Source organism: Stenotrophomonas sp. YJH_SMC_81 (assembly GCF_059370875.1).
The window spans coordinates 111,225-167,285 of sequence record NZ_JCAFUB010000006.1 but is presented as its reverse complement, the minus strand read 5'-3'; the positions used below and the strand labels follow the sequence as shown (position 1 = coordinate 167,285).

Below are 56,061 nucleotides of genomic sequence, written 5' to 3'. Positions count from 1 at the left end.
TCGTCCGGGCCGGTTCCGCTCACCCGGTGACGGCCAGATCGACTTCAAGGCGATCTTCTCGAAGTTCGCCCAGTACGACTTCCCCGGCTGGGCGGTGCTGGAGTGGGAGTGCTGCCTGAAACACCCGGAGGACGGCGCGCGCGAGGGTGCCGCCTTCATCCGCGATCACATCATCCATGTAACCGAACGCGCCTTCGACGACTTTGCCGGGAGCGCCACGGACGCTGGATCACTGCGCCGCATGCTGGGAATCTGAGCCACGACCGCCCCGGGAGGGCAAGCCATGACGCACGCCATGTCGCGCCTGGGCGCGATGATGTTTCTGCAGTTCTTCATCTGGGGGGCGTGGTTCGTCACCCTGGGCACCTACCTGGTACAGGGCCCGCTGCAGGCCAGCGCAAGCCAGGTGGCAACGGCGTTTCTCAGCCAGTCCATCGGTGCCATCGTGGCACCGTTCCTGGTCGGCCTGATCGCAGACCGCTATTTCGCGGCGCAGCGCATCCTGGCGGTGCTGCACCTGGCCGGCGCGGTGCTGATGTGGCTGGCGTCCACCGCCACCAGTTTCAGCGTGTTTTCCGCGTGCGTCATGGGCTACATGCTCCTGTTCATGCCGACGCTGGCACTGGCCAACAGCGTCGCCATGCGGCACATGCAATCGCCGGAGAAGCAGTTCCCGCTGGTACGCGTGGCCGGCAGCGTCGGCTGGATCGTTGCAGGCGTGCTGATCGGCTGGCTGGGCTGGGAACAGGCGCATCGGCTTGAACTGACCTTCCGCATGGCCGCATTGGCATCGCTGGTGCTGGGCCTGTATGCGTTCACCCTGCCGCACACGCCGCCACTGGCGCAGCAGCGCGATGCCGGGCTGGGACAGATCCTGGGGCTGGATTCACTGCGGTTGCTGAAGTCGCGCGCCTACCTGGTGTTCTTCCTGGCTTCCATCGCCATCTGCATCCCGTTGTCGTTCTACTACAACTTCACCAATCCGTATCTCAACGACCTGGGCGTGCAGGGCGCGGCCGGCCTGCAGTCGCTGGGCCAGGTGTCCGAAGTGCTGCTGATGCTGGCCATGCCGTTCCTGTTCGTGCGGCTGGGGGTGAAGACCATGCTGGCGGTCGGCATGGCAGCCTGGGTCGTGCGCTACGCGCTGTTCGCCTTCGGCGATGCGGGCAGTGGCTTCTCCCTGCTTGTGATCGGCATCGTACTGCATGGCATCTGCTACGACTTCTTCTTCGTCACCGGCCAGATCTACACCGATGCCCACGCCGGCCCCGCCGCGCGCAGCAGCGCGCAGGGCTTCATCACCCTGGCCACCTATGGCGTGGGCATGCTGATCGGCACCTTCCTGTCCGGCGCGGTAGTGGAGCACTTCACCACCGAGGCCGGCCCCGATTGGCAGCAGATCTGGCTGTTCCCGGCCGGCGTTGCACTGGTGGTGCTGATCGCCTTCCTGCTGCTGTTCCGCGACCGCCCGGTAGCGGCGGCCGCGTCGTCCACACCCTGAGGAGACCGGCCGATGCCCCTGCTTGGAATCGCCATCGTTGGTACCGGCATGATCGGCGCGGTGCATCGCCGCGCGGCACTGCTGGCTGGCGCCGAGGTGCGCGGCGTGGCCGCCTCGTCGCCGCAGCGCGCGCGCGAGGTGGCGCATGCGTGGAATGTCCCGCGCGCCTATCGCGATATCGAGGACGTCGTCGCTGATCCCCAGGTACAGGTCGTGCACATCTGCACGCCCAACCACCTGCACCGCGCGATGGCGCAGGCCGCACTGGACGCCGGCAAGCACGTGATCTGCGAGAAGCCGTTGGCGACGACGCTGGACGATGCGCAGGCGCTGGCGGCGCTGGCCGCCTCGACCGGACTGGTCGCCACCGTCCCCTTCGTCTACCGCTACCACCCGGTGGTCCGCGAGGCACGCGCACGCATCGCGCAGGGCGATCTGGGGCCACTGCACCTGATCCATGGCAGCTACCTGCAGGACTGGCTGCTGGACCCGGCCAGCAACAACTGGCGGGTTGACCCTGCACTGGGTGGCACATCGCGCGTGTTCGCTGACATCGGGTCGCATTGGTGCGACCTGGTTGAATGGGTCAGCGGCGAGTGCTTCGCCGAAGTGAACGCGGCGTTTGCCACAGTGATCGCCGAGCGCAGCGCAACCACCTCCCAGAGTTTCAGCACGCCGGCGACAGACGGCGCAAAGCAAGCGGTCGAGAGCGAGGACGTGGCCGCAGCGATGTTCAGGACCGGCGCGGGCACGCTGGCGTCATTGACGGTCAGCCAGGTCTCGGCCGGACGCCACAACCGGCTCTGGTTCGAGATCGACGGCGCCAACGCCAGCGTGGCGTTCAACCAGGAGGATGCCGAGCGGCTGTGGATCGGCCTGCCCGAGCAGCGCGAGGAAATCTTCGTGCGCGGCCCGGGCGCCGGCAGTGCCGAACAACGCCGGTTGTCGCCGCTGCCAGCGGGGCACGCACAGGGCTACGGGCAGTGCTTCGAAGCGTTCGTGGCCGACACCTATCGCGCCATTGAAGGCGAGCGGCCGCAGGGCCTGCCCACCTTCGAAGACGGCCTGCGCTCGGCGCGGATCGTTGATCGTGTCATTGCATCGGCCAGGTCACGCACCTGGACCACCATCGGTTGAATCCCGGGAGGATCTGTTGATGAACATCCCTGTCCGTAGAACTGCAACCCTCGTCCTGCTGCTGCTCGCAGTCCTGCCCGCCTTCGCAGGAAACACAGCCGGTGCGCAGAAGCCCATCGCCGTGCAGATGTACACGCTGCGCAACGCCGGCCCGCTTGACCAACAGCTGAAGATCGTCCACGACGCGGGCGTGCGTGCGGTGGAGACCGTCGGTACGCAGAATGCAAGCGCTGCGGAGCTGAAACAGTTGCTGGACCGTTACTCGATCAAAGCGGTTTCGTCGCACGTTCAGCTGGCCGAGCTGCGCGACAACCTGGATGCCGTGGTGGCCTTCAACCGCTCGATTGGCAACAGCACGCTGGTGGTGCCCTATCTGGACCAGAAGGACCGTCCGCGCGATGCCGCCGGCTGGACCGCGTTGGGCCGGGAGCTGGGCCGGATTGCCAAGCAGATGCGCGGCAAGGGGATGCAGCTGGCCTATCACAACCACGACTTCGAGCTGGTCGACTTCAATGGCAGGACCGGACTGGAGCTGCTGTTCGACGCCGCCGGCCCCGAGCTGCAGACCGAACTGGACCTGGCCTGGGTCGCGCGCGCGGGCCTGGACCCGGCCGTGATGCTTGGCAAGTTCCGCGGCCACATATTTGCGGTACACGCCAAGGACAATGCGCCCAAGGGCGAGGCCGAAGACGAAGGTGGATTCGCTGCGGTCGGCCAGGGCGTGCTGGACTGGGACGCGATCCTGCCGGCCGCCGCCACCGCTGGCGTGCAGTGGTACATCGTCGAACACGACCAGCCACGCGACCCGGCCAAGGTCATCCAGGCCGGCGCGGACTACCTGCGTGAACACCTGACCACCAACCTGCCCACCCGTGCCCACCGCTGACGCATCAAGGAGCCCCACATGAAAATGATCCTGGCAGTGGCCGTGGCCCTGGGCGGCATGAACGTTGCGACGGCAGCGTGGGCCAAGGACGACCCGGCCGCCGGCGCGAAACTCTACGCCCAGCACTGCACCGCCTGCCACGGTGCTGAACGCACCGGTGTACCGCCGACGTTCCCGGCGCTCACCGATGTCGGCAAGCGGCTGCAGCCCGCCCAGGTCAAGGACAGGATCAGGAAGGGCGGCGGTCTGATGCCCCCCTTCCCGCAGCTGTCACAGCAGGAGATCGATGACATCGCCAGCTACCTGGCGAAGTAGCGGGTGGGCGCTACAGCTCGCGCACCCAGATGTTGCGGTAGCTGACCTTGGAGTCATGTTCCTGCAGATACAGCGGCGCGCACCCATGCGGTGCGTACGAAGGCGCACCGATGTATTCGGTCCTGCCCGCCAGCACGGTGTCGTCCTGTACCAGCACGCCGTTGTGCAGCACGGTGATCCGTGCGGGCGACGTCAGGCCGCCGCCCGGCGAGAAGCGCGGGGCCTTCCAGAGGATGTCGTAGACCTGCCACTGGCCCGGTGCGCGCGAGGCGTTCACCCGTGGCATGGCCTGCTTGTAGATCGAACCCGCCTGGCCATTGGCGTAGGTCGGGTTGTGGTAGCTGTCGAGTACCTGCAACTCATACAGTCCCTGCAGGAAGATCCCGCTGTTGCCCCGGTTCTGGCCGTCGAAGCCCTTCGTTTCGGTGGGCGTACGCCATTCGACATGCAGTTGGACATCGCAGAAGGGTTGCCGGGTACGGATGCCCTTGCTGCCCGGAACAACCGTCATGGCGCCTCCGGCAACCTTCCAGGGCACGCGGCCACCCTGCTCCGATTCCCACGCGGAGAGATCCTTGCCATCGAACAGCACGATCGCATCGGACGGTGCCTTGCCGGGTGGCGTTGCCACGGTCGCGGGCACAGGGGTCCACACTTCCGTCTTCTTCGGGTCACGCACAGCGTCGGCACTGTCCTGTGCGAACGCAGATGCAGCGGCCAGCAGGCCGGCGGTGATCAACGCAGGGCGGATCATCAGGTTGGTGTCCATCAGCTGGTCCCCCAGGCAGGTGTGCCGGGGACATAGGCGAGGTCACCGTCGTAGCGCCCCGGCACGGCGACGTACTGCAGCACCCCGGTCGCACCGACCTTGGAGGTGAAGAAGCCGAAGATGGCCAGCTGCTTGATCATCGTGAAGTAATGCGGCATGGCTTCGCCCTCTTCGGGCGTTCCAGTTTCGGTCACGTCTGCATTGCGCGCCTTGGCTTCGGCATCCAGTGTACGCAGCAATCCGGTGCGCGCCTCCGCCGTGAGCGACACGAAGCGGCCACCGGCGCGCTTGTCGATGTCCGCCAGCCCGGCGCGGAACACCGCCTGCTGCCTGGCGGTGTAGCAGTCGCTGACGAACGTCGCCATGAACGCACCGGCGCCCGCGTCCTTCGCCCCGGGTGTCCGGGTCCGCGGTAGGATGGTCTCGGCGATCTCGTCCAGCGTGCTGATTTCGGCATCGGAGAACGCGGCCATCGCCCCGGCCGCTGGCGCTTTGCCCTGCACCAGCGCAGGCAGGCCGACCATGGCCGCACCGGTGGCGGCGACGATCATCTTCAGCAGTTCGCGGCGATCCATCACAGGTTCCCCGCTTTCAGTTCGCGTACCGCGTGGTCGGCCGCGCGCGCGGTCAGCGCCATGTAGGTCAGCGACGGATTCACGCAGGCGCTGGAGGTCATGCAGGCACCGTCGGTGACGTACACATTGGGGGCATCCCAGACCTGGTTGTGCGCGTTCAATACCGAGCTCTTCCGGTCCCGTCCCATACGCGCAGTCCCCATCTCATGGATGCCCTTGCCCGGGGCGTAGTCGTTGTCGTGCATCTTCACGTCCTTGACCCCGGCCGCCTCCAGCATCTCGGCGGCATCGGCGGCCATGTCCTTGCGCATCGCCAGTTCGTTGGCGCGCATGGACACGTCCATCGCCAGCACCGGCAGCCCCCACTTGTCCTTGCGCTCGCGGTCCAGGCGGATCGTGTTGTCGTGGTGCGGCAGCATCTCACCGAACCCGGTCATGCCGATGCGCCAGTCACCGGGCACGGTCAGCGCTTCCTTCAGGTCGGCACCGATGTTCAGCTCGGCGATCTCGCGCGACCAGCCGGTGCGGCTGGCACCGCCTTGGTAGCCGAATCCGCGCAGGTAGCCACGCTTGTCGGCGGCGACATTGCGGAACCGCGGAATGTAGAAGCCGCAGGGACGGCGGCCGAAGTAGTACTTGTCTTCGTAGCCCTCGACCCGGCCCGAGGCGCCTGCACCGAAATGATGGTCCATCACGTTGTGCCCCAGCTCGCCCGACGAAGAACCCAGCCCCCCCTCCCAGACATCGGTGGCCGAGTTCATCAGCAGCCAGGTCGAGTTGAAGGACGATGCGTTGAGGAAGATGACCTTGGCCGTGTACTGGTAGGTCTGCCCGGTCTCGGCGTCGATCACCTCCACGCCACGCGCGCGCTTGCGATCCTTGTCGTAGAGCACTTCCTTGACGATCGAGAACGGGCGCAGGGTCAGGTTGCCGGTTTTCATCGCCGCTGGCAGCGTCGCCGCCTGGGTCGAGAAGTAGGCACCGAAGGGACAGCCCAGAATGCACTTGTTGCGATACTGGCAGTTCACGCGCCCCTGCTCGGGCATCGGCTGGGTGATGTTGGCCGTGCGCGAGTGGATCATGTGCCGCGTGCCGCCAAAGGCCTTCTTGATCCGCGCGGCCACGTCCTTCTCGACGATGTTCAACGGGATAGGCGGCAGGAACTCACCATCCGGCAGCACGTCCAGTCCCTCGCGCGTGCCGGCGATGCCGGCGAACTTTTCCACATGGTCGTACCACGGCGCGATGTCGGCATAGCGGATCGGCCAATCGGTGGCGATGCCCTCCTTGAGGTTCGCCTCGAAATCCAGGTCGGAGAAGCGGTAGCTCTGACGGCCCCACAACAGCGAACGGCCACCGACGTGGTAGCCGCGGAACCAGTCGAAACGCTTGGTTTCGATGTAGGGTGAGTCCTGCTCGTTGGCCCACATTCCTTCCAGGTTCTCGGCGAGGCCGTAGTCGCGCATCAGCACCGGAAAAGCGGCCTTCATCGCCTGCGTCGGCCGGTTGCGATGCGGGAAGTCCCACGCTTCCTTCATCGCATTGACGTAGTCCTTGACGTGCTCGATGTTGCGCCCGCGTTCCAGCATCAGGACCTTCAGGCCCTTCTCGGTCAGCTCCTTCGCTGCCCAGCCGCCACTGATTCCCGAGCCAACAACAATGGCGTCGTAGTGATTATCTGCCATGGGTCTCTCACCTGGGTGGATATCGTTTCAGACGTCGCAGAGGCGGATCGCCTCGCGCAATGAAGCAACGGGATCGGGCGCGGCAGGCATGAACTCCTGCGCCAGATACCCCTTGAAACCGGTGTCGCGGATCGCGCGGCAGATGGCCGGATAGTTGAGCTCCTGCTGGTCTCCGATCTCGTTCCGGCCGGGCACGCCTGCGGTGTGGTAATGCTTGAAGCAGGCGTGGTGCTTGCCAATGGTGGCGATGATGTCGCCCTCCATGATCTGCATGTGGTAGATGTCGTAGAGCAGGCCGAAATTGTCCGAGCCGAGCCGCTGGCACAGCTCCACACCCCATGCGGAGTGGTCGCACAGGTAGTCGCGATGATCGACCTTGGAGTTGAGCAGCTCCATCACCAGCACCACGCCGCGCTTCTCGGCATGCCCGAGGATGCGCTTGAGGCCGGCTTCGGCATTGGCCATGCCATCCTGCGGGTCCATACCGTTGCGGTTGCCGGAGAAGCAGATGAGGTTGCGGTAGCCGGCATCGGCGACCAGGTCGATGTGCCGCGTGTAGCGCTCCACCAGCTGGTCGTGGAACTCGCGGCCGGCGAAACCCTTGGTCAGGCCCAGCTCCGCGCCGTTGCACATCGAGCTGTAGACGCCGTGGGCCTTCAGCGTGGGCCAGTCTTCGGGACCGACCAGGTCGATCGCGGCGAAACCGATGTCCTTCACCGTCGTGCAGAGCTGGGCGACCGACAGCTGCGGGAAGGTCCAGCGGGCGACGGCGTGCTTCAGGTTTCCTTTGAGGGGGGCATCGGCGGCGAATGCAGGGAGCACACCTGCAGCCCCCAGGCCAATGCCGCCGGCAACCGCAAGGCGTAGCGCGTCGCGTCGCGTGATGCCCATCGCCGGGGCCGGTCTGATCGAATGGATGGACATCCACCTGCCGGCCTCCCAACCGACATCAAACACTGAGGATTCACTGCAATGCAATCGATTGCACCATAGGGGAGGAATTTGTGTGTTTGCAAGTCGCAGTGCACGAAAATCAATGCTGCGAGGCACAACTCCGCAGCCGACCTGGAAAACAAAAGCCCCGCGTGAGCGAGGCTTTCCTTCTGGCGGTGGGAGCAGGACGACGCCTGTTGGCTACAGCGTCGAAATCGTGCCGCCGTCGATCCGATACTCCGTTCCGGCAATCGACGCCGACCGGGGAGACGCCAGGAACACAATCAGATCGGCCACCTCCTGCGGTGCCGCGGGCCGTCCCACCGGGATCCCGCCGAGCCAGTCCATGACCAGCCTCTTGCCACCTTCATAATCGGTTCCCGCTTCTGCCGCGATCCGCTCTGCAAATTCCCGGGATGCTTCTGTCTCGATCCAGCCCGGCGCTACGCTCAACACCCGCACGCCCTTGGGAGTGACCTCTCGTGAAAGCGACTTGCTGTAGGTCGTGAGTGCCGCTTTGGCGGCGGCATACGCGGTGGTGGACTCCGGCAGAGGCAGCATGCGCTGGATCGAACTGACGTGGATGATCACGCCAGCGCGCTGCGCGAGCATGGATGGCAGCAAGGCACGATCCAGACGGACCGCCGGCATCAGATTCAGGTTCAGCTCGGCAAGCCAGTGCGCATCACTGATCGCTGCGAAGCCGCCGCCAGGTGTCTTTGATCCCCCCAGCACATTGACCAGGATGTCTGCGCCGCCCCATGCCTGCAGCACGGCGTGGGCGAAAATGCCGGTGCCCTCGGCCGTCGACAGATCGGCGGCTACGTAGGCGACTCCTTCCACCGGGCGTGCCGGCAGGCTGCGCGCCGACGTCATCACCCTGGCCCCGGCCTCGGCAAGGGTCCTGACCACGGCCGCCCCCACACCGGCCGTGCCGCCGGTCACCACGGCCCGCAGGCCACCGAGTTGAAGATCGAAGCTCATGCGGTGATCTCCAGCGATGCGATCAGGCCCCGTTCCAGTTCGAAACGGTAGCTCAGCAGAATCGGACTGCCGGGGAAGTTGCCGCTCACGATGGCACGGACAACGTGGTGTTTCCCCTGCCGTTCGATGGCGCTCGGCACGCTGGTGGCGCTGTATTTGGCGGATGCCTCGGCCAGGAAGGCTTTGATGGCGTCGACGCCGACGAGGGTGTGCCCGTCGTCCTTCAGCACAGCCTGGGCGGCAAAACAACGCGCCAGCACTTCGGGGTCATGTTCGGCCGCGAAGTACGCGGCGATGGGTTCTGGGAGAGTCAACGCATTCATTCCTGGCTCCTGCAGTGGTGAGGCGCTCAGGATGTGCACGCAGGTCGGTTAAGTGAATGCCCTATAATCCGAATGGGTTATGTCAAGAATCTTACATAATGCGCGGATCCGAGTTCGCTGAACTGAAGGCCTTCGTGGCGGTAGTGGAACGTCAGAGCTTCGCGCGGGCGGCGGAACATCTGGGGGTATCGCCCTCGGCCCTGAGCCAGACCATCCGTCAACTGGAAGGCCGTCTCGGCACCCGCCTTCTGAATCGCACAACACGAAGCGTGGCACCCTCGGCAAGTGGCGGACGACTGTACGCGCGCATCGCGCCGCTGTTCCAGGAGTTGGCGGTAGCGGTCGCTGAAACCAGCGAAGCGAGCGGACGGATCAACGGGACCCTGCGCATCAATACGCTGGGCATCGCCGCAAGAACACTGATTGCCCCGCGGCTTGCCCGCTTCCACCAGGCCTACCCTGATGTCGTTGTCGACATCGTGGTCGACGACGCGCTCAGCGACATCGTCAGTGGGCGGTTTGATGCAGGCATCCGCGTGGGTGGGCAGCTCGAGAAGGATATGGTGGCCATCCGCCTCACTCCCGACCTGAACATGGTGGCCGTGGCGTCACCGGATTACCTCGCACGCCGTGGAACGCCGCGAACTCCGGCGGACCTGCAGGATCACGCCTGCATCAACTGGCGGCTGCAGAGTGACGGCAGGCAGTACCGATGGGAGTTCAAGAAGCGAGGCCGCCACCTGGAGGTCGCCGTGGACGGTCCTGTCGTCACCAATCACGCTGACGTCGGGATTGCGGCGGCACTGGCCGGCCTCGGAATCGCCTATCACTTCGAGCAGGATCGCGTGGGGGAACTGCTGGCCCAGGGATTGCTGGTGCGGGTACTGGCGGATTGGTCGGTCTCGCGCCCCGGGCTTTTTCTCTACTACCCGAACAGGCGGCACCGCCCCGCCCTGCTGGGTGCGTTCATTGATTGCCTGCTGGACCAGGGCGTGTTCGGTAATCGGTGACAACATCGAGGAACGTCCGCATCGGCCGCCGCCGGACAACAGGATCCCGGCAGTGCCTCAAGAACGACATGGGCCCCAGGCAGGCATGCCAGGAGCCCTTGTCGGGATGCACCGAAGATGCGCTTAGAACGGAATATCGTCGTCAGCGAAGTCGTCCATCGGCGGCGCCTGCTGCGGCTGCGGACGCTGGTTGCCACCCTGGTTGCCGTAGCCGCCGCCCTGGTTGCCGCCCTGGTTGCCATAGCCACCGCCCTGGCCACCACGCTGGCCGCCGCCACCGCCGCCGTACTCCTGGCGCGGCGCCTGCTGGCGCTGCGGACGATCGCCGCCGTAGTTGCCGCCACCACCGCCGCCGCCTTCACCGCGGCCGCCCAGCATCTGCATTTCATCAGCGATGATATCGGTGGAGTACTTCTCCACGCCGTCCTGGCCGGTGTACTTGTCGTAACGCAGGCTGCCTTCGACGTAGACCGAGCTGCCCTTGCGCAGGTACTCGCCGGCGATCTCGCCGAGCTTGCCGAAGAACACCACGCGGTGCCATTCGGTGCGCTCCTGCTGGTTGCCATCCTTGTCCTTGCGGACGCTGGTGGTGGCCAGGCTGATGCGGGTGATCGCCATGCCGCCCTGGGTGTACTTCACGTCCGGGTCGTTGCCGAGATTGCCGACCAGGATGACTTTGTTGATGCCGCGCGCCATAGGTACCTTCGTCCGTTGTCCAGGGGCAGACCGCCAGTGATAGCACAGCCCCGGGCGGGGTGCAGTACGCTGGGCCGCCCCTGGTGAAATTTTGGGGAATGCGAGAACGACGCATCTTACCATTGCCGCCGCCGTCCGCCCGGTCAGGAGACCCCGACCGCACCGAAGGATCAGGCTGATTTCCTTGTCCGGCAATGACTTACCTTCGCCCCGACCGACGTCCAGAGAGGCATTCGCGTCTGCGCATGGCATCATGCCCGGGCACCTTCCACCTGCCCGCTCCGCCCGCCCATGACGATCAAAGGCAAAGCCACCTCCCTCGACATCGCCCACCTGGCCGGGGTCTCCCAGCCGACCGTGTCGCGGGCCCTGCGTGGTAGCCCGATGGTCAACGCCGAGACCCGCGAGCGCATCCTGCGCATCGCCCGCGAGCTGAACTACAAGGTCGACAAGAACGCCTCCAGCCTGCGCCTGCGCAATGCCGGCACGCTGGCCCTGCTGTTCTTCGAGGACCCGACCAACGACGATTCGCTGATCAACCCGTTCTTCCATTCGATGCTGGGCTCGATCACCCGCGCCTGCGCCCTGCACGGGCAGGACCTGCTGGTGTCGTTCCAGCAGCTGTCCACCGACTGGCAGGCAGATTACGAAGACAGCAACAAGGCCGACGGCATCATCCTGCTCGGCTACGGTGACTACCACGAATCGCGCGACCGCCTGCAGCGGCTGGTCGAACAGGGCACGCACTTCGTGCGCTGGGGCGCCGCCCTGCCCGGCCAGCCCGGTGTCTCGATCGGCAGCGACAACTTCCAGGGCGGGCATGACATCACCACCCATCTGCTGCTGCAGGGCTGCCGCCGCATCGCCTTCCTTGGCCATGCCTCCAGCCACTACCCCGAATTCCAGGAGCGCTACCGCGGCCATGTCGCGGCCCTGCAGGACCACGGCCTGGCCGCCGAACCGGCGCTGCAGCACGATGCGATCACCACCGAGGCCTCCGGCCAGGAGGCCTGCCAGGCCCTGCTGGCGCGCGGAGAGCCGATCGATGCGATCTGCGCGGCCAGCGACCTGATCGCCATCGGTGCGATGCGCGCCCTGCGCGAGGCCGGACTGCGGGTGCCGCAGGACGTGGCGGTGACCGGCTTCGACGACATCCCGCTGGCCGCTTCGGTGTCCCCGGCGCTGACCACGGTGCAGCAGGACACCAAGCAGGCCGGGCAGCTGCTGGTGGAACGCCTGCTGGCGCTGATCGGGCGGCAGCCGGTGGACAGCCAGAGCATCCCGGTGAAGCTGGTCGTGCGCGAATCATCCCTGCGCGGGTAGGCGCCGCAGGGCGGGATCGCTCTTGGCCTCGCCCTTGTTGTTTGGCTTGGTCTTACCCTAGTGCCAGTGCCGAGCCGTGCTCGGCAAACTACCCGCGACAGGCGCGCAGGTTCAGCGTGCCCCGGCCTTCGGCCCCAGCAACGCCAACAGCACATAGACCACGATCGAAGCGACGGTACCGAGCACCGCCGGCAATCCGTAGCCCCACGCCGAACGGCCCTGCTGGCGTGCCCACTGGGCCAGATACCAGGCCGAACCCAGGTTGATCAGCCAGGCAATGGCGAATGCCGGCCACTGCACGATGCCCACCGCGCGCAGCAGGGGCACGGACACCAGCGCGGCAACGATGGCTGCGATCAGGAAGATCAGTGCGGAGCGGGAATGGCGTGATCGTGCCGGTGAGCCGACAGGTAATTCCTTCAATTCCACAGCAGAGCCTCGATCCTGGTGTTATCCAAAAGGAACCACGTACTGCACCCGAAGGGAAGCGTTCTGTAGGGTCGGGCCGTGCTCGACTGATCCGGCATGGCGCGAACGGCAGCCGAGCATGGGCTCGGCTCTACATGACAATCAACCCTGGGCGAAGTCCTTCAGGATCTCGCCGACGCCGCTGGGCGAGATCTCGAAGCCCAGCGCGGTGCCGGGGTTGATCACCACGCCGTAGCCACCCGGCACGCGACGCAGCACGTCCAGCATCAGCCAGCGGATCTGGTGTTCGGCCTGCTGGCTGTAGATGCCCACCCGCGATGGGTCGGTAAACACGGCCACGTGCAGGGTGCCCTGCTTGTCAAACAGCAGCGGGTCGAAGCCGCTGCCGTCGGGGGTCACCAGGCTGCCGGTCTGCAGCACCACCTCGGAGGCGACGAAGGCTTCCATGAAGGCGCGGATCGGCACCGCCCCGTCCATCGCCGCCTTCAGCAGGGTTTCGATCGGGGTCTGCGGGGCGAGGTCGGTCATGGCGGTGCGGCACGGCGTGAGGGGTGCCTATTGTGCCGGATGTGGTCCCCCCGGTAGTGCCGGCCGCTGGCCGGCACCTGAAGGGACCATGGATTCATGAGTTGCCGGCCAGCGACCGGCACTACCGCCCCAGGCGCTGGTCCCGTGCCCGCTGGTCAGCCATCGCCTTGTCCAGTTCGGCCTGCAGTGCCGGCTGCTGCACGGTGGCGTCCAGCACATAGACCTTTACCCCATGCGCCGGCACGTTAGTCTTCAGCTGCCGCTCGACCTTCACCGTGCCGCCATCCAGCGCGTCACGCCACGTGCCGGCCTGCAGGTAGCGATCCACCTCGAAGGTGCGCGCCACATCGCCCTTGTTCAGCAGCACCAGCGCCGTCTGCGCCAGATCTTCCTGCTGCAGCACGCGCAGGAACACCGCTTCGTCGCCGTGCAGGCGCTCGTTCACCTGCAAGCCACGCTGCAGTGCCGGGGTCGCTTCACGCAGTTTGGCGATGCGCTGCAGCGGCGCGAAGATCGGGCTCTGCGGCGCAGCGTCCACACTCGGCTGGCCGAAGTAGGCACGGTTGCCTGCGTGCTCGGCGCGGCCACGCATGAAGCCGGTCTCCGAGCCGTAATAGACCACCGGAATGCCGCGCGCGGTGAACAGCCAGTTGTGCGCGTCGATGAAGCCGTTGTCACTGGCCTGCAGGCGCGGCATGTCGTGGTTGTCGTAGAAGCTCATCAGCTCGTACGGATTGGCATACGGGCCACCGCTCAGGTGCAGCGGCTCGGCCAGCGTCTCGAAGCCCTTGCCGGCGGTGCCGAAGGTCTGCTCCAGAGCACCGCGCAACGGGAAGTCGAGCACGCTGACATTGGCGTTGGCCGGCCAGGTGTGCTCGGCAATGGTCGCCGCGTTGTAGTCGAAGGCTTCGCCGAACATGAACATGCCCGGATGCTCGGCGCGGATGCGCTTGACGAATTCATGCCACCACGGGTGCGGCAGCCAGCCGATGGTGTCGATGCGCAATGCGTCCACGCCCTGCGCGGTCCACTGCAGGTAAGCGCCGACCAGGTAATCCATCACCGCCGGATTGTCCTGGTTGAAGTCGGACAGCTCGGCCAGGTTGCCGTCGAAGATCGAGCCGTCCTTGCTGTCGACCGGACCGATGTTGTTGTAGAACGCGTGCAGCGGGTTGTGCTCCGGGTCCAGCTTCTGCGGCGGCAGGTTCTGGTGGTCGGCGATCAACTTTCCATCCTTGTCGAAGATCTGACCGAACTGCGGTTGCCGTGTCGGCATGGTCCAGGCCGGCGAACCGTGGTTGCCTACGATGTCCAGCACCACCTTCAGGCCGGCACCGTGCAGGCCCTTGGTCAGTCCGGCGAAGTCCAGGTCCCTGCTGGGCAGGTGCTCATCGAGTCTGTAGAAGTTGATGCCCCAGTAGCCGTGGTAGCCGGTCTTGCCGCGGTCGGTCAGCGTGCTGGTGCAGCTGATCGGCTTGCTGCCGGTGAAAGCTTGGTCGGGGTTGTCGATGATCGGCGTGATCCACACCGCGCCGAAACCCAGGTTGCGGATGTACTGCGCATTGTCGAGCACGCCACGGAAGTCGCCGCCGAGGTAGCCAATGTTGCCGTCCACCTTGTCCGGGCATGGCACCGGGATGTCGAAGGTGCGGTGCGCGCCACCCTGGTCGCGATGGTCATTGGATGGATCACCGTTGACGAAGCGGTCGGTGACCACGAAGTACACCGCATCGCTGGCGAACGGTTCGGTGGTGCCGACGTAGTCCGGGCGCGGCGTGGCCACGGCCTGGCCGGCGAACAGGGCAAGGGAAACGGCAACAGCCAGGACACCACGCATCACACCACCTCCGGACGGGACGGAACCCGCAGCACGCACAGGCCGGCGACGAACAGGCTGCAGCCGCCCAGCACCAGCACATGCATCGGCTGGCCACCCAGCCATGCGCGCAGGGCAAAGCCAAGCGCACTGGCCGCCACCAGCTGCGGGATCACGATGAAGAAATTGAAGATGCCCATGTACACACCCATCTTCGACGCAGGCACGCTGTCGGACAGCAGTGCATACGGCAACGACAGGATCGATGCCCAGGCAAAACCCACACCCACCATCGACAGCAGCAGCCAGTGCGGGTCGCGGATGAACATCAGCGAGACCAGGCCGGCAGCGCCCAGCCACAGGTTGACCAGGTGGCTCCAGCGCAGGCCGATCGCACGCACCATCGGTGGAATCAGCACCGCCGCCAACGCAGCGAAGCCGTTGTAGGCGCCAAACAGCACGCCAACCCAGTTGGCACCTTCGTTGTAGGCCGCCGACTGTGGATCGGTCGAACCGAAGTGGGTACCGGCCACCGCAGCAGTGGTGTAGATCCACATGGCGAAAAGCGCGAACCATGAGAAGAACTGCACCCACGCCAGGCGGCGCATGGTCACCGGCATCGCGCGCAGGTCGCCGACGATGGCGGCCAGCATATGCGTGGCCGGCAACACGCGCGCGGCCGCCAGCAGCAGGCCGTAGCCGGCGCACAGGCCTGCCAGCACGTACAGCATCCTGTCGCCTTGCCGCCAGGTGATCAGCAGCGCCAACAGCACACCCAGCCCTAGCCACAGGGCCACCCGCGTCCATGGCGCCGGGCCGTCGATCACCGCTCCCGCATGATGCGCCGGCGGCTCGGCATCATCGAAGGCAGCCAGTTCTGCTGGTGAATATTCGCGGGTGCTGACCACCGTCCAGGTGATTGCCGCCAGCAGCACCGCCGCGCCGAAGTAGAACGCATAGCGCACGGTGTCCGGCACCTCACCGGCGGCGGCCGTATTGGCAACGCCGAAATGGGCCAGGATGAACGGCAGGAAGCTGGCGACGATGGCGCCCACACCGATGAAGAAGCTCTGCATCGCATAGCCGGCCGGACGCTGGCGTGGCGCCAGCTGGTCGCCGACGAAGGCTCGGAACGGCTCCATCGATACGTTGATCGAGGCATCGAGCACCCACAGCGTGCCGGCCGCGATCCACAGCGTCGGTGAATTCGGCATCACCAGCAGGGCCAGCGTGGTCAGCACCGCACCGATCATGAAGAACGGACGGCGCCGCCCCCAGCGCGTCCAGGTGCGATCGGACAGGTAACCGATCACCGGCTGCACCAGCAGGCCGGTCAGCGGCGCGGCGATCCACAGCCCCGGTACCGCGTCGATGTCCGCGCCCAGCGTCTCGAAAATGCGGCTGGCGTTGGCATTCTGCAGGGCGAAGCCGAACTGGATGCCGAGAAAACCGAAACACATGTTCCAGATCTGCCAGAACGACAGCTGGGGTTTGGCGGGGCGATTCATCGCGCGCCCTCTACGGCCACGGGCGCCACCGTCAGCGCCTGCACCTGCGCCTGGTTGAGCACGCCGTCGCGCCCGCCCTTGCCCCCGGTGTAGTGCGCGAAGTGCTGCAGTGTGCTCATGTTGAAGCCCTCTTCAAGCGTGACCGCGCATCGGCCCTTCGGCACCGGAAACGTCGCCGAGGTCGAGTCCTGCACGGCCACGCTGTGCGGCAGGGTGACGGTGTGCCGCTGCAACGGCTGGCCCGGGCACTGCAGCACCAGCTGCTTCACCGCGGCGGTCACGCCCGTGTTGATCGGCCCATTCGCGTTGCTGTACTGCAGGCGCAGGCGCACCTGCCCCGCCTTGGCCGAGGTGAACTGCCAGCGCTCGGCACCCTTCAATCGCTGCTGCGGACCGACGCAGACCATCGGACTGTGCAGCGATTCCAATGCGCCGTCGCGCCGGGTCAGGCTCAGGCAATGCTGCAGGCCATCGTCACCGATGCGTGCCAGGCCATTGCTGGCGGTGAGCGCCCGGCCGTCCTGCCACAGCACCTGGCCGGCAGCGACCTCGACATTCCAGCCCCTGCCCTCGCGTCGCGCCTGCGGTGCGGCCGGCGTGGCCGGTGCGCGCGCATTGGCGTCGGCCGTCGTCGCCACGCTGCGCGGTGCCGCTGCGGTGGCCACCAGCTGCACGGTGGTGGTGGCACCACGCGTCTTTACCTCGCCCGCCACCAGCAGGCCATCACCCACCTGCTTCGGTCGCTCCAGCACATAGCGCTTGCCATCGGCCTCCAGGGAGATGCGGCGCTGCTTGCCGAACAGTTCGGGGACCAGCGCGGCTGGCAGCTTGGGCTGCACGCGGCCATCGTCCTGCACGCCGAACACGCCCTCGACCACCATCGACAGATATCCAGCCACCGACCACAGCTGGCGCTCCGAATTGACCACCGGCCCGCTGAGCGCGCCTTCATCCACATGGACGGCCTGGGTGACCAGTTCGTAGTTCTCCATGTTGGAGCCGGCCAGCGCGGCACCGCGCATCAGCGAGCGGATCTCGGCGGCGATGCGCGGCGCATCGTCCAGCTGCCGCGCCGCACGCAGCGAGTAGGCACTGACGAACGGCCAGATCGCCCGGTTGTGATAGATCGGCTGTTGTGCTTCCTGCGGCCAGACCACCGGGCTGCCAGCCGGGCCCATCGGATACGCCGCCAGCGCACGCCGCGCGCGCTCGGGCGGCAGCACCTCGGCGAGGATGCCCAGCGAGAGGCCGAGCAGATCGACCTTGGCGTACGGTACCGGGTGCGCGGCTTCGCCGATGTAGCTCATGTACTGGCCGATATCCTCGCGCCAGAAGCGCGCATCGATCTGCTGCGCCAATGCATCGGCCCAGGCCTTGTAGTCGGCCGCGCGGGCATCGCCGTGCTGCCCGGCCAGGCGTTCGGCCAGGCGCAGTGCCTGGTAGTGCAGCACGTTGGTGGACAGTGCGTAGGAATCACCGATGAAACGCACATCCTCGCGGGTCCAGTCTGGATAGGTCTGCTCGCGCCAGTCCAGGAAGGAGGTCTCGCCGCGGTACAGGCCCATCTGCACGTCGAACACCATCGCGCGGTCCTGCGCCAGCGTGGCCTGCAGCGCCTGCCAGACCTGGTCGGCAAACGCGCGATCCTGCAGCAGGTGACGCGCGGCCAGGAACCACACCACGCGGTCGCTGCTGATCGGCCAGCTGCCGCCGGAGCCGGTGTCCTGCGCAACGAACAGGCCGGGCGTATGGCCATCGCGCGCCGCCGACAGCTTGAACTGCAGCGACTGCCGGGTGCGCTTCGGGTCCAGGCGTGCGAGCGCCAGATCGGCGGCAAAGCTGACATCGCGCGTCCACACATAGGGCCAGCGCGCGCCGGTCTGGAAGCACTCGCAGGGCACCGGCCGGCCTTCGTCGAAGGCGGGATCACGGATCGCATCCACGCGGTCCTGGTCCATCTCCTGCTGGGCCAGTGCGAACAGGGCATCGAACATCACGCTGCCGGTCTGGCAGCGCATCGGCATCGGCGCGATGCGCACCTCGCGCTTCGGCGCATGCAGCACGAAGCTGCCCTTGGCAGCGGCTTCGGCGCGCGCATGGCGGCCGTCGAATTGCAGGTCGGCCGCCTGCGCGGTCGTCCCCAGCGCTGCCCCCAGGGCAGCGGTCAGGCAAATGATCTTCAGCATCGAAGCGGCGGACCGGCTCGCGCCCGTCGGCCTCCCTCCCTCTCTGCACGCGTTGTAGGTCCGCACCGTCGTTGCCGGCGGGCGGGCGCGGCCCCTCCCTCAAGGTGCCCTGGCGCCATGGTAGACGCGGGGCTGTCGGCTGCGTCCAGTTGCATACGTATTCATGGCGTCGCGCGGTAGCGCACCCGACGCGCTGGCTTATGGTCTGGGTCTGCCAACGGCGCCTTGGGAGGGGAATTGCCGATGTCACCCACTGCTGTACGCGCGGTATTCGCGCACATGCTGGGCCTGGCCCTGATCGGATGGGCCACGCTGGTACAGGCCGCGCCCCAGGTGGCCAGCGTCGAATCGCCGGGCAAGGTGTTGAAGGTCAGCCTGGTGCTGGACGGCGGCACGGCCCGCTATCGGGTCGAGCGCCTGGGCGACACTGTGGTGGAGGATTCGAAGCTCGGCTTCGCCCTGCGCGACGGTCGCCTGGACCGCGATTTCACTCTGCTGGGCCAGCAGCGGCGCAGCGTCGATGACACCTGGGACCAGCCGTGGGGCGAACGCCGGCTCACCCGCAACCATTTCAACGAGCTGATCGTGCAGCTGGCCGAAACCACCGGCAGCAAGCGCCGGCTGGATATAGTGTTCCGCGTCTACGACGATGGCCTTGGCTTCCGCTACGTATTCCCCGAACAGCCGAATCTGCACGAGGCCATCATCGATGACGAGCTGACCGAGTTCGCCATCGCACAGGACTCCACCGCCTGGTGGATCCCCGCCGGCGAGCCGATCCACTACGAGTACCTGTACCAGCGCACCCCGCTGCGCGAAGTACCGCTGGTGCATACGCCGATGACCCTGCGCAGCCGCGATGGCCTGCATGTGGCCATTCACGAGGCCGCGCTGGTGGACTACGCCGGCATGTGGCTGCGCCACAGCGAGGGGCAGCGCCTGCGCGCGCAGCTGTCGCCCTCGGCTGAAGGCTGGAAGGTGCGCCGCACCCTGCCCTTCGCCACGCCGTGGCGCACGCTGCAGATCGCCGACCGTGCCGGCGGCCTGGTCGAATCGGACCTGATCCTCAACCTCAACGAACCCAACGCGCTGGGCGATGTCAGCTGGGTGAAGCCAGCCAAGTACCTGGGCGTGTGGTGGTCGATGCACCTGGACAACGAGAGCTGGGCGACCGGGCCGAAGCACGCGGCCACCACCGCCAAGACGAAAAAAGTCATCGACTTCGCCGCGGCGCACGGCTTCCGCGGCGTGCTGGTGGAGGGCTGGAACCCAGGCTGGGACGGCATGTGGGTGGGCAATGGCTACGACTTCGATTTCACCCGCGCCACGCCCGATTTCGACATCGAAGCGCTGTCGGCGTATGGCCTGAAGAAAGGCGTGCACCTGATCGGCCACCATGAAACCGGCTGCGCCATCGAACATTACGAGGCCCAGCTGGACGCCGCGCTGGACCTGTACGCACGGCTGGGCGTGGACCAGTTCAAGACCGGCTACGTCTGCGACGACGGCCAGGTCGACCGCCGCAATCCCACGGGGGGCCCACTGTGGCGCGAGTGGCATGACGGGCAGTTCATGGCCCGCCACCATCTGAAGGTGGTGCAGGAAGCCGCGCGCCGGCACCTGTCGGTGAACCCGCATGAGCCGATCAAGGACACCGGCCTGCGCCGCACCTATCCCAACTGGATCTCGCGCGAAGGCGCACGCGGCATGGAGTACAACGCCTGGGGCCAGCCACCGAACCCGCCGGAGCACGAGGTCAACCTGGTGTTCACCCGCATGCTGGCCGGGCCGATGGACTACACCCCCGGCATCCTCAGCCTGAAGGGCCGCCACGGCCAGGCCATCCCCAGTACGTTGGCCCGCCAACTGGCGCTGTACGTGGTGCTGTACAGCCCGATCCAGATGGCCGCCGACCTGCCCGAACACTACCTGCAGCATCGCGAGGCGTTCCGTTTCATCGAGGGCGTGGCGGTGGACTGGGAGCAGAGCCGCGTGCTCGATGGCGAAGTGGGTGACTACGTGACGATCGTGCGCCGCGACCGCAACAGCCGCGACTGGTTCCTCGGCAGCATCACCGATGAACACGGCCGCGTGCTGCCGGTGTCACTGGGCTTCCTGGAACCTGGCGTGCGCTACCGCGCCGAGATCTACCGTGATGGTGAAGGCGCAGATTTCCGCAGCAACCCGTTCGCGTTCGTTCGCGAAACCCGCGAAGTGACCAGCGCCGATGCACTGACGCTGGTGCTGGCACCCGGCGGTGGCCAGGCCATTCGCTTCACGCCGATCCGCTGAACGTTTTCCTGCCTGCGCCCCCGTAGCGCCCGAGCCCACGCTCGGGCGGCGGTGCGTAGCACCGAAATGCAGCCGAGCATGGGCTCGGCTCTACAGAACGAGACACTTGAAAGCGATTACATCCCTGCAGACGCCATTGAATACGTATGCAGGGTGATTCCCGCGAAGAACGCGCTGCCTACCATAGCGGCGACGACAGCGGCCACCGCGTCGCACGTTCACGGCCCCGCCGGAACGCTCACAAATCGATCTGCAACATTGCCTGGGAGGGGAAAATGTTGAACCACAAGCGCAGCGCGCTGAGCATCGCGCTGGCCGTTGTCCTGGCGCCGACACTGGCGTCGGCACAGTCCACGCAGAACACCACCACACCGGCCGGCACCGCCGCCACCAACCTCGATACGGTGCAGGTCACCGGCATCCGCCGCGGCATCGAGAGCGCGATCGCGGTCAAGCAGGACGCCACCTCGGTGGTCGAAGCGATCTCCGCCGAAGACATCGGCAAGCTGCCCGACGTCAGCATCGCCGAGTCCATTTCGCGCCTGCCCGGCCTGGCCGCCCAGCGCGTGGCGGGCCGCGCGCAGGTGATCAGCGTCCGCGGCCTGTCGCCGGACTTCGCCACCACCCTGCTCAATGGCCGCGAAGTGGTCAGCACTGGCGACAACCGTGGCGTCGAGTTCGACCAGTACCCGTCCGAACTGGTCAACGGCGTGACCGTGTACAAGACCCCTGACGCGGCACTGGTCGGCCAGGGCCTGTCGGGCACCATCGACATGCAGACCGCGCGCCCGCTCAGCTTCGGCGAGCGCGTGATCGCGGTCAGTGGCCGCTACCAGAAGAGCTCGCTGGGCCGCGCCGCCAACACCGATCCGTACGGCAACCGCTTCAGCGCCAGCTACATCGACCAGTTCCTGGACAAGACCCTGGGCATCGCCATCGGCTATGCGCACAGCGACATGCCGATCCAGGAGAACCAGGTCGGCCTGTACGAACCGTGGACCACCGAGCACACCGACAAGGGCGACCGTCCGGGCGTGGGTGCCGGCACCTACTTCTCCGATGGCATCAAGGCGCTGCGCCGCACCGGCAACAACAAGCGCGACGGCGTGATGGCCACGATCCAGTTCCGGCCGAACAACAGCTGGACCAGCACCTTCGATGCGTTCCACACCGAAGCCGAGCAGATCGACACCGCCAACCAGTTCGAGCTGAACCTCAGCAACTACAACGGCAACTACACCCCGGGCCTGCTGGTCAGCAACCCGCAGGTCAACGCCAATGGTTCGTTCACTGGCGGCACCGCCAGCGGCGTGTACCCGCTGGTACGCGGCATGTACAACAAGCGCAAGGACAAGATCGACGCGTTCGGCTGGAACAACGAGTTCAACTTCAGTGGCGTCAAGCTGGTCGCCGACCTGAACTACTCCAAGGCCACGCGCGACGAGCTGAACCTGGAAAACAACCTGCAGCTGACGCCGATGCCGCAGCTGGATACGGTCGGCGTGTCGATCCGCCAGGACGGCTTCTCGCAGATCAGCCCGGGCCTGAACTACTCCAACCCGGATGCGTTGTTCCTGACCAACACCATCTATGGTTCCGGCTACGGCAAGGTGCCGAAGGTGGAAGACCGCCTGAAGGGTGGCAAGCTGGCCGCCACCATCGCCCTGCCCGACGCCGTCGCGTCGTGGGCGCCGGACATCGACATCGGCGTGAACTACGCCGACCGCCGCAAGGTGAAGACCCAGTCCGAAGGCAACATCCTGCTGGGTGCGCAGGGCGACGCCAACATCGCCTCGGACCTGCAGTACCGCCCGGTCAACCTGGGCTTCGCCGGCCTCGGCACCATCCCGGCCTGGAACGTACCGGCCGCGGTGGGCCGCTACATGACCTTCAACCCGGTCGACAACCTGGACTACCTGATTCCCAAGTCGTGGACGGTACAGGAGAAGATCACCACCGCCTGGGCGCGCCTGAACATCAACGCCGACATCGGCGACGTCGGCGTGCGCGGCAACATCGGCGTGCAGATGCAGCACACCGACCAGAGTTCGGATTCGCGCTACTTTGACCGCTCCCGCCCAGCGGGCGAGAACGTTCTTCCTATCGCCAGCGGGAAAACTTATAACGATTGGTTGCCGAGCCTGAACCTGGCATTCCTCTTCCCGCACCAGCAGACCCTTCGCTTCGCCGTCGCCAAGCAAGTCGCGCGCCCGCGCGTGGATCAGATGCGTGCCGGTCTGGACTTTGGTGTTGCCCGAGAAACCGGCAAGCCCGGGGCCAGTGGCGGCAACCCTCTGCTGGATCCCTGGCGTGCGACCGCGGTCGACTTGTCCTACGAGAAGTACTTCGGCGAGAAGGCCTACGTGGCGGCGGCGATCTTCTACAAGGACCTGAAGAGTTACGTCTATACGCAGACAATTGATGGTTATGATTTCAGCGATCAAGTGGCCAACTGGGTTTCTCAGCCAGGCGATGCACCGGTGCTGACCACCGGCACCTTCTCCGCCCCGCAGAACGGCAAGGGCGGCACGCTGAAGGGCCTCGAACTGACCGCATCGTTCCCGCTGGAGATGCTGACCGACAGCCTGCGTGGCTTCGGCGTGCAGGCCAGCGCGACCTTCAACAAGAGCGACATCACCATCCTGGACCCGGAGAGCGCCTCCAGCGTGGGCAGTGATCCGATCAGCCTGCCGGGCCTGTCCAAGCGCGTGTACAACTTCACCGCGTATTACGAGCGCAGCGGCTTCGAGGCACGGGTGAGCCAGCGCCGCCGTTCGGACTTCATCGGCGAGATCGGCAACTTCAACGGCAACCGCAGCCTGCGCTACGTGGTCGGCGAGAACGTGACCGATGCGCAGATCAGCTACACCTTCAGCGACAGCAGTGCCCTGCGTGGCCTGACCCTGCTTCTGCAGGGCAGCAACCTGACCAACGAGCCGTACCGCACCTACGCCGGCAGCAAGGACCGCCCGCTGGAGTACATCGAGTGGGGCCGCACCTACATGCTGGGCGTGAACTACAAGTTCTGATCACGGCCGGGTCGTGCCGGCCGCTGGCTGGCACCCCGAATCCGGTAGCGCCGGCCGCTGGCCGGCAACACAAAGGGAGCAGGACCGGAAGCCCGCTGCGCAGGCAGCGGGTTTTCTTATGCGCGGATGCCAGCACGTGATCGGCAAGGCCCATGCAGCGACGTTCCAACCCGTAGATCCACGCCATGCGTGGATGCCGTTCTCTGGAATCCCACCCACAAAAAAGGGACGGGGCGCTTCGGCCCCGTCCCCGCAAGTACCGCCACCGGAGAAAACGGTCAGCTGCGTCGGGCGCAATACACCGCGCGCGGCGGCAGCTGGAGTTCGTTGCCCTGCACCGTGCCCGCATCCGGGCCCGGTACCGCCACCTGCTGCCAGTTGCCCGGCGGCAGCGGATGGGTCACCGCCTCGGCCGACAGGTTGAAGGCCAGCAGGAGGGTTTCATCTGCAAGCATACGCTCGAACAGCAGCACAGGCTCGGCGCTTTCAAGGAATCTGATGCTGCCATGCAGAAGCGCCGGCTGGGTATGCCGCCAGGCCAGGAACGCGCGGAACGCCGCCAGCACCGAGTGCGGGTCGCGTTCCTGCACGGCCACCGCCGCCGCCCGGTGCTCGGCCGGAATCGGCAGCCAGGGCTGGCCGCTGGTGAAACCTGCTAACGGCGCATCGGTCCATGGCAGCGGGGTGCGGCAGCCATCACGGCCCTTGAAGTTCGGCCAGAAGGTGATGCCGTAGGGGTCCTGCAGTGCCTCGAACGGTACCTCGGCCTCGGCCAGGCCCAGCTCCTCGCCCTGGTACAGGCAGACCGAGCCGCGCAGCGAGCACAGCATCGCCACCAGCATCCGCGCCAGGCGCGGATCGGCCGGGTGGCCGCCCCAGCGGCTGACCGCCCGCTCCACGTCGTGATTGGACACCGCCCAGCACGGCCAGCCTTCGGTCATCGCCGCTTCCAGCCGCGAGACCGTGTCGCGGATATAGGCCGCGCTGTAGTCATCCACCAGCAGCTCGAAGCTGTAACCCATGTGCAGGCGGCCATCGCGGGTGTACTCGGCGGTGGTCGCCAGCGAATCCTCCGAAGAGATCTCGCCCAGGCTGACCGCGCCCGGGTACTGATCCAGCAGCGCGCGCAGGCGCTCCAGGAACGGCAGGTTCTCCGGCTGGGTGTTGTTGTAGTAGTGGTACTGGTAGGCGTACGGGTTGTCCGGGCTGAAGCCGCGCCCCACCCGCTTCTCCGCCGGCTTGGGCGGGTTGTCACGCAGCTGCGCATCGTGGAAGCAGAAGTTGATCGCATCCAGGCGGAAGCCATCCACGCCGCGATCGAGCCAGAAACGGACATTGTCCAGGGTGGCCTGCTGCACGTCCGGGTGGTGGAAGTTCAGGTCCGGCTGGTCGACCAGGAAGTTGTGCAGGTAGTACTGCTCACGGCGCGGCTCCCACTGCCAGGCGCCGCCACCGAACAGCGACAGCCAGTTGTTCGGCGGGGTGCCGTCCTCGCGCGGGTCGGCCCACACGTACCAGTCGGCCTTCGGATTGCTGCGGTCCTGGCGGCTCTCACGGAACCAGGCATGCTCGATCGAGGTATGGCTCAGCACCTGGTCGATCATCACCTTCAGGCCCAGGCCGTGGGCCTTGGCCAGCAGGCGGTCGAAGTCGTCCAGGCTGCCGAACAGCGGGTCGACGTCGCGGTAGTCGGCGATGTCGTAGCCGAAATCGGCCATGGGGGACTTGAAGAACGGCGAGATCCAGATCGCATCCACGCCCAGCGCGGCAATGTGGTCCAGGCGCTCGATGATGCCCGGCAGGTCGCCCACCCCATCGCCGTTGGCATCGAGGAAACTGCGCGGGTAGATCTGGTAGATGACGGCTCCGCGCCACCATGGATAGTGCGACATCGACAGCCCCCCTCCGGGCATGCGGGACCCGCCGGCAGCGGGCCGAAATCCTGATCCGGCAAGCTTAGCGGTGGCCTCGCGGGCATGGCGCAACCTGCATACGTATTCACGCGAAGGGCCGCGCAGGCCGGGCTGGAATTGCCGCTCGGGCCGGTTTGCGCCCGAATTCACGGCCAGCGCCTATAATCGATGGTGAGCCTGAAAGCCTGATCGCATGACCATCACCGAAGACACCCGTCCCGCCCTGGGCCTGCCCCAGATCCAGTCGCTTGCCGCGGCCGACATGGCCGCCGTCGACGCCCTGATCCGGCGCCGGCTGTCCTCGGACGTCGTGCTGATCAACCAGATCGCCGACCACATCATTTCCGCCGGCGGCAAGCGCCTGCGCCCGATGCTGGTGATGCTGGCCGGCCACGCGGTCGGCCACGCCGGCCCGGAGCACCACCAGCTGGCGGCGATCATCGAGTTCATCCACACCTCTACCCTGCTGCACGACGACGTGGTGGACGAGTCCAGCCTGCGGCGTGGCCGCAGCACCGCCAACGCGCTGTGGGGCAACGCGCCCAGCGTGCTGGTGGGCGACTTCCTGTACTCGCGCAGCTTCCAGCTGATGGTCGAGCTGGAGCGCATGCCGGTGATGCAGATCCTGGCCGATGCCACCAACCGCATCGCCGAGGGTGAAGTGCTGCAGCTGCTGCACGTGCACAACCCGGATACCGACGAAGCCGCCTACCTGCGCGTGATCGAGCGCAAGACCGCGGTGCTGTTCGCCGCCGGTACCCGCCTGGGCGCGCTGGCCAGCGGCGTGGATGAAGCCACCCAGCAGGCCCTGTTCGACTACGGCATGCACCTGGGTTACGCATTCCAGATCGCCGACGACGTGCTGGACTACTCGGCCAACGCCGAGGAGCTGGGCAAGAACCTGGGCGACGACCTCGCCGAGGGCAAGGCCACGTTGCCGCTGATCCACGCGATGGCCCACTCCGATGACGCTACCCGCGAGCGCCTGCGCACCATCGTGCAGGACGGCGACGCCTCGGCAATGCCGGAAGTGCTGGCCGCGATCCGCGCCACCGGCGGCCTGGAGTACAGCCGCCGCCGTGCCGAAGAGTACGCCGAAGCCGCCGAGCGTGCCCTGGATGGCCTGGCCGACAACGATGCCGTGGCCGCCCTGCGTGGCCTGGCCCGCTACGCGGTGCAGCGCTCGCATTGATGGGTTGAGGTGTGCCGACCAACGGTCGGCACCCACCCACCGGCATTCCGGTGGGTGCCGACCGTTGGTCGGCACGGAAACGCTCGCATTGACCGCATCTGGTAGTGCCGGCCGCTGGCCGGCAACCTCATGATGCTGCGGGTGTCACGGGAATGCCGGCCAGCGGCCGGCACTACCACTGCACGGCTCAACGCTTCTCGAAGCGTTCCTCGAAGAATTCATCCAGCGCCTTCCACGCGCGCTTGGCCGCCCGCTCGTTGTACTGGCAGCCCGGTGGGCTGTTGGCGTCGCGCTCGGCGAAGCAGTGCACGGCACCGCTGTAGTTGGTGAACTCCCAATCGACCTTGGCCGCATCCATTTCCTTCTGGAAAGCGGCGATGTCCTCGGCGGTCACGCTCCTGTCATCGGCCCCGTTGAGCACCAGCACGGACGGATGGGCGCCACCGGCCTGCGCCGGCAGCGGCGAACCCAACCCACCGTGCAGGCTGACCACAGCGGCCAGCGGCGCACCGGCGCGGGCCAGCTCCAGCACCGTGGTGCCACCGAAACAGAAACCGACCGCACCGATCCGGCTGGCATCCAGCGGTACCTTGCCGGCCTGCGCCTTGAGCACGTTCACCGCTTCCAGTGCACGCGCACGCAGCAGCGGCCGGTCGTTGCGCAGCTTGCTGGCCACCGGTCCCGCCTCCGCATCGCTCTTCGGCCGCACGTCCTTGCCGTAGACATCAGCCACCAGCACCACGTAGTCATCACCGGCCAGCTGCTTGGCCTTCTCGATGGCCGACTCGTTCACGCCCTTCCAGTTCGGCACCATCACCAGGCCGGGGCGCTTGTCATGCTCGCCATCGTCATAGACCAGCACACCACTGAAGGTCGTGCCCTGGTGCTTCCACTCCACCGGCTGCGTCTTCATCGCCGCCCACGCCGGCATCGCCGCCAGCCCCAGCATCATCGCCACACCGCATCGCCAACGATTCATGCGCCTGCTCCGCAAGAAAAAGGGGACGGAGGGGATTAAGCCGTTTTCGCCCCTCCCGCGTCGCATTCTGCATTGGCGGCGTGACGCAGGTGTGGTTGGATACGACTTAATCCCCTCTGTCCCCTTTTTTCGCATGAATCCTGTTGATCGCTTTCTGTCTGGCCTGATCCCGCGTTTGCCTGCCGAGGATGCCCCGCAGTGGGCACATGTCCAGGGCGCCAGCGCCGAGGACCTGCAGCGCCTGCGTGTGCAGTGGCCGCAGGTGCCGGACAGCCTTGTGGAACTCCTATCGCGCGTGGATGGCACCCACTACCGGGAGTACCCCGGCGGCAAGGTCTGCGTACTGATGCTGGGCTCGGACGTGGAGGACGGTGGCTACCCGTACTACCTGCGATCAGTCGCGCAGATCTTCGAGGACCAGCAGCAGTGGGACGACAGCATCCGTTCCATCTACGAAGAGTGGCTGGATGACGAGCCGGAGATCCTGGGTAAAGGCATCGACGGTGATCTGCCGATGAGCAGGCGCCTGTGCTTCTCGCACTGCATGAACAACGGCGGCACCTCGATGCTGTACCTGGATTTCGATCCGGCACCGGGTGGCACCGTCGGCCAGGTGGTGCGCTACCTGCACGATCCGGACAGCTATGCAGTCATTGCGCCGAGCTTCGATGCGTACCTGCAGCAGCTGATCGATGGCGATTACGCGTTCATCGACGAAGACGAATGAAGGCAGCCGAGCATGGGCGTGGCTCTACAGTAGAGCCACGCCATGCGTGGATGAATTTCCCCGCAGGTTGCCGGCCAGCGGCCGGCACTACCCGCGTTCGATCCAGTGCAACGTGCCCGGCTCGAACGCCAGCAGATCCGACGCCGCCAGATGCGCGCGCGGCCAGCGGCGTTCCGGCGGCTTCGGCTGCCGGGCACCCACCGGACCGTCGTAGTCGCGCACCAGCAGGCCGATGCGCGCGGCCCCAGCCTGCAACAGCGCATCGATACGCTGCAACCACTGGCCGGCATCGTCCAGGGCTTCATCGCGGCGTGCCTGCTGATCCTGTTCATGCCGCGCCAACTGCGCCGCCAACGCGCGCGCGATCTTCGCTTCGCTCCAGCCCTTCCTGCGCCAGCGTTCGGCATCGCCGTTCCACGCACGAACCGCCTGCGCCGAGGCCAGCGACGTGCCGCAATCGCAGTGCACGGCACTCAACCACGGCTGCCAACCGGGCCCGACCGCTGACTGCAGGCTGGGCGAATCCTGCGCAAACAGGCGCCGGCCACTGCGCTGCATGATCGCGGCGGCTTCAATGTGCGATAAGGATGCGGGCAGGAACAGGGTAATGAAGGTGCACACGCGGCTATCCGGGTCCGTCCGGGGATGCGCCCATGGTAACTCGCCGGGGTCAGAGCCCTTTCCTGAGGAAAGGGATCCGACCCCGATCCGGCGGATCAGGCGATGCCCAACCCCGGAATCGCGCTGATGCTGTCCGGATCGAACCCAGCCAGTTCGGCGAAATGGCGTCCGCGCGCCACGTAATCGCGGTAGGCCCCGAAGCTCGGCGCACCCGGCGACAGCAGCACCACCCCGCCCTGCGCGCCCAGCGCCGTGCGCGCCAACGCCATCGCCTCGGCAAGATCGCCCGCAGCGTGCAGGCCGAAGCGGCTGGCGTCGGCCAGCGGCTGCAGCATCGCGTGGATGCGCGGGCCGTTGCTGCCCATGGTCACGATCTCCACCGGCGGCACATCGTGCGCCATGTGCTGCATGAAGTCGGTCCAGTCCAGGCCACGGTCGTGCCCGCCCACCAGCAGCGCGATGCGCTGCCCGGCGAAGCACTCCAGCGCAGCCAGGCTGGCATGCGGCGTGGTGCTGATCGAATCGTTGACGTAGGTCAGGCCATCGGCCACGCCGATGCGCTGCAGGCGGTTCGGCAGCGGGCGGAAATCCTGCACCGCCGGTGCCAGCGCCACCGCGTCCAGGCCCAGCGCTTCCAGTGCAGCCAGCACCGCGCACAGGTTGCCGCGGTTGTGGCGGCCCGGCAGCGGCGTGTTGCGGGTATCGAACACCGCCTGTTCGCCGCGATGCACGATGTCGCCCCGCATATGCCAGCCCTGCGGCTGGTTGAACCAGACCACCTCACTATCGGGCAGCGACAGTGCCGCCAGGTGCGGATCGGCGGCATTGAGCACGGCAATGCGCGGTGCGGCTTCCGTCACCAGCCGCAGCTTGTCTTCGATGTAACGTTGTTCGCTGCCGTGCCAGTCCAGGTGTTCCGGGAACAGGTTCAGCACCACTGCCACCTGCGGGTGGGCGCCACTGCGCGCCACTTCACCGGTCTGGTAGCTGGACAGCTCGACGGCCCAGTACTCGGGCGCTGGCTGCGGGTCCAGCACTTCCAGCAGCGGCAGGCCGATGTTGCCGACCAGTCCGGTGCGGTGGCCGGCCGCGCGCAACAGGTGCGCGACCAGCGCGGTGGTGGTGCTCTTGCCCTTGGTGCCGGTCACGCACACGGTGTCGTGCACGATGCCATCGTCAGCCGCATGCTCGGCGAACCACAGCGCAGTGCCGCCGATGAAGGTGGTGCCCTGCGCTGCCGCCGCCAGCGCGATCGGCTGATAGGGACTGATGCCGGGCGATTTGATCACCACGTCGAACGCGGCCAGCGCTTCAGCGGAAGGCTCGCCACGCACGTCCAGGGCGCCCTGTGTTTCCACGCGTGCGGCCCCGACTTCGGCCGCCGGGCAGAACAGGCTCAGCGGCAGCGTGGGCAGGCGCTCACGAAGTACCGCAAACGCGGCGCGGCCCTCGCGGCCCCAGCCCCACAGCGCGACGCGCTTTCCTTCAAGCTTCGAAATCTTCACGCACCCGGTCCCACAGCGCAGCCGGAACGCGGTGCTCGCCCTGCAGCTGCAGCAGCGGCGCCAGTTCCAGTTCGGCGGCATCCAGCTGCGGCTGGATTTCATTGCAGAAGCGCTTCACCAACACGTCTTCCTTCCATTCCGGGCGCTGGGCCAGGGTCGCCATCGCCGCACGCGATTCGCGGCCTTCGCCCACGCACTCGAACGGCTTGTGGTCCTGGAACTCCAGCAGCGCGTCGAAGCCAGCGGCCTGCTCGGCATCGTCCAGCAGGTTGCGGCCGAAGATGCGCACCAGGCGCGTCTTGGGCATGAACGGAGCCAGCGCCAGGAACACGAAATGGCACTTCGGGCAGACGCCGCACCAGCGGTTCACCGGGCGCTCGCCAAGAATGTGGAAATTGCGGTTGCAGCTGGAGAAGTGCGCGTCGTAGAAATCGGTCTTGGCGAACTGGCGGGCCACCGCCAGCTCGGACAACGGGCGCAGCAGCGAGTAGTACTGCAGGTCCGCCGCAACGTGCGCCTGTACATGGCTGCCGAAGGCCTGTTCAAACACCCAGCCCTTGGACCACTGGTGGTTCACTTCGCCGGTGCCTGGAATCTGGCTGCCGTAGCTGGCCGAACGCTCGTTGGAGAACACCACCTGGTCCACGCCCTGCAGCAACGCGGCCAGCACCATGATTGCCGAGTTCACCGCAGTGACCGGGATGTGGCCGTTCCAGGCGCCCTGGCGGTTGAGCTCGAACAGTTCCGGCGCCAGCGCACGGCCCAGGTTCAGTGTCGGCAGGCCGGTGCGCTCGGCACAGGCGCGGATCAGCTGCGAGCCACCGATCCAGGTCACCGTTTCGTCCACGCCGGCACGGCGCAGCGCTTCGATGCTGACCAGCGAATCCTTGCCGCCGCCGATGGCCACCAGTGCGTGCGGCTGCAGGCCCAGCGCCGGCGCCTGCACGGCCTCGCCCTGCACCGGCAACCGGAACCGGCCGCGCAGGTTCAGGCCGTTACGGTAGGCGAATTCGCCCAGGCCATTGAGGTAAATGGTCTCCACCAGTGCGGCGGTATCGGCATCGATGCTGTAACTGTCGATGCTGACCGTATCCGGTACGCCGGCCTTGTAGTAGCTGACGCCGGCGATCAGGTGCAGCAGCTGCAGCGCACGCTGCACGGCAGCGGCGCGCGCCTCGTCCAGCACGAACGGGGCACCCGGCACGGTGATGGTCTCCACCATCTCCGGGCCGTCGTCGAAGGCGTAGACCAGCCGGGCCACGCCGGTATCCGCTGCGAAGTCGCAGCGGACGAAGCGGAAGCGGGAAACCTGGTGTTTGTCGAAAGCAGTCATGGTGTATCCGGTCAGGCACGGGCCCGCGCGAGGGCGCGGGGCGTGTCGGTGGGCGGGTGCAGGGCGCGCGCGGTGGTCATTCGATCACGTCTTCGCGCGGCAGCATCCGCTGGTTGTAGGTGTTGGCCATCACATAGCCGTAGGCACCGGCATCGGCGATCAGCATCACGTCGTCCGGCGCGGTCGACACCGGCAGCTTGCGGCGCTTGCCGAACACATCGCTGGATTCGCAGATCGGCCCGACCACATCGAACGCCGCTTCGGCATAACCGCCCTGGCGGCTGAGATTCTCGATGTCATGCCAGGCGTCGTACAGCGCCGGGCGCATCAGTGCGTTCATGCCGGCGTCCAGGCCGACACGGCGCACGCCGTCCTTTTCCACCACCTGGGTGGCATGGGTCAGCAGCACGCCCGATTCGGCCACCAGGTAGCGGCCCGGCTCGATCGCCAGGCGGAATGCCGGGTGCAGTGCCTTGACCTCGGCCAGGCCCTCGGCCCAGGCGTCCAGGTCGAAGGGTTCGTCTTCGTCGCTGTACGGAATCGGCAGGCCACCACCGATATCGATGGTCTGTACGCTGCCGATGCGGCGAGCGAAACCGGCCAGCTCATCGCACATCAGCCGCCAGTGCTGCGCGGTTTCCACGCCGCTGCCCAGGTGCGCATGCAGGCCCACCACGCGGCTGCCCAGTTCGGTGGCCGCGCGCACGAACTCGTCGACGCGGGCGATCGGCAGGCCGAACTTGGACTCCTTGCCACCGGTACGGACCTTGGCGTGGTGGCCCTCGCCCCGGCCCAGATCGACGCGCAGCCACAGCTCGCGGTTGCGGAACAGGTCCGGCCAGCGCTGCAGCGCTTCCACGTTGTCGACGGTCACGGTCACGCCCAGCGCGAACGCCGCCTCGTACTCGCTGCGCGGGCAGAAGCTGGGGGTGAACAGCACGCGCTTGGGCGACAGTTCCGGCAGGTGCTGGAACACATGCTTCAGCTCGCCGTGCGACACGCACTCCAGGCCGAAGCCTTCGGCTTCCAGCAGCTGCAGGATGGCCGGGTGGCTGTTGGCCTTGATCGCGTAGTAGCGCTGGTCGATCGGCTTGATCGCGGCCAGTGCACGGGCGCGGGCGCGCACCGTCGGCAGGTGGTAGACGTAGCGCGGCGTACCGGCATCGGCCAGCTGCAGCAGGTGCGCACGCTGGCCGCGCCACCACGGCGTGCCGCGCGGGCGCACGGTGCCGGCAATCTCGCGCCAGCGCGGGCCGAACACTTCGGTCTCCTCCACCGGCATCGCGCCGCTGTCGATCAGCTCTGCGTGCAGGATCGGCAGCAGGCCATCGGCATCGGCCTCGTCGATGACGAAGGTCAGGTTCAGGTCGTTGGACGACTGCGAGATCATGTGCACGCGCTCACGGCCGAAGGTCGCCCACACGTCCGACAGCTTGTGCAGCAGCGACCGCATGCCACGGCCCACCAGGGTGATCGCCGCGCACGGCACGATCACCTTCACCTTGCAGATCTGCGACAGGTCGGCCGACAGCGCGGCCAGCACATCGGTGTTGACCAGGTTCTCGGACGGGTCCAGCGACACGGTGACGTTGGTCTCGGCCGAACCGATCAGGTCCACCGACAGGCCGTGCTTCTTGAACAGGTTGAACACATCGGCCAGGAAGCCGACCTGCTGCCACATGCCGATGCCTTCCATCGACACCAGCACGATGCCATTGCGGCGGCTGATCGCCTTCACCCCCGGCACCGGTGCGGCGCTGCCATCGATGCTGGTGCCCGGCAGTTCCGGGCGCTCGGTATCGAGGATGGCCATCGGCACGCCGGCATCGCGGCACGGCTTGATCGAGCGCGGGTGAAGCACCTTGGCGCCGGTGGTGGCGATTTCCTGCGCTTCGTAATAGTCCAGGCGGGTCAGCAGGCGCGCGTCCGGCACGTCCTTCGGATTGGCGCTGAACATGCCCGGCACATCGGTCCAGATCTCCACCCGGCTGGCGCCGAGCAGCGCACCGAAGTACGCCGCCGAGGTATCCGAGCCACCACGGCCGAGGATGGCGGTACCACCATCGGCATGCCGCGAAATGAAGCCCTGGGTGATCAGCAGGCGGGTCGGCTGCGCGCGGAAGCGCTGCATCCACTCCGCGTCGGCGCGCCACTGGCAGTTCACCGACAGCCGCTGCGACCAGTCGCTCTGGTTCGGCTGCGGCGGCATCGCGTCCAGCCACTGGCGGGCATCCATCCAGCCCATGTCCAGGCCCGAGGCGCGCAGATAGGCCGCGCCCAGGGTGGAGGACAGCAGCTCGCCCTGGCCCAGCACTTCGGCCTGCCAATCCAGCGGACGGGTGGCCGCCCGCGCATCGTCGAGCAGGCCCTGCAGTGCCGCCAGCCGTTCGGCCAGCACCTCGCGGCCCAGGCCGAGTTCGGCCAGGAAGCCCTCATGCCGCTCGACAAGCGCTGCCACGCGATCACCGCTGTCCGGCGCGCCGTCGGCAATCGCGGTCAGTTCGTTGGTGACCCCGGACAGCGCCGATACCACCACCAGCACGCGCGATCCGGTCTCTTCCGCGCGTTTTTTCGCCAGCTTCCCGATCGTGTCCCAGCGGTGACGACGCGACACCGAGGTGCCGCCGAACTTCAGTACGATCCAACGATCGACAAGGGGGGAAGCTGACATGGATTGGCTATGTAGAATGTGGGGAAGCCGCCCTCGGGGGCGGAACCTTCGATTCTAAGCGCAATATCCCCGTAGATGGCCGTCCTCCGTTACCTGCAGCTCGATGTCTTCGGCCCCCGCCCCGGAACCGGCAATCCACTGGGCGTCATCCTGGACGCCGACGCGCTCTCCAGCAGCCAGATGCAGGCCCTGGCTACCTGGCTGAACCTGTCCGAGACGGTGTTCTTCCTGCGCCCCACCGCGCCCGGCGCCGATTACCACATCCGCATCTTCACACCGACCCGTGAGCTGGCCTTCGCCGGCCACCCCAGCGTCGGTGCCGCCTGGGCGGCGGTGACCTGCGGCCTGGCCCAACCGCGCGACGGCGCCCTGCTGCAGCAATGCGCGGCAGGGTTGCTCCCAGTACGGGTGAGCGGCCCGGCCGAGGCACTGGAGATCCAGCTGGCCTGCCCGCCGGCACGGCAACTGGACACGGAGGCAGGCGGAGCGCCCGCCGCGCTGTTGGCGCTCGCTGCCGACGGGCAGGCGCCCGAACTCTGGGACAACGGCGCACGCTGGTGGCTGCTGCCACTGCGCGATGCCGCCGCCGTTCGCGAGCTGGCACCGGACATGGCCGCGCTGGCCGACTGGAGCCTTGCCACCGATGCCACCGGCGTGGCGGTGTTCGCCGACGAAGCCGGCGCCGGCCATGCCCGCGTGGTGCGTGCGTTCTGCCCCGCCGATGCCCCCAGCGTGCCCGAGGACCCGGTCACTGGCAGCGCCAATGCGCTGATCGGCGCCTGGCTGCGGCAGCGCGATGCCCTGCCCGGCGGCGAAGGCCGCTACGTGGCCAGCCAGGGCCGCGAAGTGGGCCGCGATGGCCGCGTGCAGGTGCAGGTCGACGCGCAGGGCACGGTGTGGATCGGCGGCCAGGTGCAGCCGGTCATCGACGGCCAGATCCGTTGGCTGTAGAGCCGAGCCCACGCTCGGCTGCTTCTTCTCACACCCCGACACAGCCGAGCATGGGCTCGGCTCTACAACCGCGCGTTAAGCTGCGCGCCACCCGATCCTGGAGTTTCGCCCCGATGACCACCCGCCGTTTCCTGCAGCTGGATGTGTTTTCCCCGCGCGCCGGCGCTGGCAACCCGCTGGCCGTGGTACTCGATGCCGACGGCCTGGACGATGCCAGCATGCAGGCCATCGCGCGCTGGACGCGCCTGCCCGAGACCACCTTCGTGTTTCCGCCCCAGGCCGACGGTGCCAGCTACCGGCTGCGCATGTTCAGCCCGCAGAAGGAAGTGCCGTTCGCCGGTCACCCCAGCGTCGGCACGGCGCATGCGGTGCTGCAGGCAGGCCTGGCCACACCGGTCGACGGCGTGCTGGTGCAGGACGGCATTGCCGGTGCCCTGCCGCTGCGCGTCAGCGGTGAGGGCGCGCAGCAGCGCATCGCCATCCGCACACCGCGCGCGCAGTTGGCGGAGATCGCTGAAGCCACCGATCCGCGCCTGCTGGCAGCACTGAAGGACTGGCCACTGGGCTCGCTGCCGCCGGCGCGCATGCAGGGCGGACGCAGCTGGTGGGTGGTGCAGGTGGCCGATGAAGCCGCATTGCGCGCCCTGCATCCGGACTGGGACGCGGTGGCTGCGCTGGCCGAGTCCACCGACAGCATGGGCGTGTTCGCCTATGCCTTCAGCGATGGCAGTGAGGGATTCGATCTGGCCGTGCGCGCTTTCGTCGGCAATGGTCGGCGCTTCGAGGACGCCGCCTCCGGGGCCGCCAATGCAGTGCTGGCCGCGTGGCTGGACCTGCGCGACGCGCTGCCACGTGGCCGTGCACCGTTCGAAGTCAGCCAGGGCCGCGAAGTCGGCCACGATGCGCGTCTGACCCTGCGGGTCGATGAGGACGGCGAGGTCTGGTCCGGGGGACAGGTGCAGACCGTCATCACCGGCACCCTTGATTGGTAAAGGGGTACTGTAGAGCCGAGCCCACGCTCGGCTGCTCCTCGGCCAGATCACGGGACCTGCAGAAGCCGAGCATGGGCTCGGCTCTACAGATGCGCCGGCTCAGCCCAGCTCGGCTTCCAGGCTGATCGGCACCGCGCTCAGCGCCTTGGATACCGGGCAGTTCTGCTTGGCATCATCGGCAATGGCACGGAACTGCGTCGCATCGATGCCGGGCACCACCGCCCTGACCTTCAGGCGGATCTGCGACAACTGCGGACCGCCTTCCAGCGACAGGTCGACCTTGGCTTCGGTGTCCAGCGAGGTCGGGGTGAAGCCTGCTTCGCCGAGCTTGGCTGACAACGCCATGGTGAAACAACCCGCGTGCGCGGCGGCAATCAGCTCTTCCGGATTGGTGCCCTTTTCGTCGCCGAAGCGGCTGTTGAAACCGTAGCGGGTCTTGTCCAGCAGCCCACTCTGCGGCGTGCTCAACTGCCCCTTGCCCGTCTTCAGATCGCCTTCCCAGTGCGCGGTGGCGTGTCGCGAGATTCCCATTGTGCTGCTCCTGCGTGGCGGTGATGAACGGCTACCCTCGCACGCCACGCGTTAGCCCTGCGTCGCTCCGCCGCACGCCGGACGTCGCCCCCGAGTCCGGCGCGTGGACACTTCCTCGCCAGCCCGGAACGCATTTTCCTCTTGTTTTCAGTGGTTTCGCGCACCCCACCGATCGGCGGGCGCCGGCGATCGAACACGCTGGCGTGCCCCCATCCCCCACCGCCGACCATGTACTGAATCGGCCTGGATATGAAAAAACATGCACTTTCCGCGCTTCGGGCTATTGGCGGCGCCCAAGAGTTGCCCTACATTGCGCTTGCCGACGGGGTTCGGCGCCGACCAAACAACCAACCGTTCACGGAACAGGAAACCATGGCAAAGACCGCTAAGAAGGCTGCCCCGAAGAAGGCAGCGAAGAAAGTCGCGACGAAGGCAGCCGCCAAGCCGGCCGCTCCGAAGCCGATCAAGGAAGTGCTGACCAAGTCCGGCCTGGTTGCACACATCGCTGAAGCCTCCGGCGTCGTCGCCAAGGACGTCCGCGCTGTGCTGGCCTCGCTGGAAAGCGCCGTCGCCTCCTCGGTGCACAAGAAGGGCGCTGGCTCCTTCACCCTGCCGGGCCTGCTGAAGATCACCACCGTCAATGTGCCGGCCAAGCCGAAGCGCAAGGGCATCAACCCGTTCACCAAGGAAGAGCAGTGGTTCGCCGCCAAGCCGGCCACCACCAAGCTGAAGGTGCGTCCGCTGAAGAAGCTGAAGGACGCCGCGCTGTAAGCGCGCGCCCCAACGTGGATTCCGACGGGACGGCTCTGGCCGTCCCGTTTTTTTTGCGTGCCCGGCGGTAGATCCACGCCATGCGTGGATGCGTCGCGCTGTGGCAATCCGCAACACAGCGTTGCCGCCTCCCCGGGAATGCCCGTACAGGCCCGTCGCCACTGGCCGAGCGCGGCCTGGGCAGGTGCTGGAACGTACCGGGTGGAACACTGCGTGCAGCGCCGGCCGTCGCCTCAGGCCGTGGCCTTGCCTATGGTGGGCACATCCTCCACAGCTACGGCGAGCACACCCTCATGGCCAGCCCCTCCACCCGCTACCGGATCTCGGTGACCCCCATCGAAAAGGACGGGCTGCAGTGCACAGGGCGCTGCACCATCGAACTGGAGCATCGCGCCAGCCGCGACCTGATGCGCCTGCTGGAGGCGGCCCCGCGTACCGCCGGGATCAGCGGCGACGAGCGTGCGACCCTGGTGATCGCCACCCAGCTGCTGCGCGATATCGTGCAGCGCCATGCCGAGACCGGCGGCCACGCATTGGCGGCCATCGCCGGTCAGGTCCTGCCAGCGCTGGACGCTCTGGATCAGCTGCCCTCCTCCCGCTGATCCCGGCGCAATCGCTACACTGCCGCCCTCCAGGTTGCCTCGGGGAGGAGGCAGACATGCGCAGGATCCCGTTGCTGATCGCACCCTTGGTGCTGCTGGGCTGTTCACGCCCGGCAGCACAGACGACCGGCGACATCGCGGCAGCGTCCGCTCCCGTCGCTGCCACCGCACCCGCGAACACTCGCACCGGCCCCGATCCCGCAGCAGTGCAGGCAAGTGAAATGTCGGTGCTGTCTGCTGTCGCCGACGGTGCCGAGCCGCCATCGACGATGCTCAACCGCTACGTAGCGGCGTTGCTCAACCGCGACCGCGCCGCCAGCGATGCCGCCTGGACGATCCCGCCCAGCGACCCGCGGCATGCGGACGACGCCGCGCTGCGGCAGCTGCAGGACCTGCGCACCCTGCGCCTGCACAGCGATCCCCCGCTCGCCCGCGACGATCGGCAGCCACCGCAGCTGCTTGAAGTGCCGGTGCAGATCCGCGCGGTCACCGCCAACGGTACGTTCCGCTTCGGTGGCTGGTACCGCGTGCAACCCAGCAGCGATGGCAGCGCCTGGCAGATCCAGTCGGCGCAACTGCGTCCGATGCTGGACTGAACCGTTACAGCCGCATGCACGCGCGATTCAGCCTGCACGGCTACTCTTTGATCCATCCATTCCCTGCCATCGGTCACCGCCATGCGCCTGCGTTCCCTGATGACCCGCCTCGCTGCCTCCACCGTACTGATCGCCGCTGCGATCGGCGCGCAGGCGGCTCCCTCCATTTCCGGCCGCGAACTGTCGGTGGGTGCCAGCGACGTGCAGCAGTACCTCGATGGCAGCTTCCCGCGCACCCAGGATGCCCTTGGCGGCCTGATCTCCCTGACCATGAGCCATCCTCAGCTGAGCCTTCCGGCCGGCGAGCGCTTGAACCTGGGCATGGACGTGGCACTGGCCACCGCCGGCGGCAACCCGGCCAAACTGGGTACGGTGAAGCTCAGCAGCGGCCTGCGCTACGACGCGCAGACCCAGGGCTTCCACCTGCAGCAGCCCAGTGTGGACGACTTCACCCCGGCCAACCAGGGCGGCCGCCTCGACTCACGCACCCGTGGCCTGCTCAATGCCTGGCTGAGCGACTACGCCCAGCGCGAACCGATCTACAAGCTGGACCCGGCGGTGGCCGGGGTGCTCGGCGCGCTGCAGGTGCAGGCGGCACAGGTCAAAAACGGCAAGCTGGTGGTCACCTTCAACCAGAACCTGGGCAACCTGGTGCCGGCAGGCCTGCTGGGCAAATAAGGTAGTGCCGGCCGGCGGCCGACAGCGCAGACTGCATCTGCCGGCCAGCGGCCGGCACTACCGGTATAGCGGATCACGCGGCAAGTGCCTTGACCACCGCCTCGCTGAAAGCAGGAATGTCATCCGGCTTGCGGCTGGTGATCACGTTGCCGTCTACCACGACCTCGGCGTCGCGCCAGTTCGCACCGGCGTTGGCCAGATCCTGCTGAAGGGAGGGCCAGGAAGTCAGCTCGCGGCCATCGGCCAGCCCGCTGTTGATCAGCAGCCACGGGCCATGACAGATCGCGGCGACGGGCTTGCCGGCTTCATCCACTGAGCGGATGAAGCTGAGCACCGCGTCGTCGGTGCGCAGTGTGTCCGGATTGATCACACCTCCCGGCAGCACCAGGGCATCAAAGCCCGCCGGATCCGCCTCATCCAGCGGGATGTCGACCGCGACGGCGTCGCCCCAGTTCTTCTCTTTCCAGCCCTTGATGGTCGCCTCCTTTGCGGGCGACACCACGCTGACCCGCGCGCCTTCCGCTTCCAGCAGCCGTTTGGGCTCGGTCAATTCGGACTGTTCAAAGCCGTGGGTCGCGAGGATGGCGATCTGTTTGCCCTTCAATCGCTCTGCCATGGGTGCACTCCAGTTGGGGGAGTGCACAGCGTGGACGAACGGCCCTTGCACGGCGGTGACCCTGCCGTGCACGGCAGGTGGAGAGCCTCCCGCTGGTGCCGGCCGCTGGCCGGCTCCTGCATCGCGCCATGCCGGCCAGCGGCCGGCCCTACCCGGTACCGGTCAGCGCTTGGGCTGCAGCATGGTGCCGGTGCACTTGGGCGAGCCGCAGCGGCATTCCCAGATCTTCTTCAACTTGGCGGTGTGGCGCTCGGCCAGGGTGATGCCGTAGTTGTAGGTCAGCTCTTCGCCAGCCTTGATATCGCGCAGCGCCTCGATGAACACCTTGTCGCCACGGCTGTCGCCGTCCTCATCTTCCTCGATCACCGCCTCGCAGTTCGGGTCGCAGCTGTGGTTGATCCAGCGCGCGTCGTTGCCCTTGTAGTTGGCATCGATCACCCAGTCGTCATTGAGGGTGAACAGGAAGGTATGGCCGCTTTCGACGTCGCCGCTGTCATCGGCATCAACGTCGCCATGGCTGCGCAGCAGGCCCTTGTACTGGATCACGCGCTCGCCCTGCTTGATCGGGGCGACGGCGAACACGCCGTTGCCATGGATGGCGGACTTGCGGGCTTGGATCTTCTTCGGCATCGGCACGGGCTGTTTGCAGCGGATGGAACAGGGATTCTCGCCCATTCCGGGTGATTGCGAAAATCACCCGGTTGGCGCAGCATGGCGCCCCGGGCAGCGCCCGCTGGCAGAGCCTCCCGGCCCGGCCCCAGCGCCGGCTGAATGCCCGGGTTGGATGGTGGCGAATAAAAGCGTACAATTTCAGTCCGCTTTAAGAACCACTCGCATCCCCATGTTGCGCGTCACCAAGCTCACCGATTACGCCACCGTCGTGCTGACCGTGCTCGCCGCCCGTCCGGGCGAGGTGCTCAGTGCCACCGAACTGGCCGAATTCACCGGCCTGGAGCCGCCCACCGTCAGCAAGGTACTCAAGCCGCTGGCCCAGGCCGGCCTGGTCGAAGGCCTGCGCGGCGTCCGTGGCGGCTACCGGCTGACCCGCCCGGCCATCGAGATCTCGCTGTTCGAAGTGGTCGAAGCGATGGAAGGGCCGCTGGCCCTGACCGAATGCAGCCACGACCACCACCAGTGCGGCATGGCACCCAAGTGCGGCGCGCGCAGCAGCTGGCGGTTGATCAACGACGTGGTCTCCGAGGCCCTGCGCGACGTCAGTCTTGCGCAGATCCTGCCCCCCCTTCCCCTTGCCGATGACGAACAGCGCCGCACCATCGCTGTCGACGTCGTCTCCTGATCCACAGGCAGCCCCCCATGGCCACCGAAACCATCGAAAACGTCGCCCACGACGACACCCCCAACCGCGAGATCCACGAGCAGCTCGGCCGCAAGTATTCGGCTGGCTTCATCACCGAGATCGAGTCGGACTCCCTGCCGCCGGGCCTGGACGAGGACACCATCCGTGCCCTGTCGGCCAAGAAGGACGAGCCGGAGTGGATGACGCAGTGGCGCCTGGACGCCTACCGCCACTTCCTGACCATGCCGATGCCGGACTGGGCCAAGCTGGAGATCGCCCCGATCGATCTGCAGGCGCTCAGCTACTACTCGGCGCCGAAGGGCCCGAAGTACGCCTCGCTGGACGACGTGCCGAAGGAACTGCTCGACACCTACGACAAGCTGGGCGTTCCGCTGCACGAGCGCGCCAAGCTGGCCGGCGTGGCGGTGGACGCGGTGTTCGACTCGGTCTCCGTCGGTACCACCTTCCGCAAGGAACTGGCTGAGAAGGGCATCATCTTCTGCTCGATGTCCGAGGCCATCAAGGAACACCCGGAGCTGGTGCGCCAGTACCTGGGCACCGTGGTGCCGGTGGGTGACAACTACTTCGCCGCGCTCAACTCGGCGGTGTTCTCCGATGGCAGCTTCGTGTTCATTCCCAAAGGCGTGCGCTGCCCGATGGAACTGAGCACCTACTTCCGCATCAACGCCGGCCACACCGGCCAGTTCGAGCGTACCCTGATCGTGTGCGAGGACAAGGCCTACGTCTCCTACCTGGAAGGCTGCACCGCGCCGATGCGCGATGAGAACCAGCTGCACGCTGCGGTGGTCGAACTGGTGGCACTGGAAGACGCGGAGATCAAGTACTCCACGGTGCAGAACTGGTACCCGGGCGACGAGAACGGCGTCGGTGGCATCTACAACTTCGTCACCAAGCGTGCCGAATGCCGCGGCGCGCGCAGCAAGGTCACCTGGACCCAGGTCGAGACCGGCTCGGCGATCACCTGGAAGTACCCCTCGTGCGTGCTGCTGGGCGACGACTCGGTCGGTGAGTTCCACTCGGTCGCGCTGACCCATCACCGCCAGCAGGCCGACACCGGCACCAAGATGATCCACGTCGGCAAGCGCACCAAGAGCAAGATCGTCAGCAAGGGCATCAGCGCCGGCCGCGGCCAGAACACCTACCGCGGCCTGGTCAAGGTCGACCGCAATGCTGATGGCGCGCGCAACTACACCCAGTGCGATTCGCTGCTGATCGGCAAGCAGTGCGGCGCCCACACCTTCCCCTACATCGAGGTGAAGAACCCGGGCGCCACCGTCGAGCACGAGGCCACCACCTCGAAGATTTCCGACGACCAGCTGTTCTACTGCCGCGCCCGTGGCATCAGCCAGGAAGACGCGGTGTCGATGATCGTCGACGGCTTCTGCAAGCAGGTGTTCCGCGAACTGCCGATGGAGTTCGCGGTGGAAGCCAAGAAGCTGCTGGAAGTCTCGCTGGAAGGTTCGGTGGGCTGACCGCCCGCCCCTGCCCCTCGCAAACGCATTCTCTTTACCGGCGGGCCCAGGCCCGCCCCACGGAAACCCCCACCATGCTGAAGATCGAAAATCTCCACGCCCGCATCGGCGACAAGGAAATCCTCAAGGGCCTGTCGCTGGATGTGAAGCCCGGCCAGGTGCACGCCATCATGGGCCCGAACGGCGCCGGCAAGTCCACCTTGGGCAATGTCCTGGCCGGCCGCGACGGCTACGAAGTGACCGAAGGCAGCGTGCAGTTCGACGGTGTCGACCTGCTGGAGCAGGACCCTGAAGCGCGTGCCGCTGCCGGCCTGTTCCTGGCATTCCAGTACCCGGTGGAGATCCCGGGCGTGAACAACACCTACTTCCTGCGCGCGGCGCTGAACGCCCAGCGCAAGGCACGCGGCGAGGACGAACTCGACTCCATGCAGTTCCTCAAGCTGGTGCGGCAGAAGCTGGCCGTGCTGCACCTGAAGGACGAGCTGCTGCATCGTGGCGTCAACGAAGGCTTCTCCGGCGGCGAGAAGAAGCGCAACGAGATCTTCCAGCTGGCCGTGCTGGAACCGAAGCTGGCGATCCTCGACGAGACCGACTCGGGCCTGGACATCGACGCGCTGAAGAGCGTGGCCGACGGCGTCAATGCGCTGCGCGCCGCCGACCGTTCGTTCCTGGTCATCACCCATTACCAGCGCCTGCTGGACTACATCAAGCCGGACATGGTGCACGTGCTGGCCGATGGCCGCATCGTCAAGAGCGGCGGCCCCGAACTGGCGCTGGAACTGGAAGCGCACGGCTATGATTTCCTGAAGGACCGGGTCGTGCCCGAGGCGGCGGTCTGATGAGCGCCCTGCTCGACTCGATGGCCCAGGCCTTCTGCGGCAGCGATGCGCGCCGCGGAGTGCTGGATGCGGCCCTGCGCGACGGCCTGCCGGCCGCACGCAATGAAGCCTGGAAGTACACCTCGCTGCGCCAGCTGGAACGCCGTGCGTTTGCTGCGGCACCGCTGCAGGGCCCGGCGCTGGACGCCGCGCTGCTGGACGACATCCCGGCACCGCGCCTGGTGTTCGTCAACGGCCGCCTGGATGCCGCGCTGAGCGACGTGCAGGCCCTGCCGGCCGGCGTGCAGCTGCAGCCGCTGTCGGCCGCACTGGCCTCCGGCGAAGACGCCGTGCGTTTCCTTGGCCGCCGCTACGAGCGCAGCGAGGAGATCTTTGCCCGCCTCAACGCCGCACTGGCCGATGAAGGCGTGGTGCTGCGCGTGGACGAAGGCGTGCAGGTCGAAGCGCCGCTGCAGCTGGTATTCGCCAGTGTGGCGGGCGAGACCGACCTGGCCTGGCATCACCGCCACCTGATCGAACTGCGTGCCGGCGCCAGCCTCGGCGTGGTCGAGCACCGCTTCAGCGTGGGTGACTCCGCCCACCTGGACAATACCGTGCTGCATGCCCATGTCGCCCGCGATGCCGTGCTCAAGCACGCCCGCGTGCAGGCCGGCAGCGCGCGCCAGACCAGCTTCCTGCGCACCGACGCGGTGCTGGCCCGCGGCGCGCAGTACCACCGCGTGGACCTGGAACTGGGCGCCGCGCTCAGCCGCCATGAACTGAACGTGCGCCTGGAAGGCGACAATGCCCAGCTGACCGCCAACGGCGTGCTGCTTGGCAATGGCCGCCGCCACGTCGAAACCCGCCTGGGTATCGACCACATCGCCCGCGATACCGCCTGCGAACTGCTGTGGCGCGGCGTCGCCGCCAACCGCAGCCGCGTGGTGTTCCATGGTGGCATCCAGATCCGCGAAGGCGCCGATGGCACCGACGCGAACCTGTCCAACAAGAACCTGCTGCTGTCGGCCGATGCCGAGATCGACACCCAGCCGACGCTGGTGATCGACGCCGATGAAGTGAAGGCCGCGCACGGCGCGACCGTCGGCCAGCTCGACGCCAACGCGTTGTTCTACCTGCGCTCGCGCGGCCTGCCGCAGGCCCAGGCGCAGGCACTGCTGAGCGCCGCGTTCTGCCACGAGCCGCTGAAGATCCTGCCGGACGCGCTGCGCGAACAGCTGGCACGCCGCCTGGACAAGGCCCTGGCCGAGGCGGGTGTGGCATGAACCTGTCCACGCCGCGCCCGATCGAAGAACGCACCGGCGCTCCCGACTGGGACCGCGTCCGCCTCGACTTCCCGCTGCTGATGCGCGAAGTACATGGCAAGCCGCTGGTCTATTTCGACAATGCCAACACCGGCCAGAAGCCGGTGCAGGTGATCGGCGCGGTGGACGAGTTCTACCGCCGTTACAACGCCAACGTCAGCCGCGCGGTGCATGCACTGGGCAGCGAAGCCACCGATGCCTACGAAGGTGCGCGCAACACGCTGGCGCGCTTCCTCAACGTGCGCCCCAGCGAGCTGGTGCTGTGCAGCGGCACCACCTTCGCCATCAACCTGGTGGCGTATTCTTGGGCGCTGCCGCGGCTGAAGGCCGGCGACGTGATCCTGGTGTCGCGCATGGAGCACCACGCCAACATCGTGCCGTGGCAGCTGGTCGCGCAGCGTACCGGTGCCACCATCCGCGTGGCCGAGATCACTCCCGATGGTGCGCTGGACCTGGATGCGCTGCGCGCGGCGATGACCCCGGAGGTCAAGCTGCTGGCGGTCACCCATGTCTCCAACGTGCTGGGCACGGTCAACCCGGTGCGCGAGATCTGCCGCGAAGCGCGCAAGCGCGGCATCATCACCGTGGTCGATGGCTCGCAGGCCGTGCCACACCGCAAGGTCGACGTCGCCGCGATCGGCTGCGATTTCTACGCCATCACCGGCCACAAGATGTGCGGTCCAACCGGTACCGGCGCGCTGTGGGCGCGTCGCGAGCACCTGGACGCGATGCCACCGTTCCTCGGCGGCGGCGAGATGATCAAGGAAGTCAGCTTCGACGGCACCGTGTTCAACGATGCCCCGCACAAGTTCGAAGCCGGCACCCCGAACATCGCCGGTTTCATCGGCCTGGGCGTGGCCGCCGACTACCTGCAGCAGCTTGGCCAGGACAACGTGGAGGCGCGCGAAGCCGAACTGCTGGCGCACTTCACCGAAGAGCTGCGCCGCGTCGATGGCCTGCGCATCATCGGCCAGGCACCGGAGAAGGCCGCCGTGGTCTCGTTCCTGATCGATGGCGCGCATGCCCACGACCTGGCCACCCTGCTCGACCTGGAAGGCGTGGCCGTGCGCTCGGGCCAGCACTGCGCACACCCGCTGCTGCAGTACTTCGGCGTCGCCGCCACCTGCCGTGCCTCGCTGGCGTTCTACAACACGCACGCCGAGATCGAGCGGTTCATGACCGCGCTGACCAAGGTACGCAAGCTGCTGGGGTAAGACTCACAGCGCAGCCGGAAGCAACGAGAACGCCGCGGGAAACCGCGGCGTTTTTCAAGGCGCCGCCAAGGGCAGGATCGAAGACACGCAGAGCTCCGCAGGCCATTGCCCAAGGTGCCCCTTGCCGTAAGGGAACGCGGGTTGGCCCGCCGATACGATTCCGGTGAGTTCAACCGCCTGCTCCGACGGCAGCGCCGTGACGGGAATTCCATTCACCCACACGCCGTCGGCCGCCCATGGATCCTGCACCGGTGGCCCCGGGTGCAGCGCAGACATTTCGAAGCTCTCAACGTAGGCACCCCGTACGCGCACCAGTCTGCCGTGATAACGCATGGGATCGGCACGCAGCGCCTCCACCGTCACTGGCAACGCACGGGACGCACTGAAACGCGGGCACCCCAGGCCGTTGGGCGCGATGCCGCCACTCTCCTCGTGCGCCGGCAGGCAAGCCAGAAGAGCCACAAGCAGGACAGTTGCGGCCAGCGCGATTCCCTTCGGTATGCCCACCCCTGCACTCCGCCTGGCATTTGAAGAATGCACGAGCATAGCGGTTGCCAGGACCGTCAAGGGTCTCCCCCATTTGCGCCCGCCCACTGCCCACCTAAAATGCCCCCATGAGCACCCTGACCTTCCGCGCCGCCACGCCGGCCGACATCCCCGCCCTGATCGCCCTCGTCACCTCGGCCTACCGTGGCGACGCCAGCCGCGTGGGCTGGACTACCGAAGCCGACCTGCTGGATGGCGCCCGCATCGACGCCGAAGGCATCCAGGCCGACCTGGACCGCCCCCGCTCCACCATCCTGCTGGCCGAGCGCGAAGGCGTTCTTGTGGCCTGCGCCCACGTTGCCGACGTTGAGGGCAAGGGCTACTTCGGCATGTTCTCGGTCGACCCCGCACAGCAGGGCGGCGGCGTCGGCAAACAGCTGATGGTCGCCGCCGAAGCCCACGCCGCACGCGAATGGAACGTGCCGGTGATGCAGATGACGGTGATCGACGTACGCGACGAACTGATCGCCTTCTACGAGCGTCGTGGCTACCAGCGGACCGGCATCAAGAAACCCTTCCCGTATGGCGACGAACGCTTCGGCATCCCCAAGCGCGACGACCTGCGCTTCGAGATCCTGGAAAAACCGCTGGCCGGAGCGGCCGCGTGAGCGATACCTGGACCTTCGTGTGCGCCAGCAACGAGCTGCTGCCCGGTGAAATGAAGAGCGTGTTCGACGAGGTGACCGGCACCCCGATCGTGGTGTTCAACCTCGACGGCGAGCTGTACGCGCTGGAAGACCAGTGCACGCACGAGGAATTCGAGCTGTCCTCGGGCGAATTCAACACCGCCGAAGGCAGCGTGGAGTGCGTACTGCACGGTGCGCGCTTCGACGTGCGCGATGGCCGCGCCCTGTGCGCCCCGGCCTATACCCCGGTGCCCAAGTTCCCGGTGAAGCGCGAGCACGACGCCGTCTGGACCCGCGACGACCGCGATTGAGGCGGCGCACGGTCTGGGGGTATCCACCCTGGGCTGGATCTGCAGGAGGCCCCGCAAGGGCCTTCGCAGGGCGTTCCCCGGCCGCCCCGGCGTCCCGCAGCACCCCGTACATGCGAATCATTATCGTTGATGTTATTCTACGTAACATCTTCGTAACGACTTCGCCCTCGCGCCATGGTCTCGCCCGCGCCCACTGCCACGTTGTGCCAGCTCGCCCGCCAGGGGTGGCCACTGGCCGTGGCCGTGCTGCTGACGCTGCTGCTGGGCTGGTCGGCGCTGCACGAAGGACGCAGCAACGCCCCGACTACCCAAGGGTGGCAGGCACATGCCGAAGGGTTGCGCCAGGTCATGCCATTGCCGGCGCCGTCGGCAGACGAATGCCCGCAACATGCTGCACCTGCACCGGAGCCGCCGCTTGAGGGTGAGGGCAACACGCCCTGCACCGGAGTGGCACCCCTGCGCGCGCCCCTGGTCGCACATATCCCGCTATGGCGCTCCGACGCCCTGCGCCGGCAACTGCACGATCCCGCACTGCGCTTGAACCCCGGCCACGCACCGCCCGCACCGCACGCCAGCTGAGGCGCCCTGCGGCTGTTGCCGTGCGCCTGAAGTCGTTCGCCGCATCGCCGGGCATCAGCTCGGCTCTACAGAAGACGCTCCCTCCCTGTCGTCGCGCTGTCTGCGCTTCGGCCTTCGCCGTTTCCCGATCCACGCCACTACCCAAAGCCATGACCCACATCACGTCCCGCAAGCACGCCCCGCGCGTTTCCCTGCTCGCCACCGCCACCCTGGCCGCAGGCTTCGCGCCGCTGGCCGCGCAGGCTGCCGACAGCGCTGATGCCGCATCCAGCAAGGCCACCGACCTGGACAAGGTGCAGGTGCGCGGCAGCTGGTTCAATCCGTCCTCGCCGAAGTTCACCGCCGAACTGCTGGACACCCCCAAGTCAGTGTCGATCGTGTCGGAGAAGCTGATCGCCGAAACCGGTGCGACCAACCTGCAGGATGCGCTGCGCATGGTGCCGGGCATCACCTTCGGTGCCGGCGAAGGCGGCAACCCGACCGGCGACCGCCCCTTCATCCGTGGCTTCGATTCGCAGAGCAACGTCTTCGTCGACGGCCTGCGCGACGTCGGCTCGCAGACCCGCGAGATCTTCGATCTGGAGCAGGTGGAAGTGGTCAAGGGCCCGAGCTCGGCCTACGGTGGCCGTGATTCCGGTGGTGGCAGCCTGAACCTGGTGAGCAAGACGCCGAAGCTGAAGAACGAGACCAACGCCAGCATGGGCATCGGTACCGACAGCTACGCACGCGGCACCGTGGACGCCAACTACGTCCTGGGCGACGGCATCGCCGCGCGCCTGAACCTGATGAAGCACGAATCGGACATCGCTGGCCGCGACGCCGCCAATGTCAGCCGCTGGGGCATCGCGCCGTCGATTGCATTCGGCCTGAACGGCCCGGCGCAGCTGATCGCCAGCCACTACCACATGCAGAGCGATGACCTGCCGGACGCCGGTGGTTTCCCCTACGGCAACCCGAACGGTGCGCCGGCCTCGAAGTGGGTCGACGGCCGCCCGATGGTGCCGGACCGCAACAACTACTACGGCCTGGTCGACCGTGACTTCCAGCGCACCCGCGCCGACATCAGCACGCTGGATGCCAGCTACGATTTCGGCGGCCACAAGCTGCGCAACATCGCGCGCCTGGGCAACACCAGCAACGACTACCTGTGGACCCAGCCGGACGACAGCCAGGGCAACCCGAACAACTACGGTACCCTGTGGCGCCGTACCAACGCCCGCGCCGTCGACGTCAAGAGCTTCGCCGACCAGCTGGGCCTGACCGGTGCCTTCCAGACCGGCGCGCTCAAGCACAGCTACAGCGCTGGCGTGGAGTACAGCGACGAGAAGATGACCCGCGGCAGCTATCTGATGACCCCGGGCACCAGCAACCCGCTCACCGGCAACAGCAAGTGCCCGACCACCGGCGCGGCCACCGGCTACAACTGCACCGATTTCGCCAATCCGGATCCGCGCGATCCGTGGGCAGCCACCCATTCGGTGTACCGCAGCGACAAGGCACTGGACGTCGAGCAGCGCACCAGGACCACCTCGGCCTACGTGTTCGACACCATCGAGCTCAATGAGCAGTGGATGATCAACCTCGGCCTGCGCTACGACGACTTCCGCACCACCCTGACCACCCCGGTGGCCGGCAAGGCACCGACCCGCGTGCGCAACAGCAACGACTTCCTGAACTACCAGGCCGGTGTGGTGTTCAAGCCGGCCGCCAACGGCAGCATCTACCTGTCGTGGGGCACCTCCTCGACCCCGCCGGGCATGGACGGTGGTGACGGTTCGGACGGCCTGAGCGCCGCCGTGGCCGACCTCAAGCCGCAGGACACGAAGAACCTCGAACTGGGCACCAAGTGGGACCTGTTCGACCAGCGCCTGAACCTGACCGCAGCGATCTTCCACACCGTGATGAACAACGCACGCGTGACGGTCGACAACGGCACCAGCCAGAACGCCGGCAAGAAGGAGATCAACGGCTTCGAACTGGGCTTCACCGGCCAGCTGACCGACGCCTGGAGCCTGTACGGCGGCTACACCTACCTGGACTCGGAACTGAAGGACAACGGTTTCGTCTGTGGCGCACCGGTGGGCCGCACCTGCCCGTCCAACGTGTACGTGCCGTCGCCGTACAACGGCAACGTGTTCCCGAACACTGCCGAGCACAGCGCCAACCTGTGGACCACCTACCGCTTCCCGATCGGCCTGACCCTCGGCGCCGGCGCGTTCTACTCGGACAAGCAGTACGGTGATGTCGCCAACACCAAGTGGATCCCGAGCTACACCCGCTTCGACGCGATGGCCAGCTACGCGATCCAGGACAACATCAGCCTGCAGCTCAACGTGCAGAACCTGACCGACAAGACCTACTTCACCAAGGCCTATGCCTCGCACTACGCGAGCATCGCCCCGGGTCGCTCGGCCACTCTGGCACTGAACGTCAAGTTCTGATGTAACCGCGCTCCACCACGGCGGCAGGCGCTCCTGCCGCCGTTTTTGTTTCCGGCGATACTCACCCCATGGCAACCCGTACCCCCATCGACAGCGACGCCCTGGCCGAGCTGCTCCAGCACGATCCACAGGCTGCGTTCGCACGCGTGCGCGACGCCGCACAGGCCGGGCAGGTCGAGGCGCAGCTGCTGCTCGCGCAGATGCACATGGAAGGTAAAGGCACCGCGCAGGACGCCTCGGCTGCGCTGCTCTGGTACGAAACCGCCGCCAACAACGGCGCGCCGATGGCGATGAACATGCTCGGCCGCTGCCATGAGCTGGGCCAGGGCACCACGCCCGATCCCACGCTGGCCGCGGTGTGGTACCGGCGCGCGGCCGACACCGGGCTGGACTGGGGCCTGTACAACCTGGCCAACCTGCTGGCCACCGGCCGCGGCGTGCCCCAGGACCGCGCGCAGGCACTGGCCCTGTACACCCGTGCCGCGCACCTGGGCCATGCCAAATCGATGAACCTGCTGGCCCGCCACCTTGAAGACGGCCTGGAGATCGAGCGCGATCCGCAGGCCGCCCTGGGCTGGTACCGGCGCGCGGCCGAGACCGGCGATTTCCGCGGCCAGGCCAACTACGCCTCGATCCTGCTGCACGCCGGCCAGGTCGAGCAGGCCGTGCACTGGCTACGGCTCGCCCTGGCGCACGGCAGCCCGGCGTTCATGGCGCACATCGTGCCGGAACTGGCCGCGTCGCCGCATCCGCAGGTGCGCGCCCTGGTCGCACCGCCGTCCCTCTGAGGAGCCCCGCATGCTGCTGCACATCCCCGACATTCTCAGCGCCGACCAGGTGGCCGACTTCCGCCGCCGACTGGATGCCGCCGACTGGACCGATGGCCGCGAGACCGTCGGCCATCTGGGCGCGCAGGCCAAGCACAACCAGCAGCTGCCCGAGGCCTCGCCGCTACGCCGCGAACTGGGCGAGATCATCCTCGTCGCGCTGGCCCGGCACCCGCTGTTCTTCAGCGCCGCGCTGCCGCTGAAGTACCTGCCGCCGCGCTTCAACCGCTACAGCGGTGGCGGCGCCTATGGCTACCACGTCGATGGTGCGGTGATGAACCTGGCCAATGGCGAGCAGCTGCGCTCGGACATCTCCTGCACCTTGTTCCTGTCCGCGCCCGAGGAGTACGAAGGCGGCGAGCTGATCATCGGCGACACCTACGGCGAGCACGAAGTGAAGCTGCCGGCCGGCGACCTGGTCGTGTACCCGTCCAGCAGCCTGCACCAGGTGCGGCCGGTTACCCGTGGCGCACGCGTGGCTTCTTTCTTCTGGGTGCAGAGCATGATCCGCGACGACGTGCAGCGCCGCCTGTTGTGGGAAATGGATGGCTCGATCGAGCGCCTGCGGCAGACCGGCGGCGACGCCGAGGCGATCCTGCAGCTGACCGGCGTGTACCACAACCTTTTGCGGCGCTGGAGCGAAGTCTGAGCCTTGCCGGGCCGGCCTGCGGCATTTTGGCAATCATTCTCATTTGCAACAGCTAACGGCTCTCATTACAATCACGCCCCGTTGATGCCGGCCGCTGCCGGCAGACCCTTGGGGACCCCTGCGTGCTGCGTCCGCTTCGCCCTCGCCCACTCATCCATCGCAAGATGGGCACCGCCATGCGCGGCCAGCGTCCGGCGCTGGCCAGCCTGCTGGCATGGGTGGCGATGCTGGCGTTGCTGCTGGGCACCCTGCCACTGCTGCCACAGGCCCAGGCCGGAATGGCCATGCAGATGCCGCTGGAAGAGCGCGGTGGCGAAAGCCCCCTGCAGGAAGAGGCGCCGGCCAAGCTGCGCCGCTGTGCCGCCACCCCGGTGAAAGCGGCCGAGCAGGCACACCCGCCGTTGCTGCTGGCCAGCCACTGGCTGCGCACTGAACTCGAACTCGTACCCGCCACGCCGGCCATGCCCGGCGTGCGCCCGGACTGGCCGCTGGCCGCTCCGGACACGCCCTGGGCCGATGCGCCCGGGCGCCGCCAGCAACGCGGCCAGGCGCCGCCGCTCGCCTGATCCACGGCCTGGCGTGACCGCCTGCGCGGTCGCGCCTGCACGCCGCTGTCTGCTTCATCCCTGCCGCCCCTGACCGGGCCTTCCGTGCCTGCCGCGCCCTTCGCGCACGGCATCGCGCCACCCTGCATCCTTCGAGGTAACTGCCATGGCCCAGCGCCATCGTGTCCGTTCGTCCCTGTCCCGTACCCTGCTGACCAGCGCCGTGCTGGCGGCTTTCGCCAGCCCCGCCTTCGCCCACGGTGACGCCGCCGGCGCACCGCAGACGCTGGACAAGGTGGTGGTCACTGCCTCCGGCTTCGAACAGAAGGTGATCGATGCCCCGGCCAGCATCAGCGTGGTCAGCCGCGAGGAACTGAGCAAGCGCCCGTATACCAGCCTGGTCGACGCCCTGCGCGACGTCGAAGGCATCGACGTGGGCCTGGAAGCGACCGACAAGAACGGCCGCGCCACCGTGTCGATGCGCGGCCTGCCGTCCGAGTACACCCTGGTGCTGATCGACGGCCGTCGCCAGAGCAATGTCGGCCAGATCTACCCGAACAACTTCGGTGGCGGCCAGTTCGCCTACGTGCCGCCACTGGAGGCGATCGAACGCATCGAAGTCGTGCGCGGGCCGATGTCCACGCTGTACGGCTCCGACGCGATGGGCGGCGTCATCAACATCATCACCCGCCGCAACCAGGACAGCTGGCACGGCTCGGTGACCCAAGGCTTCACCGTGCAGCAGGACGACCAGTTCGGCGATGCGCGCACCACCGACCTCTACCTCAGCGGCCCACTGCTGAAGGATCGCCTCAGCCTGGCGGTACGCGGCAGCTACTACGATGCCAAGGCCTCGAACCCGGAATGGGGTGCACTGACCCTTCCCGACGGTACGCCGTGGGAGCGCAGCATCGGCTTCGGCGGTGGCGGCAAGTCGATCGCCAACACCAACTGGAACACCGGTGTGCGCCTGGACTTCCGCATCAACGACGATCACGAACTGTGGCTGGACTACGACGTGTCGCGGCAGAAATACGACAATAGCGAAGGCCAGACCGGCACCCTCGACAGCCTGGCCAGCCTGTGGCGCGTCGGCAATGCGATCATTCCCAACCCGAACGGCAGCGGCACCGTCACCCGTCGCGTGGTGCAGCCGCGCGTGGGCTACACCGCCTACCAGCGCTACGAGCGCGATCAGCTGTCGCTGACCCACCAGGGCCGCTACGGCTTCGGCACCTGGCAGACCTCACTGACCCACAGCAAGAGCAACAACCTGGGTCGTTCGCTGCCGCTGACCCTGGACGAGCGTGCCAACCTGCAGACGCTGTGGAATGACGTCTGCCGCCGCACTGGCGCCGCCAACCACTGTGCGGCCAGCCGAGGCAACGCCCTGGCCGCCCTCAACCCGAGTGAGACGGCGCGCCTGCAGGCGTTCCTGCCGCGCCCGCTGCGCAGCATGGAACTGGAAGGCTACGTGCTCGACACGATGCTCGACCTGGACTTCGGCGCGCACAAGCTGACGGTGGGTGGCCAGTACAACAACACTGACATGGTCGACGGTGTGTTTGGCATGGATGGCGCCGGCTACCGCAGCAACGTCAAGCAGAAACACCGCATGTGGGCGCTGTTTGCCGAGGACAACTGGGCGCTGACCGACACCCTCACCGCCACCTTCGGCCTGCGCTACGACGACCACAACGTGTTCGGCAGCCACGTCAGCCCGCGTGGCTACCTGGTGTGGAACGCCAGCGATGCGTGGACCTTCAAGGGCGGCGTCAGCACCGGCTACAAGACCCCGCGACCGGACCAGCTGTTCCCGGGCATCACCGGCTTCGGTGGCCAGGGCGTGCTGCCATTGGTCGGTTCGCCGAACCTGAAGCCTGAAACCAGCACCAACTACGAGCTGGCCGCCTACTACGAGGGCCAGCGCTGGGGCTTCAACGTCACCGGCTTCTTCAACACGTTCGAAGACAAGATCGCCAGCGGCGGCACCTTCCCCAACTGCGAAGTGGCGCGCGCCGGCAGCGGCTACTGCGTGGACATCGGCCCGGGCTGGGCCGCACTGGGCTACAGCACCTTCACCCAGAGCGTGAACATCGACAAGGCTGAAACGCGGGGTGCCGAACTGGCCGCCCACGTTGACCTGCTCGACACCCTGCAGCTGCGCGGCAACTACACCTGGACCAGGAGCGAGCAGACCAGTGGCGCACAGAAGGGGCTGCCGATCAGCGGCACCATGCCGGCAAAACACATGGCCAACGCCAGCCTCAATTGGCAGGTCAACGAAGCGGTCAGCCTGTCGCTGATCGGCGAGGGCCGCTACGACCGCTACCGCGACACGCTGCTGGACGCCAACGGCGCCAGCCACACCCGCTACTACGAGGACTACACGATCTTCCATCTCGGTGGCAGCTGGAAGGCCACGCCCTGGCTGACGGTGAACGCACGGGTCAACAACCTGTTCGACAAGGATTTCGTCTCGCAGTCGTGCCTGTTGATCAGCCAGAGCGAGTTCAACTGCGTGGACGACTATGCGACCAAGGACCAGCGCCGCAGCTACTGGATTTCGCTGAACGCGAAGTTCTGATCGCCGCGCCCTGCTCCTGCTCCACGCATGGCGTGGATCCACCGATCGGTAGTGCCGGCCGCTGGCCGGCAACCCGAAATAGCTCCGGGATACAGAACGATACGCAATTGCGAGCTATTCTCATCAATGATGTAATGGGCAGTCCCCGTCCGCCTCGAACCGTGCCGTGAGCCGTCCCGCCCTTTCCACCGTGCAGCAGCAAC

53 protein-coding genes (2 of these 53 running past the window's edge) are annotated in these 56,061 nt (G+C 67.0%); 31 read left to right on the top strand and 22 right to left on the bottom strand.

The window, feature by feature from the left end; all coding sequences use genetic code 11:
• The 5 genes in view from AC5P8U_RS14395 to AC5P8U_RS14375 are tightly spaced (at most 27 nt apart) and all read left to right on the top strand, a layout consistent with a single transcriptional unit that may run on beyond the window.
• Positions 1-256: the 3' portion of a sugar phosphate isomerase/epimerase family protein gene (locus AC5P8U_RS14395; protein WP_227836617.1), read on the top strand. 797 nt of this gene lie to the left of the window's left edge; the window shows 256 of its 1,053 coding nt (coding positions 798-1,053); its start codon lies off the left edge, out of view; it ends in the stop codon at positions 254-256.
• Between the two features lie 27 nt (positions 257-283).
• Positions 284-1,501: a nucleoside permease gene (locus AC5P8U_RS14390; RefSeq protein ID WP_072168654.1), complete on the top strand. Its 1,218-nt coding sequence runs from the start codon at positions 284-286 to the stop codon at positions 1,499-1,501.
• Positions 1,502-1,513: 12 nt separating this feature from the next.
• Positions 1,514-2,638 carry a Gfo/Idh/MocA family protein gene (locus tag AC5P8U_RS14385; protein ID WP_188241195.1) on the top strand — a complete coding sequence of 375 codons (1,125 nt, stop codon included), beginning with the start codon at positions 1,514-1,516 and terminating at the stop codon, positions 2,636-2,638.
• Positions 2,639-2,657: 19 nt separating this feature from the next.
• Complete coding sequence (locus tag AC5P8U_RS14380) at positions 2,658-3,524, top strand: sugar phosphate isomerase/epimerase family protein (protein ID WP_088496560.1); 867 nt, start codon at positions 2,658-2,660, stop codon at positions 3,522-3,524.
• 18 nt (positions 3,525-3,542) lie between these two features.
• A complete protein-coding gene (locus AC5P8U_RS14375; protein WP_005415640.1) occupies positions 3,543-3,839 on the top strand; it encodes a c-type cytochrome in 297 nt (98 codons plus the stop codon).
• A 10-nt stretch (positions 3,840-3,849) separates the two neighbouring features.
• Here the strand turns inward: AC5P8U_RS14375 and AC5P8U_RS14370 are convergent, their stop codons facing one another.
• From AC5P8U_RS14370 to AC5P8U_RS14345, 6 genes are all read right to left on the bottom strand, one after another.
• Entirely contained in the window at positions 3,850-4,608 is a 759-nt protein-coding gene (locus AC5P8U_RS14370; RefSeq protein WP_072168651.1) for a 3-keto-disaccharide hydrolase, read from the bottom strand.
• A complete protein-coding gene (locus tag AC5P8U_RS14365; RefSeq protein ID WP_088496559.1) occupies positions 4,608-5,183 on the bottom strand; it encodes a gluconate 2-dehydrogenase subunit 3 family protein in 576 nt (191 codons plus the stop codon). The genes AC5P8U_RS14370 and AC5P8U_RS14365 overlap by 1 nt, the downstream gene beginning before the upstream one ends.
• Complete coding sequence (locus AC5P8U_RS14360) at positions 5,183-6,868, bottom strand: GMC oxidoreductase (protein ID WP_134972169.1); 1,686 nt, start codon at positions 6,866-6,868, stop codon at positions 5,183-5,185. Before AC5P8U_RS14360 ends, AC5P8U_RS14365 begins: the two co-directional genes overlap by 1 nt.
• A 27-nt stretch (positions 6,869-6,895) precedes the next feature.
• Complete coding sequence (locus AC5P8U_RS14355; protein ID WP_181503437.1) at positions 6,896-7,792, bottom strand: hydroxypyruvate isomerase family protein; 897 nt, start codon at positions 7,790-7,792, stop codon at positions 6,896-6,898.
• A gap of 210 nt (positions 7,793-8,002) precedes the next feature.
• Positions 8,003-8,785: an SDR family oxidoreductase gene (locus tag AC5P8U_RS14350; RefSeq protein WP_061479191.1), complete on the bottom strand. Its 783-nt coding sequence runs from the start codon at positions 8,783-8,785 to the stop codon at positions 8,003-8,005.
• Positions 8,782-9,108 (bottom strand): nuclear transport factor 2 family protein, encoded by a 327-nt coding sequence (locus AC5P8U_RS14345; protein ID WP_072168647.1) that lies wholly within the window; start codon positions 9,106-9,108, stop codon positions 8,782-8,784. The genes AC5P8U_RS14350 and AC5P8U_RS14345 overlap by 4 nt, the downstream gene beginning before the upstream one ends.
• 98 nt (positions 9,109-9,206) lie before the next feature.
• Between AC5P8U_RS14345 and AC5P8U_RS14340 the strand changes: the two genes are divergently transcribed.
• Complete coding sequence (locus AC5P8U_RS14340) at positions 9,207-10,118, top strand: LysR family transcriptional regulator (RefSeq protein ID WP_072168646.1); 912 nt, start codon at positions 9,207-9,209, stop codon at positions 10,116-10,118.
• Positions 10,119-10,241: 123 nt separating this feature from the next.
• Here AC5P8U_RS14340 and AC5P8U_RS14335 read toward each other — a convergent pair whose 3' ends face one another.
• Positions 10,242-10,814 carry a single-stranded DNA-binding protein gene (locus AC5P8U_RS14335; RefSeq protein WP_043034165.1) on the bottom strand — a complete coding sequence of 191 codons (573 nt, stop codon included), beginning with the start codon at positions 10,812-10,814 and terminating at the stop codon, positions 10,242-10,244.
• A gap of 291 nt (positions 10,815-11,105) precedes the next feature.
• On the opposite strand from AC5P8U_RS14335, the gene AC5P8U_RS14330 reads away from it, so the two are divergent.
• Complete coding sequence (locus AC5P8U_RS14330; RefSeq protein ID WP_053496894.1) at positions 11,106-12,137, top strand: LacI family DNA-binding transcriptional regulator; 1,032 nt, start codon at positions 11,106-11,108, stop codon at positions 12,135-12,137.
• Between the two features lie 111 nt (positions 12,138-12,248).
• Here the strand turns inward: AC5P8U_RS14330 and AC5P8U_RS14325 are convergent, their stop codons facing one another.
• The 5 genes from AC5P8U_RS14325 to AC5P8U_RS14305 form a co-directional block, all read right to left on the bottom strand.
• Entirely contained in the window at positions 12,249-12,566 is a 318-nt protein-coding gene (locus AC5P8U_RS14325) for a hypothetical protein (protein WP_072168644.1), read from the bottom strand.
• Positions 12,567-12,707: 141 nt separating this feature from the next.
• Positions 12,708-13,094, bottom strand: coding sequence for an SseB family protein (locus tag AC5P8U_RS14320; protein WP_072168643.1), 387 nt, complete (start codon positions 13,092-13,094; stop codon positions 12,708-12,710).
• Between the two features lie 121 nt (positions 13,095-13,215).
• Positions 13,216-14,931: an alpha-amylase family glycosyl hydrolase gene (locus AC5P8U_RS14315; RefSeq protein WP_072168642.1), complete on the bottom strand. Its 1,716-nt coding sequence runs from the start codon at positions 14,929-14,931 to the stop codon at positions 13,216-13,218.
• Positions 14,931-16,418 (bottom strand): MFS transporter, encoded by a 1,488-nt coding sequence (locus AC5P8U_RS14310; RefSeq protein WP_439426670.1) that lies wholly within the window; start codon positions 16,416-16,418, stop codon positions 14,931-14,933. Before AC5P8U_RS14310 ends, AC5P8U_RS14315 begins: the two co-directional genes overlap by 1 nt.
• On the bottom strand, positions 16,415-18,604 hold the full coding sequence (locus tag AC5P8U_RS14305; protein WP_439426669.1) for a glucosidase family protein: 2,190 nt from the start codon (positions 18,602-18,604) through the stop codon (positions 16,415-16,417). Before AC5P8U_RS14305 ends, AC5P8U_RS14310 begins: the two co-directional genes overlap by 4 nt.
• A 237-nt stretch (positions 18,605-18,841) precedes the next feature.
• On the opposite strand from AC5P8U_RS14305, the gene AC5P8U_RS14300 reads away from it, so the two are divergent.
• Positions 18,842-20,896, top strand: coding sequence for a glycoside hydrolase family 97 protein (locus AC5P8U_RS14300; protein ID WP_495214205.1), 2,055 nt, complete (start codon positions 18,842-18,844; stop codon positions 20,894-20,896).
• 275 nt (positions 20,897-21,171) lie between these two features.
• Positions 21,172-23,925: a TonB-dependent receptor gene (locus AC5P8U_RS14295; protein ID WP_088496551.1), complete on the top strand. Its 2,754-nt coding sequence runs from the start codon at positions 21,172-21,174 to the stop codon at positions 23,923-23,925.
• 278 nt (positions 23,926-24,203) lie between these two features.
• Here AC5P8U_RS14295 and AC5P8U_RS14290 read toward each other — a convergent pair whose 3' ends face one another.
• Entirely contained in the window at positions 24,204-25,817 is a 1,614-nt protein-coding gene (locus AC5P8U_RS14290; RefSeq protein ID WP_111007895.1) for an alpha-glucosidase family protein, read from the bottom strand.
• Positions 25,818-26,031: 214 nt separating this feature from the next.
• Here AC5P8U_RS14290 and AC5P8U_RS14285 point away from each other — a divergent pair, with 214 nt between their 5' ends.
• Positions 26,032-27,030, top strand: a complete 999-nt coding sequence (locus AC5P8U_RS14285) for a polyprenyl synthetase family protein (RefSeq protein WP_111007894.1) — start codon at positions 26,032-26,034, stop codon at positions 27,028-27,030.
• Between the two features lie 187 nt (positions 27,031-27,217).
• On the opposite strand, the gene AC5P8U_RS14280 is transcribed toward AC5P8U_RS14285, so the two are convergent.
• Complete coding sequence (locus tag AC5P8U_RS14280; RefSeq protein WP_111007893.1) at positions 27,218-28,009, bottom strand: dienelactone hydrolase family protein; 792 nt, start codon at positions 28,007-28,009, stop codon at positions 27,218-27,220.
• A gap of 133 nt (positions 28,010-28,142) precedes the next feature.
• On the opposite strand from AC5P8U_RS14280, the gene AC5P8U_RS14275 reads away from it, so the two are divergent.
• The gene (locus tag AC5P8U_RS14275; RefSeq protein WP_353761575.1) at positions 28,143-28,736 is read left to right on the top strand and encodes an SMI1/KNR4 family protein; all 594 of its coding nucleotides are present in this window, start codon (positions 28,143-28,145) and stop codon (positions 28,734-28,736) included.
• Positions 28,737-28,823: 87 nt separating this feature from the next.
• Here AC5P8U_RS14275 and AC5P8U_RS14270 read toward each other — a convergent pair whose 3' ends face one another.
• The 4 genes from AC5P8U_RS14270 to AC5P8U_RS14255 form a co-directional block, all read right to left on the bottom strand.
• Positions 28,824-29,357: a hypothetical protein gene (locus tag AC5P8U_RS14270; protein WP_072168634.1), complete on the bottom strand. Its 534-nt coding sequence runs from the start codon at positions 29,355-29,357 to the stop codon at positions 28,824-28,826.
• A 95-nt stretch (positions 29,358-29,452) separates the two neighbouring features.
• Positions 29,453-30,862 carry a UDP-N-acetylmuramoyl-L-alanine--D-glutamate ligase gene (gene murD, locus AC5P8U_RS14265; protein ID WP_088496734.1) on the bottom strand — a complete coding sequence of 470 codons (1,410 nt, stop codon included), beginning with the start codon at positions 30,860-30,862 and terminating at the stop codon, positions 29,453-29,455.
• Entirely contained in the window at positions 30,843-32,195 is a 1,353-nt protein-coding gene (murL, locus tag AC5P8U_RS14260; protein ID WP_065177916.1) for a UDP-N-acetyl-alpha-D-muramoyl-L-alanyl-L-glutamate epimerase, read from the bottom strand. The genes murD and murL overlap by 20 nt, the downstream gene beginning before the upstream one ends.
• 76 nt (positions 32,196-32,271) lie before the next feature.
• Complete coding sequence (locus AC5P8U_RS14255) at positions 32,272-34,866, bottom strand: bifunctional aspartate kinase/diaminopimelate decarboxylase (RefSeq protein ID WP_061479209.1); 2,595 nt, start codon at positions 34,864-34,866, stop codon at positions 32,272-32,274.
• Between the two features lie 75 nt (positions 34,867-34,941).
• Between AC5P8U_RS14255 and AC5P8U_RS14250 the strand changes: the two genes are divergently transcribed.
• The gene (locus AC5P8U_RS14250; protein WP_439426666.1) at positions 34,942-35,817 is read left to right on the top strand and encodes a PhzF family phenazine biosynthesis protein; all 876 of its coding nucleotides are present in this window, start codon (positions 34,942-34,944) and stop codon (positions 35,815-35,817) included.
• Between the two features lie 113 nt (positions 35,818-35,930).
• Positions 35,931-36,809, top strand: a complete 879-nt coding sequence (locus tag AC5P8U_RS14245) for a PhzF family phenazine biosynthesis protein (protein ID WP_088496730.1) — start codon at positions 35,931-35,933, stop codon at positions 36,807-36,809.
• Between the two features lie 99 nt (positions 36,810-36,908).
• Here AC5P8U_RS14245 and AC5P8U_RS14240 read toward each other — a convergent pair whose 3' ends face one another.
• A complete protein-coding gene (locus AC5P8U_RS14240; RefSeq protein WP_072168629.1) occupies positions 36,909-37,340 on the bottom strand; it encodes an OsmC family protein in 432 nt (143 codons plus the stop codon).
• A 372-nt stretch (positions 37,341-37,712) separates the two neighbouring features.
• On the opposite strand from AC5P8U_RS14240, the gene AC5P8U_RS14235 reads away from it, so the two are divergent.
• The 4 genes from AC5P8U_RS14235 to AC5P8U_RS14220 all read left to right on the top strand — a co-directional run bounded on the left by AC5P8U_RS14235 (position 37,713) and on the right by AC5P8U_RS14220 (position 39,987).
• Complete coding sequence (locus AC5P8U_RS14235) at positions 37,713-38,111, top strand: HU family DNA-binding protein (RefSeq protein WP_072168628.1); 399 nt, start codon at positions 37,713-37,715, stop codon at positions 38,109-38,111.
• Between the two features lie 293 nt (positions 38,112-38,404).
• Entirely contained in the window at positions 38,405-38,713 is a 309-nt protein-coding gene (locus tag AC5P8U_RS14230; RefSeq protein ID WP_005415605.1) for a DUF3861 family protein, read from the top strand.
• Between the two features lie 56 nt (positions 38,714-38,769).
• Positions 38,770-39,309 (top strand): hypothetical protein, encoded by a 540-nt coding sequence (locus AC5P8U_RS14225; RefSeq protein ID WP_072168627.1) that lies wholly within the window; start codon positions 38,770-38,772, stop codon positions 39,307-39,309.
• Between the two features lie 81 nt (positions 39,310-39,390).
• Positions 39,391-39,987: a YceB family lipoprotein gene (locus AC5P8U_RS14220; protein ID WP_005415603.1), complete on the top strand. Its 597-nt coding sequence runs from the start codon at positions 39,391-39,393 to the stop codon at positions 39,985-39,987.
• Between the two features lie 73 nt (positions 39,988-40,060).
• On the opposite strand, the gene AC5P8U_RS14215 is transcribed toward AC5P8U_RS14220, so the two are convergent.
• Complete coding sequence (locus AC5P8U_RS14215; protein ID WP_005415602.1) at positions 40,061-40,603, bottom strand: type 1 glutamine amidotransferase domain-containing protein; 543 nt, start codon at positions 40,601-40,603, stop codon at positions 40,061-40,063.
• Positions 40,604-40,765: 162 nt separating this feature from the next.
• The gene (locus AC5P8U_RS14210; protein ID WP_012479369.1) at positions 40,766-41,233 is read right to left on the bottom strand and encodes an SET domain-containing protein; all 468 of its coding nucleotides are present in this window, start codon (positions 41,231-41,233) and stop codon (positions 40,766-40,768) included.
• Positions 41,234-41,444: 211 nt separating this feature from the next.
• Here AC5P8U_RS14210 and AC5P8U_RS14205 point away from each other — a divergent pair, with 211 nt between their 5' ends.
• The 5 genes from AC5P8U_RS14205 to AC5P8U_RS14185 all read left to right on the top strand — a co-directional run bounded on the left by AC5P8U_RS14205 (position 41,445) and on the right by AC5P8U_RS14185 (position 46,747).
• Positions 41,445-41,900, top strand: coding sequence for an SUF system Fe-S cluster assembly regulator (locus tag AC5P8U_RS14205; protein ID WP_049414161.1), 456 nt, complete (start codon positions 41,445-41,447; stop codon positions 41,898-41,900).
• Between the two features lie 17 nt (positions 41,901-41,917).
• Complete coding sequence (gene sufB / locus AC5P8U_RS14200) at positions 41,918-43,393, top strand: Fe-S cluster assembly protein SufB (protein ID WP_072168626.1); 1,476 nt, start codon at positions 41,918-41,920, stop codon at positions 43,391-43,393.
• Positions 43,394-43,467: 74 nt separating this feature from the next.
• Complete coding sequence (gene sufC / locus AC5P8U_RS14195) at positions 43,468-44,232, top strand: Fe-S cluster assembly ATPase SufC (RefSeq protein WP_088496728.1); 765 nt, start codon at positions 43,468-43,470, stop codon at positions 44,230-44,232.
• Positions 44,232-45,494 carry a Fe-S cluster assembly protein SufD gene (gene sufD, locus AC5P8U_RS14190; protein ID WP_447897379.1) on the top strand — a complete coding sequence of 421 codons (1,263 nt, stop codon included), beginning with the start codon at positions 44,232-44,234 and terminating at the stop codon, positions 45,492-45,494. Before sufC ends, sufD begins: the two co-directional genes overlap by 1 nt.
• Positions 45,491-46,747, top strand: coding sequence for a cysteine desulfurase (locus AC5P8U_RS14185; RefSeq protein ID WP_065196580.1), 1,257 nt, complete (start codon positions 45,491-45,493; stop codon positions 46,745-46,747). Before sufD ends, AC5P8U_RS14185 begins: the two co-directional genes overlap by 4 nt.
• Before the next feature lie 54 nt (positions 46,748-46,801).
• Here AC5P8U_RS14185 and AC5P8U_RS14180 read toward each other — a convergent pair whose 3' ends face one another.
• Positions 46,802-47,293 (bottom strand): hypothetical protein, encoded by a 492-nt coding sequence (locus AC5P8U_RS14180; RefSeq protein WP_065196581.1) that lies wholly within the window; start codon positions 47,291-47,293, stop codon positions 46,802-46,804.
• Positions 47,294-47,361: 68 nt separating this feature from the next.
• Between AC5P8U_RS14180 and AC5P8U_RS14175 the strand changes: the two genes are divergently transcribed.
• The 9 genes from AC5P8U_RS14175 to AC5P8U_RS14135 form a co-directional block, all read left to right on the top strand.
• A complete protein-coding gene (locus tag AC5P8U_RS14175; protein WP_072168623.1) occupies positions 47,362-47,901 on the top strand; it encodes a GNAT family N-acetyltransferase in 540 nt (179 codons plus the stop codon).
• The gene (locus AC5P8U_RS14170) at positions 47,898-48,230 is read left to right on the top strand and encodes a non-heme iron oxygenase ferredoxin subunit (RefSeq protein WP_005415593.1); all 333 of its coding nucleotides are present in this window, start codon (positions 47,898-47,900) and stop codon (positions 48,228-48,230) included. Before AC5P8U_RS14175 ends, AC5P8U_RS14170 begins: the two co-directional genes overlap by 4 nt.
• A gap of 174 nt (positions 48,231-48,404) precedes the next feature.
• Positions 48,405-48,809 carry a hypothetical protein gene (locus tag AC5P8U_RS14165; RefSeq protein ID WP_072168621.1) on the top strand — a complete coding sequence of 135 codons (405 nt, stop codon included), beginning with the start codon at positions 48,405-48,407 and terminating at the stop codon, positions 48,807-48,809.
• A 149-nt stretch (positions 48,810-48,958) separates the two neighbouring features.
• Positions 48,959-51,250 (top strand): TonB-dependent receptor, encoded by a 2,292-nt coding sequence (locus AC5P8U_RS14160; protein WP_447897378.1) that lies wholly within the window; start codon positions 48,959-48,961, stop codon positions 51,248-51,250.
• A 68-nt stretch (positions 51,251-51,318) separates the two neighbouring features.
• Positions 51,319-52,038 (top strand): tetratricopeptide repeat protein, encoded by a 720-nt coding sequence (locus AC5P8U_RS14155; RefSeq protein WP_072168620.1) that lies wholly within the window; start codon positions 51,319-51,321, stop codon positions 52,036-52,038.
• A gap of 10 nt (positions 52,039-52,048) precedes the next feature.
• Complete coding sequence (locus AC5P8U_RS14150; protein WP_088496722.1) at positions 52,049-52,726, top strand: Fe2+-dependent dioxygenase; 678 nt, start codon at positions 52,049-52,051, stop codon at positions 52,724-52,726.
• A gap of 164 nt (positions 52,727-52,890) precedes the next feature.
• Positions 52,891-53,292, top strand: a complete 402-nt coding sequence (locus AC5P8U_RS14145) for a hypothetical protein (protein ID WP_053496847.1) — start codon at positions 52,891-52,893, stop codon at positions 53,290-53,292.
• Between the two features lie 145 nt (positions 53,293-53,437).
• The gene (locus AC5P8U_RS14140) at positions 53,438-55,858 is read left to right on the top strand and encodes a TonB-dependent receptor domain-containing protein (protein WP_447897377.1); all 2,421 of its coding nucleotides are present in this window, start codon (positions 53,438-53,440) and stop codon (positions 55,856-55,858) included.
• Between the two features lie 166 nt (positions 55,859-56,024).
• Positions 56,025-56,061 carry the 5' end (the start) of a PepSY-associated TM helix domain-containing protein gene (locus AC5P8U_RS14135; protein WP_088496720.1) on the top strand. It continues 602 nt past the right edge of the window, so only the first 37 of its 639 coding nucleotides appear in the window; it begins with the start codon at positions 56,025-56,027; the stop codon falls past the right edge of the window.

Excerpts from the sequence above, each read along its gene's own strand:
- AC5P8U_RS14345 (WP_072168647.1), bottom strand. The coding sequence starts at position 9,108 with ATGAATGCGTTGACTCTCCCAGAACCCATCGCCGCGTACTTCGCGGCC.
- AC5P8U_RS14215 (WP_005415602.1), bottom strand. The coding sequence starts at position 40,603 with ATGGCAGAGCGATTGAAGGGCAAACAGATCGCCATCCTCGCGACCCAC.
- AC5P8U_RS14360 (WP_134972169.1), bottom strand. The coding sequence starts at position 6,868 with ATGGCAGATAATCACTACGACGCCATTGTTGTTGGCTCGGGAATCAGT.
- AC5P8U_RS14355 (WP_181503437.1), bottom strand. The coding sequence starts at position 7,792 with ATGTCCATCCATTCGATCAGACCGGCCCCGGCGATGGGCATCACGCGA.
- AC5P8U_RS14335 (WP_043034165.1), bottom strand. The coding sequence starts at position 10,814 with ATGGCGCGCGGCATCAACAAAGTCATCCTGGTCGGCAATCTCGGCAAC.
- AC5P8U_RS14255 (WP_061479209.1), bottom strand. The coding sequence starts at position 34,866 with ATGTCAGCTTCCCCCCTTGTCGATCGTTGGATCGTACTGAAGTTCGGC.
- AC5P8U_RS14230 (WP_005415605.1), top strand. The coding sequence starts at position 38,405 with ATGGCCAGCCCCTCCACCCGCTACCGGATCTCGGTGACCCCCATCGAA.
- AC5P8U_RS14175 (WP_072168623.1), top strand. The coding sequence starts at position 47,362 with ATGAGCACCCTGACCTTCCGCGCCGCCACGCCGGCCGACATCCCCGCC.
- AC5P8U_RS14235 (WP_072168628.1), top strand. The coding sequence starts at position 37,713 with ATGGCAAAGACCGCTAAGAAGGCTGCCCCGAAGAAGGCAGCGAAGAAA.
- AC5P8U_RS14375 (WP_005415640.1), top strand. The coding sequence starts at position 3,543 with ATGAAAATGATCCTGGCAGTGGCCGTGGCCCTGGGCGGCATGAACGTT.
- AC5P8U_RS14350 (WP_061479191.1), bottom strand. The coding sequence starts at position 8,785 with ATGAGCTTCGATCTTCAACTCGGTGGCCTGCGGGCCGTGGTGACCGGC.
- AC5P8U_RS14155 (WP_072168620.1), top strand. The coding sequence starts at position 51,319 with ATGGCAACCCGTACCCCCATCGACAGCGACGCCCTGGCCGAGCTGCTC.
- AC5P8U_RS14370 (WP_072168651.1), bottom strand. The coding sequence starts at position 4,608 with ATGGACACCAACCTGATGATCCGCCCTGCGTTGATCACCGCCGGCCTG.
- AC5P8U_RS14390 (WP_072168654.1), top strand. The coding sequence starts at position 284 with ATGACGCACGCCATGTCGCGCCTGGGCGCGATGATGTTTCTGCAGTTC.
- AC5P8U_RS14185 (WP_065196580.1), top strand. The coding sequence starts at position 45,491 with ATGAACCTGTCCACGCCGCGCCCGATCGAAGAACGCACCGGCGCTCCC.
- AC5P8U_RS14340 (WP_072168646.1), top strand. The coding sequence starts at position 9,207 with ATGCGCGGATCCGAGTTCGCTGAACTGAAGGCCTTCGTGGCGGTAGTG.
- AC5P8U_RS14295 (WP_088496551.1), top strand. The coding sequence starts at position 21,172 with ATGTTGAACCACAAGCGCAGCGCGCTGAGCATCGCGCTGGCCGTTGTC.
- AC5P8U_RS14140 (WP_447897377.1), top strand. The coding sequence starts at position 53,438 with ATGGCCCAGCGCCATCGTGTCCGTTCGTCCCTGTCCCGTACCCTGCTG.
- AC5P8U_RS14305 (WP_439426669.1), bottom strand. The coding sequence starts at position 18,604 with ATGCTGAAGATCATTTGCCTGACCGCTGCCCTGGGGGCAGCGCTGGGG.
- AC5P8U_RS14365 (WP_088496559.1), bottom strand. The coding sequence starts at position 5,183 with ATGGATCGCCGCGAACTGCTGAAGATGATCGTCGCCGCCACCGGTGCG.
- AC5P8U_RS14160 (WP_447897378.1), top strand. The coding sequence starts at position 48,959 with ATGACCCACATCACGTCCCGCAAGCACGCCCCGCGCGTTTCCCTGCTC.
- sufB (WP_072168626.1), top strand. The coding sequence starts at position 41,918 with ATGGCCACCGAAACCATCGAAAACGTCGCCCACGACGACACCCCCAAC.
- sufD (WP_447897379.1), top strand. The coding sequence starts at position 44,232 with ATGAGCGCCCTGCTCGACTCGATGGCCCAGGCCTTCTGCGGCAGCGAT.
- AC5P8U_RS14205 (WP_049414161.1), top strand. The coding sequence starts at position 41,445 with ATGTTGCGCGTCACCAAGCTCACCGATTACGCCACCGTCGTGCTGACC.
- AC5P8U_RS14290 (WP_111007895.1), bottom strand. The coding sequence starts at position 25,817 with ATGTCGCACTATCCATGGTGGCGCGGAGCCGTCATCTACCAGATCTAC.
- AC5P8U_RS14320 (WP_072168643.1), bottom strand. The coding sequence starts at position 13,094 with ATGACCGACCTCGCCCCGCAGACCCCGATCGAAACCCTGCTGAAGGCG.
- AC5P8U_RS14250 (WP_439426666.1), top strand. The coding sequence starts at position 34,942 with ATGGCCGTCCTCCGTTACCTGCAGCTCGATGTCTTCGGCCCCCGCCCC.
- AC5P8U_RS14285 (WP_111007894.1), top strand. The coding sequence starts at position 26,032 with ATGACCATCACCGAAGACACCCGTCCCGCCCTGGGCCTGCCCCAGATC.
- AC5P8U_RS14330 (WP_053496894.1), top strand. The coding sequence starts at position 11,106 with ATGACGATCAAAGGCAAAGCCACCTCCCTCGACATCGCCCACCTGGCC.
- AC5P8U_RS14380 (WP_088496560.1), top strand. The coding sequence starts at position 2,658 with ATGAACATCCCTGTCCGTAGAACTGCAACCCTCGTCCTGCTGCTGCTC.
- AC5P8U_RS14220 (WP_005415603.1), top strand. The coding sequence starts at position 39,391 with ATGCGCCTGCGTTCCCTGATGACCCGCCTCGCTGCCTCCACCGTACTG.
- AC5P8U_RS14145 (WP_053496847.1), top strand. The coding sequence starts at position 52,891 with ATGGGCACCGCCATGCGCGGCCAGCGTCCGGCGCTGGCCAGCCTGCTG.
- AC5P8U_RS14225 (WP_072168627.1), top strand. The coding sequence starts at position 38,770 with ATGCGCAGGATCCCGTTGCTGATCGCACCCTTGGTGCTGCTGGGCTGT.
- AC5P8U_RS14240 (WP_072168629.1), bottom strand. The coding sequence starts at position 37,340 with ATGGGAATCTCGCGACACGCCACCGCGCACTGGGAAGGCGATCTGAAG.
- AC5P8U_RS14310 (WP_439426670.1), bottom strand. The coding sequence starts at position 16,418 with ATGAATCGCCCCGCCAAACCCCAGCTGTCGTTCTGGCAGATCTGGAAC.
- AC5P8U_RS14315 (WP_072168642.1), bottom strand. The coding sequence starts at position 14,931 with ATGCGTGGTGTCCTGGCTGTTGCCGTTTCCCTTGCCCTGTTCGCCGGC.
- murL (WP_065177916.1), bottom strand. The coding sequence starts at position 32,195 with ATGACTGCTTTCGACAAACACCAGGTTTCCCGCTTCCGCTTCGTCCGC.
- AC5P8U_RS14180 (WP_065196581.1), bottom strand. The coding sequence starts at position 47,293 with ATGCTCGTGCATTCTTCAAATGCCAGGCGGAGTGCAGGGGTGGGCATA.
- AC5P8U_RS14280 (WP_111007893.1), bottom strand. The coding sequence starts at position 28,009 with ATGAATCGTTGGCGATGCGGTGTGGCGATGATGCTGGGGCTGGCGGCG.
- AC5P8U_RS14210 (WP_012479369.1), bottom strand. The coding sequence starts at position 41,233 with ATGCCGAAGAAGATCCAAGCCCGCAAGTCCGCCATCCATGGCAACGGC.
- AC5P8U_RS14150 (WP_088496722.1), top strand. The coding sequence starts at position 52,049 with ATGCTGCTGCACATCCCCGACATTCTCAGCGCCGACCAGGTGGCCGAC.
- sufC (WP_088496728.1), top strand. The coding sequence starts at position 43,468 with ATGCTGAAGATCGAAAATCTCCACGCCCGCATCGGCGACAAGGAAATC.
- AC5P8U_RS14165 (WP_072168621.1), top strand. The coding sequence starts at position 48,405 with ATGGTCTCGCCCGCGCCCACTGCCACGTTGTGCCAGCTCGCCCGCCAG.
- AC5P8U_RS14385 (WP_188241195.1), top strand. The coding sequence starts at position 1,514 with ATGCCCCTGCTTGGAATCGCCATCGTTGGTACCGGCATGATCGGCGCG.
- AC5P8U_RS14275 (WP_353761575.1), top strand. The coding sequence starts at position 28,143 with ATGAATCCTGTTGATCGCTTTCTGTCTGGCCTGATCCCGCGTTTGCCT.
- AC5P8U_RS14245 (WP_088496730.1), top strand. The coding sequence starts at position 35,931 with ATGACCACCCGCCGTTTCCTGCAGCTGGATGTGTTTTCCCCGCGCGCC.